The sequence below is a fragment of the Paraburkholderia sp. GAS42 genome (assembly GCF_050436565.1).
GTDB lineage: Bacteria > Pseudomonadota > Gammaproteobacteria > Burkholderiales > Burkholderiaceae > Paraburkholderia.
This window is the reverse complement of the sequence record NZ_JBNDML010000030.1, coordinates 1-57,046: the sequence shown is the minus strand read 5'-3', so window position 1 is coordinate 57,046 and position 57,046 is coordinate 1. Positions and strand designations below refer to the sequence as shown.

The 57,046-nt window shown below is 59.1% G+C and carries 50 protein-coding genes and 13 pseudogenes (1 of these 63 cut by a window edge); 30 read left to right on the top strand and 33 right to left on the bottom strand.

The window, feature by feature from the left end:
- Both P3T16_RS31435 and P3T16_RS31430 read left to right on the top strand, forming a co-directional pair.
- Positions 1–310: the 3' portion of an IS66 family transposase gene (locus tag P3T16_RS31435; protein WP_429259001.1), read on the top strand. Its footprint begins 119 nt before the window's first position; 310 of the gene's 429 nt are visible here — the last part of the coding sequence; its start codon lies beyond the left edge, outside the window; the stop codon is at positions 308–310.
- A complete protein-coding gene (locus P3T16_RS31430) occupies positions 289–1,527 on the top strand; it encodes a DUF2252 domain-containing protein (RefSeq protein WP_429345194.1) in 1,239 nt (412 codons plus the stop codon). The genes P3T16_RS31435 and P3T16_RS31430 overlap by 22 nt, the downstream gene beginning before the upstream one ends.
- A 285-nt stretch (positions 1,528–1,812) precedes the next feature.
- Here the strand turns inward: P3T16_RS31430 and P3T16_RS31425 are convergent.
- From P3T16_RS31425 to sdhB, 4 genes and pseudogenes are all read right to left on the bottom strand, one after another.
- Positions 1,813–2,585, bottom strand: a pseudogene (locus P3T16_RS31425) (PRC-barrel domain-containing protein).
- 195 nt (positions 2,586–2,780) lie between these two features.
- Positions 2,781–2,927 (bottom strand): DUF3096 domain-containing protein, encoded by a 147-nt coding sequence (locus P3T16_RS31420; RefSeq protein ID WP_115102851.1) that lies wholly within the window; start codon positions 2,925–2,927, stop codon positions 2,781–2,783.
- 61 nt (positions 2,928–2,988) lie between these two features.
- Positions 2,989–3,568, bottom strand: a pseudogene (locus tag P3T16_RS31415) (BPSL1445 family SYLF domain-containing lipoprotein).
- A gap of 320 nt (positions 3,569–3,888) precedes the next feature.
- Positions 3,889–4,059: pseudogene (gene sdhB / locus P3T16_RS31410) on the bottom strand (succinate dehydrogenase iron-sulfur subunit); the annotation flags it as partial.
- Between the two features lie 59 nt (positions 4,060–4,118).
- On the opposite strand from sdhB, the gene P3T16_RS31405 reads away from it, so the two are divergent.
- The 5 genes and pseudogenes from P3T16_RS31405 to P3T16_RS31385 form a co-directional block, all read left to right on the top strand.
- Positions 4,119–4,349, top strand: a complete 231-nt coding sequence (locus P3T16_RS31405; protein WP_429259003.1) for a hypothetical protein — start codon at positions 4,119–4,121, stop codon at positions 4,347–4,349.
- 141 nt (positions 4,350–4,490) lie between these two features.
- A pseudogene (locus tag P3T16_RS31400) lies at positions 4,491–4,763 on the top strand (SDR family NAD(P)-dependent oxidoreductase); the annotation flags it as partial.
- A 541-nt stretch (positions 4,764–5,304) separates the two neighbouring features.
- Positions 5,305–5,439 (top strand): entericidin A/B family lipoprotein, encoded by a 135-nt coding sequence (locus P3T16_RS31395; protein WP_429259004.1) that lies wholly within the window; start codon positions 5,305–5,307, stop codon positions 5,437–5,439.
- Between the two features lie 902 nt (positions 5,440–6,341).
- Complete coding sequence (locus P3T16_RS31390) at positions 6,342–6,578, top strand: hypothetical protein (protein ID WP_429259005.1); 237 nt, start codon at positions 6,342–6,344, stop codon at positions 6,576–6,578.
- Positions 6,579–7,289: 711 nt separating this feature from the next.
- Positions 7,290–7,439 (top strand): annotated as a pseudogene (locus P3T16_RS31385) (IS6 family transposase); the annotation flags it as partial.
- 229 nt (positions 7,440–7,668) lie between these two features.
- Here P3T16_RS31385 and P3T16_RS31380 read toward each other — a convergent pair.
- Entirely contained in the window at positions 7,669–8,076 is a 408-nt protein-coding gene (locus P3T16_RS31380) for a response regulator (RefSeq protein ID WP_429345202.1), read from the bottom strand.
- Between the two features lie 1,428 nt (positions 8,077–9,504).
- Between P3T16_RS31380 and P3T16_RS31375 the strand changes: the two genes are divergently transcribed.
- The 4 genes from P3T16_RS31375 (at position 9,505) to P3T16_RS31360 (ending at position 11,395) form a co-directional block, all read left to right on the top strand.
- Positions 9,505–10,125, top strand: coding sequence for a c-type cytochrome (locus P3T16_RS31375; protein WP_429345193.1), 621 nt, complete (start codon positions 9,505–9,507; stop codon positions 10,123–10,125).
- Positions 10,126–10,419: 294 nt separating this feature from the next.
- Positions 10,420–10,746 carry a hemerythrin domain-containing protein gene (locus tag P3T16_RS31370; RefSeq protein WP_429259008.1) on the top strand — a complete coding sequence of 109 codons (327 nt, stop codon included), beginning with the start codon at positions 10,420–10,422 and terminating at the stop codon, positions 10,744–10,746.
- Positions 10,747–10,923: a hypothetical protein gene (locus P3T16_RS31365; protein ID WP_429259009.1), complete on the top strand. Its 177-nt coding sequence runs from the start codon at positions 10,747–10,749 to the stop codon at positions 10,921–10,923.
- 169 nt (positions 10,924–11,092) lie between these two features.
- Positions 11,093–11,395, top strand: coding sequence for a hypothetical protein (locus P3T16_RS31360; RefSeq protein ID WP_429259010.1), 303 nt, complete (start codon positions 11,093–11,095; stop codon positions 11,393–11,395).
- Between the two features lie 135 nt (positions 11,396–11,530).
- On the opposite strand, the gene P3T16_RS31355 is transcribed toward P3T16_RS31360, so the two are convergent.
- The 6 genes and pseudogenes from P3T16_RS31355 to P3T16_RS31330 all read right to left on the bottom strand — a co-directional run.
- On the bottom strand, positions 11,531–12,469 hold the full coding sequence (locus P3T16_RS31355) for a DUF1571 domain-containing protein (RefSeq protein WP_429259011.1): 939 nt from the start codon (positions 12,467–12,469) through the stop codon (positions 11,531–11,533).
- Positions 12,470–12,685: 216 nt separating this feature from the next.
- Positions 12,686–12,865: a hypothetical protein gene (locus tag P3T16_RS31350; protein WP_429259012.1), complete on the bottom strand. Its 180-nt coding sequence runs from the start codon at positions 12,863–12,865 to the stop codon at positions 12,686–12,688.
- A 97-nt stretch (positions 12,866–12,962) separates the two neighbouring features.
- A complete protein-coding gene (locus P3T16_RS31345) occupies positions 12,963–13,160 on the bottom strand; it encodes a hypothetical protein (protein ID WP_429259013.1) in 198 nt (65 codons plus the stop codon).
- Between the two features lie 204 nt (positions 13,161–13,364).
- A complete protein-coding gene (locus tag P3T16_RS31340; RefSeq protein WP_429345192.1) occupies positions 13,365–14,831 on the bottom strand; it encodes a trypsin-like peptidase domain-containing protein in 1,467 nt (488 codons plus the stop codon).
- Positions 14,832–15,346: 515 nt separating this feature from the next.
- Positions 15,347–16,314 (bottom strand): annotated as a pseudogene (locus tag P3T16_RS31335) (carbamate kinase).
- Positions 16,315–16,326: 12 nt separating this feature from the next.
- Positions 16,327–16,778 (bottom strand): annotated as a pseudogene (locus P3T16_RS31330) (ornithine carbamoyltransferase); the annotation flags it as partial.
- A 598-nt stretch (positions 16,779–17,376) separates the two neighbouring features.
- Between P3T16_RS31330 and P3T16_RS31325 the strand changes: the two are divergent.
- Positions 17,377–17,859 (top strand): annotated as a pseudogene (locus tag P3T16_RS31325) (BPSL1445 family SYLF domain-containing lipoprotein); the annotation flags it as partial.
- 354 nt (positions 17,860–18,213) lie between these two features.
- Here P3T16_RS31325 and P3T16_RS31320 read toward each other — a convergent pair.
- From P3T16_RS31320 to P3T16_RS31295, 6 genes are all read right to left on the bottom strand, one after another.
- On the bottom strand, positions 18,214–18,606 hold the full coding sequence (locus P3T16_RS31320; protein WP_429345191.1) for a PRC-barrel domain-containing protein: 393 nt from the start codon (positions 18,604–18,606) through the stop codon (positions 18,214–18,216).
- A 98-nt stretch (positions 18,607–18,704) separates the two neighbouring features.
- The gene (locus tag P3T16_RS31315; RefSeq protein ID WP_429345190.1) at positions 18,705–18,881 is read right to left on the bottom strand and encodes a CsbD family protein; all 177 of its coding nucleotides are present in this window, start codon (positions 18,879–18,881) and stop codon (positions 18,705–18,707) included.
- 124 nt (positions 18,882–19,005) lie between these two features.
- Positions 19,006–19,161 (bottom strand): DUF3309 family protein, encoded by a 156-nt coding sequence (locus P3T16_RS31310; protein ID WP_429345189.1) that lies wholly within the window; start codon positions 19,159–19,161, stop codon positions 19,006–19,008.
- A 531-nt stretch (positions 19,162–19,692) separates the two neighbouring features.
- Entirely contained in the window at positions 19,693–20,412 is a 720-nt protein-coding gene (locus P3T16_RS31305) for a Crp/Fnr family transcriptional regulator (RefSeq protein ID WP_429345188.1), read from the bottom strand.
- A gap of 303 nt (positions 20,413–20,715) precedes the next feature.
- Positions 20,716–21,582, bottom strand: a complete 867-nt coding sequence (locus P3T16_RS31300) for a sensor histidine kinase (RefSeq protein ID WP_429345187.1) — start codon at positions 21,580–21,582, stop codon at positions 20,716–20,718.
- 1,361 nt (positions 21,583–22,943) lie between these two features.
- A complete protein-coding gene (locus tag P3T16_RS31295) occupies positions 22,944–23,186 on the bottom strand; it encodes a hypothetical protein (RefSeq protein WP_429345186.1) in 243 nt (80 codons plus the stop codon).
- Positions 23,187–23,838: 652 nt separating this feature from the next.
- Here P3T16_RS31295 and P3T16_RS31290 point away from each other — a divergent pair.
- The 4 genes and pseudogenes from P3T16_RS31290 (at position 23,839) to P3T16_RS31275 (ending at position 25,820) form a co-directional block, all read left to right on the top strand.
- Positions 23,839–24,024 carry a hypothetical protein gene (locus tag P3T16_RS31290; protein WP_429345185.1) on the top strand — a complete coding sequence of 62 codons (186 nt, stop codon included), beginning with the start codon at positions 23,839–23,841 and terminating at the stop codon, positions 24,022–24,024.
- Positions 24,025–24,036: 12 nt separating this feature from the next.
- Positions 24,037–24,291: a DUF1488 domain-containing protein gene (locus P3T16_RS31285; protein ID WP_429345201.1), complete on the top strand. Its 255-nt coding sequence runs from the start codon at positions 24,037–24,039 to the stop codon at positions 24,289–24,291.
- A gap of 243 nt (positions 24,292–24,534) precedes the next feature.
- The gene (locus P3T16_RS31280; RefSeq protein ID WP_429259573.1) at positions 24,535–24,690 is read left to right on the top strand and encodes a hypothetical protein; all 156 of its coding nucleotides are present in this window, start codon (positions 24,535–24,537) and stop codon (positions 24,688–24,690) included.
- Positions 24,691–25,045: 355 nt separating this feature from the next.
- Positions 25,046–25,820: pseudogene (locus P3T16_RS31275) on the top strand (rod shape-determining protein).
- Positions 25,821–27,934: 2,114 nt separating this feature from the next.
- Here the strand turns inward: P3T16_RS31275 and P3T16_RS31270 are convergent.
- Entirely contained in the window at positions 27,935–29,053 is a 1,119-nt protein-coding gene (locus P3T16_RS31270; RefSeq protein WP_429345184.1) for an ATP-binding protein, read from the bottom strand.
- Between the two features lie 129 nt (positions 29,054–29,182).
- Between P3T16_RS31270 and P3T16_RS31265 the strand changes: the two genes are divergently transcribed.
- On the top strand, positions 29,183–29,575 hold the full coding sequence (locus tag P3T16_RS31265; RefSeq protein WP_429259575.1) for a response regulator: 393 nt from the start codon (positions 29,183–29,185) through the stop codon (positions 29,573–29,575).
- Here P3T16_RS31265 and P3T16_RS31260 read toward each other — a convergent pair.
- The 5 genes and pseudogenes from P3T16_RS31260 to P3T16_RS31240 form a co-directional block, all read right to left on the bottom strand.
- Positions 29,567–30,232, bottom strand: coding sequence for a hypothetical protein (locus tag P3T16_RS31260; RefSeq protein ID WP_429345183.1), 666 nt, complete (start codon positions 30,230–30,232; stop codon positions 29,567–29,569). The genes P3T16_RS31265 and P3T16_RS31260 overlap by 9 nt on opposite strands.
- A 304-nt stretch (positions 30,233–30,536) precedes the next feature.
- On the bottom strand, positions 30,537–30,755 hold the full coding sequence (locus P3T16_RS31255; protein ID WP_429345182.1) for a hypothetical protein: 219 nt from the start codon (positions 30,753–30,755) through the stop codon (positions 30,537–30,539).
- A complete protein-coding gene (locus P3T16_RS31250) occupies positions 30,752–31,192 on the bottom strand; it encodes an SET domain-containing protein (protein WP_429345200.1) in 441 nt (146 codons plus the stop codon). The genes P3T16_RS31255 and P3T16_RS31250 overlap by 4 nt, the downstream gene beginning before the upstream one ends.
- 256 nt (positions 31,193–31,448) lie before the next feature.
- Positions 31,449–31,655 (bottom strand): hypothetical protein, encoded by a 207-nt coding sequence (locus tag P3T16_RS31245; RefSeq protein ID WP_429259579.1) that lies wholly within the window; start codon positions 31,653–31,655, stop codon positions 31,449–31,451.
- Positions 31,656–31,847: 192 nt separating this feature from the next.
- Positions 31,848–32,129: pseudogene (locus P3T16_RS31240) on the bottom strand (HU family DNA-binding protein); the annotation flags it as partial.
- Positions 32,130–32,533: 404 nt separating this feature from the next.
- Between P3T16_RS31240 and P3T16_RS31235 the strand changes: the two are divergent.
- On the top strand, positions 32,534–32,881 hold the full coding sequence (locus tag P3T16_RS31235; RefSeq protein ID WP_429345181.1) for a tyrosine-type recombinase/integrase: 348 nt from the start codon (positions 32,534–32,536) through the stop codon (positions 32,879–32,881).
- Between the two features lie 15 nt (positions 32,882–32,896).
- On the opposite strand, the gene P3T16_RS31230 is transcribed toward P3T16_RS31235, so the two are convergent.
- A complete protein-coding gene (locus P3T16_RS31230; RefSeq protein ID WP_429345180.1) occupies positions 32,897–33,205 on the bottom strand; it encodes an SET domain-containing protein in 309 nt (102 codons plus the stop codon).
- Positions 33,206–33,941: 736 nt separating this feature from the next.
- Between P3T16_RS31230 and P3T16_RS31225 the strand changes: the two genes are divergently transcribed.
- The 3 genes from P3T16_RS31225 (at position 33,942) to P3T16_RS31215 (ending at position 36,663) form a co-directional block, all read left to right on the top strand.
- The gene (locus P3T16_RS31225) at positions 33,942–34,301 is read left to right on the top strand and encodes a hypothetical protein (protein ID WP_429345179.1); all 360 of its coding nucleotides are present in this window, start codon (positions 33,942–33,944) and stop codon (positions 34,299–34,301) included.
- A gap of 43 nt (positions 34,302–34,344) precedes the next feature.
- The gene (locus P3T16_RS31220; RefSeq protein ID WP_429345178.1) at positions 34,345–36,294 is read left to right on the top strand and encodes an AAA family ATPase; all 1,950 of its coding nucleotides are present in this window, start codon (positions 34,345–34,347) and stop codon (positions 36,292–36,294) included.
- An 84-nt stretch (positions 36,295–36,378) separates the two neighbouring features.
- Positions 36,379–36,663 (top strand): hypothetical protein, encoded by a 285-nt coding sequence (locus P3T16_RS31215; RefSeq protein WP_429345177.1) that lies wholly within the window; start codon positions 36,379–36,381, stop codon positions 36,661–36,663.
- A gap of 533 nt (positions 36,664–37,196) precedes the next feature.
- On the opposite strand, the gene P3T16_RS31210 is transcribed toward P3T16_RS31215, so the two are convergent.
- The gene (locus P3T16_RS31210; protein ID WP_429345176.1) at positions 37,197–37,514 is read right to left on the bottom strand and encodes a hypothetical protein; all 318 of its coding nucleotides are present in this window, start codon (positions 37,512–37,514) and stop codon (positions 37,197–37,199) included.
- A gap of 192 nt (positions 37,515–37,706) precedes the next feature.
- On the opposite strand from P3T16_RS31210, the pseudogene P3T16_RS31205 reads away from it, so the two are divergent.
- Positions 37,707–38,072 (top strand): annotated as a pseudogene (locus P3T16_RS31205) (transposase); the annotation flags it as partial.
- Between the two features lie 93 nt (positions 38,073–38,165).
- Here P3T16_RS31205 and istB read toward each other — a convergent pair.
- Positions 38,166–38,933, bottom strand: coding sequence for an IS21-like element helper ATPase IstB (gene istB, locus P3T16_RS31200; protein ID WP_429345175.1), 768 nt, complete (start codon positions 38,931–38,933; stop codon positions 38,166–38,168).
- 12 nt (positions 38,934–38,945) lie between these two features.
- Positions 38,946–40,469 carry an IS21 family transposase gene (gene istA, locus P3T16_RS31195; RefSeq protein WP_429345174.1) on the bottom strand — a complete coding sequence of 508 codons (1,524 nt, stop codon included), beginning with the start codon at positions 40,467–40,469 and terminating at the stop codon, positions 38,946–38,948.
- Positions 40,470–40,638: 169 nt separating this feature from the next.
- Here istA and P3T16_RS31190 point away from each other — a divergent pair.
- The 7 genes and pseudogenes from P3T16_RS31190 to P3T16_RS31160 all read left to right on the top strand — a co-directional run.
- A pseudogene (locus P3T16_RS31190) lies at positions 40,639–41,547 on the top strand (IS256 family transposase); the annotation flags it as partial.
- 505 nt (positions 41,548–42,052) lie between these two features.
- Positions 42,053–42,523 (top strand): hypothetical protein, encoded by a 471-nt coding sequence (locus tag P3T16_RS31185; protein ID WP_429345173.1) that lies wholly within the window; start codon positions 42,053–42,055, stop codon positions 42,521–42,523.
- A 1,764-nt stretch (positions 42,524–44,287) separates the two neighbouring features.
- Positions 44,288–45,178, top strand: coding sequence for a hypothetical protein (locus P3T16_RS31180; RefSeq protein WP_429345172.1), 891 nt, complete (start codon positions 44,288–44,290; stop codon positions 45,176–45,178).
- Positions 45,179–46,790: 1,612 nt separating this feature from the next.
- A complete protein-coding gene (locus tag P3T16_RS31175) occupies positions 46,791–47,483 on the top strand; it encodes a hypothetical protein (RefSeq protein ID WP_429345171.1) in 693 nt (230 codons plus the stop codon).
- A gap of 217 nt (positions 47,484–47,700) precedes the next feature.
- Entirely contained in the window at positions 47,701–48,756 is a 1,056-nt protein-coding gene (locus P3T16_RS31170) for a hypothetical protein (RefSeq protein ID WP_429345170.1), read from the top strand.
- A 504-nt stretch (positions 48,757–49,260) separates the two neighbouring features.
- Positions 49,261–49,458, top strand: a complete 198-nt coding sequence (locus tag P3T16_RS31165; protein WP_429345169.1) for an excisionase — start codon at positions 49,261–49,263, stop codon at positions 49,456–49,458.
- A gap of 2 nt (positions 49,459–49,460) precedes the next feature.
- Positions 49,461–50,546: a tyrosine-type recombinase/integrase gene (locus tag P3T16_RS31160; RefSeq protein ID WP_429345168.1), complete on the top strand. Its 1,086-nt coding sequence runs from the start codon at positions 49,461–49,463 to the stop codon at positions 50,544–50,546.
- A gap of 355 nt (positions 50,547–50,901) precedes the next feature.
- On the opposite strand, the gene P3T16_RS31155 is transcribed toward P3T16_RS31160, so the two are convergent.
- The 6 genes from P3T16_RS31155 to P3T16_RS31130 form a co-directional block, all read right to left on the bottom strand.
- The gene (locus P3T16_RS31155) at positions 50,902–51,222 is read right to left on the bottom strand and encodes an integrase core domain-containing protein (RefSeq protein WP_429345199.1); all 321 of its coding nucleotides are present in this window, start codon (positions 51,220–51,222) and stop codon (positions 50,902–50,904) included.
- Positions 51,223–51,406: 184 nt separating this feature from the next.
- A complete protein-coding gene (locus P3T16_RS31150; RefSeq protein WP_429345167.1) occupies positions 51,407–52,654 on the bottom strand; it encodes an enolase C-terminal domain-like protein in 1,248 nt (415 codons plus the stop codon).
- A gap of 52 nt (positions 52,655–52,706) precedes the next feature.
- Positions 52,707–53,999: an MFS transporter gene (locus P3T16_RS31145; RefSeq protein ID WP_429345166.1), complete on the bottom strand. Its 1,293-nt coding sequence runs from the start codon at positions 53,997–53,999 to the stop codon at positions 52,707–52,709.
- A gap of 96 nt (positions 54,000–54,095) precedes the next feature.
- A complete protein-coding gene (locus P3T16_RS31140; protein WP_429345165.1) occupies positions 54,096–54,863 on the bottom strand; it encodes an SDR family oxidoreductase in 768 nt (255 codons plus the stop codon).
- A 109-nt stretch (positions 54,864–54,972) separates the two neighbouring features.
- A complete protein-coding gene (locus P3T16_RS31135; RefSeq protein ID WP_429345164.1) occupies positions 54,973–55,692 on the bottom strand; it encodes a FadR/GntR family transcriptional regulator in 720 nt (239 codons plus the stop codon).
- A 430-nt stretch (positions 55,693–56,122) separates the two neighbouring features.
- On the bottom strand, positions 56,123–56,575 hold the full coding sequence (locus P3T16_RS31130) for an SDR family NAD(P)-dependent oxidoreductase (RefSeq protein WP_429345163.1): 453 nt from the start codon (positions 56,573–56,575) through the stop codon (positions 56,123–56,125).
- 14 nt (positions 56,576–56,589) lie between these two features.
- Here P3T16_RS31130 and P3T16_RS31125 point away from each other — a divergent pair.
- Positions 56,590–56,913, top strand: a pseudogene (locus tag P3T16_RS31125) (IS3 family transposase); the annotation flags it as partial.
- Positions 56,914–57,046: the final 133 nt, after the last annotated feature.

Below are 57,046 nucleotides of genomic sequence, written 5' to 3'. Positions count from 1 at the left end.
CAAGGCGCGTCGTTACCGCGCCCGGCCGTGGCCGAAGCTCACCCGCCACATGGGGAATGGAGGGGGGCGAGTGGACATCGATCCGTGCGAGAGCGCGATCCGCTCATCCGAGGCAAGGCGGAGTGGACTGTTCGCGGACACAGTCGAAGGCGCAAAGGCCCGTGCCAACCTGAACCCGCTGATCGAAGCGTGCAAGATGAACGGTGTCGAGCCGTATCGCTGTCTCGTCACGTTGTGCCGCGCATTGCCGCTCACCACGATCGCCGACAACTACGAGGGATTGGTGCCGTGGCTACTCGATCTCGCGTGAAGACCGCTTACAGACCGACGCCCGCAAGTGGGCGCCAGGCAGCACTAATTGCGCTCCGGAACCTGAAGATGGCGCGGTCAGCACACGCCTATGTCCGGGGCAACACCGTCAGATTTTACGAATGGCTTGAAAGCCTGGAGAGCCACACGTTACCGGAAGGACCTCCCGTCTGGATTTGCGGCGACTGTCACGTAGGCAATCTGGGGCCCATCGCGAACGCACGGGGACACGTCGAGATACAGATTCGCGACCTCGACCAAACGGTTGTCGGCAACCCGGTCCATGACCTCATCCGCCTCGGATTGTCGCTGGCTACCGCCGCCCGCGGCTCTGATTTGTCGGGCGTGATTATCGCGACCATGATTGAAATGATGATGGAGGGCTACGAGCGCGCTTTCGACAAGGCGTGTGAGGATGCAGACGGAACCATTGAAAGTCCGGAGTGCGCCCGGGTAATGATGAGACAGGCATGGAAGCGGACGTGGAAAAATCTGGCCAGGGAACGCATCGAGAACACTAAGCCCACGATTCCTTTAGGCAAGACATTCTGGCCCTTGTCCCGGGACAAAAAACGCGCGGTCAAGCAGCTGTTTGCCGATGAGGTCGTTGCACGCCTGGCCACCTTATTGCGTTCGCGCGACGAAGGCGCGTCGGTCGAGGTGCTTGATGCAGCTTATTGGGTAAAAGGCTGCAGTTCACTTGGCCGCTTGCGCGTTGCGGTACTTCTCGAGGTCGGACGTGACTCTTCCCGCGAGGATGACCTTTGTCTGATGGACATCAAGGAGGCCATCCAGGCCGCTGCTCCTCGATACCCGGCGGTCAGGATGCCGCGAGACAACGGCCAACGCATCGTCGAGGGAGCTCGCCACCTGGCGCCATTCCTGGGCGAACGCATGCGCGCGTCACGCTTTCTCGACCGGTCGGTGTTCCTGCGCGAACTGCTTCCTCAAGACCTGAAAGTGGAAATCAACCAACTCGCTCGTGATGAAGCAATGAAAGTCGCACGATTCCTGGCGCTGGTCGTCGGAAAGGCCCATGCCATGCAAATGGACGCGTCAACGCGCGAGAGCTGGCGGGTGGAGCTGCAGTGCAATCGTTCAAAAACGCTCGATGCGCCCTCCTGGCTGTGGGCCAGCATCGTCGAACTTGTGAGCAGGCACGAACTGGGCTATCTTGAGCACTGCCGCAGATATGCAATGGACTCCGCGGCAAGATAGGACGGGCGCAGCCCAGCACTACAGATCGGCATGGCGACCGCCCCTCTGCGTGATGACCGCGCGTGCCGCCTGACGCGATCATCACCCGGGGACCGTGCTGCCGGTTCGGTCCCCACTGACTCTCTCCTACCCCACCGCATGGCGCGAACTTCCAGTCGGTCCGTATGAACGATGGCCCCACTAGCTAATGACGCCGCGATCATTGCTCAGTCGAAGCACGCCGCGATCACACTGACCCTGGCGGCTTTGTCCACGGCGCGAACAGGCCGTAGTGTCGCACTTTCCTCACCAGTATCCGTCCCTGCCATGAAACTCGTGGAGTCTCTTTTCGTAATCGCGGTTGAGCGGAACGGAGTCGTCGTACTCGGGGCTATTCTTGATTGCGTCGCGACTGAGTCTGGTAGAAACAGTCGAGCCAACCCAGTCGATCAGGTCGATCCACCGCGTTGCCACCAGCACCTCCTTGCCACCGGGCCACCAGTTTCGAGTATCGACGGTCAGATAACGAATGGCCCACGCAACATCGTCGAAGATGAAACCGGAGACATGGCCTATGCTGCCATCGGCCACCTCGATGTGATAGCCCTCTACGGCATTTGTGCTGTGCAGATGGACATCCACCGGCGCCTGATGTGCGTCCGGGTCGGGGCGCGGGAGTGCCTCCGATGCTGGGTCTGGCGGCACGTCCTTTATTCGAATGCGGGGGAGGAGCCCATCCCCCACAGGTTTAAACCACCCCAGTACGTCGGATAGCCGTAGTAAAGGAGGTACTCGGTTTCGTGCTGACGCGACACCGGCTTATGCGTATCGATGTTCGGACTATCCCGCACCTGTTGCCGCGTAAGATACACGTGGACGGTGCCTGATTCCCGGTCCATGTGTTTGACCGAATACGGTGAGATCAGTACCTGCCGCTCACGCATCCAGTTTCCCGTGTCGACCACGAGATAGCGCACGCCCCAGGCTTCGTCGTCGAAATAAACATCATCGACACTTCCGATATCGCCGTCACGTGCCGCGACGGTGCATCCATGAAGACTCTTTATGCTTCGCAACATGTTCGATACTCCTTCTCTGCTTCCGGCGGTCAATGCGCCCGCTCGCTTCCAATGTTGCGGGTGCAGGGATCTTGCCCGGTGCTTGTCATTCGTCTCAGTGCTGCGCTCCTGAGTGATAGACGCCCTTGATGACCCGAAATCGCCGTTGAAAGAGACCGATGTTCGCAACGAGCTGTTTTCATGGGCGGCTTCGGGTCAGTGGAGATGTCCCCCGAACAGCCCGAGCAGCCCGATGACGATCAGGTAGATCGCAACGATGTAATTCAACAGGCGCGGCACAACGAGAATCAGAATGCCGGCGATCAGCGACACCAGCGGGCCCGCGTTCGTGAGAATGTGCATGCCTCCTCCGTAGGATTGAAAACGATAAATAGGTACAACCCTGCGCCTCCTGCGTCGCTCGTTACAGCGAATTGAGCCTGGTGACCTTCGTACCCTCGAGCGTGACCCCGGCCATCAACCCGCTGTTCGTGAGCACGAACGCTTCGACGGGCGCGGTCGCGGTGGTGGTGTCAACATTGCCGTTCGCGCCGACTTTCAGGACCGCCACTGACGCATCGCCGCCCACCGACCAGCCTTCGCTATTCCGGAACCGGTCGAGTGCGTCTTCAGTCATGAACAGGAAAATGATGGCTTTCGATTGTGCGCCGATCTGCAGCCCGATTGAACCGGTCGTGGTGCTGTAGTAGCCGACCGTGCTGCCGCCGACGCGCAGCGAGCCGTCGCCATACTGGCCGCCAACCCCGAAGCCGGCCGAGATGACCGACGGGAACACCAGTACACCACGAGCCTTGCCGACGAGTTCACGCGAGCCATTGGCAATCGCGTGCAAGGGTCGAGTCGACGCCCGCGTCGATGGTGTGACGCTTGTCGGTCTGGTGGCCACTGGCGTCGGATGTTCCGGTCGTCGTGCAGCCCGAGACCGCGAGGCCAATTGCCAGGATCGATCCCGGCGTACCCCATATGAATGTTCGTCGTAGCATGATTCTCCCCAGGTTGTTCCTGGATGTCCCTGACACTACGCGCAGGCGGCAGCGGATGCGGTACGACAGCGTACAAAACCGCGAAATAGGTCTCGATGAATAAATGTTGTTTGACGCGCAACACGCGCATCGCTTTCCGGTCCTTTTCGGGCATCGGGGCACGTTGTTGCTTTTGCCAGCAGACAATTTTCGACCAATGGCGCAGACCAGATTCCGCTTCTGAAGACACGTCGGCCGACTTTGGTATCGCGTCGCGTGTGTTTCTCCGGGCAACCGCTCCGGATGTGCGCCTGCTTCAAGACCTGCAGGATCGCCTGGCATCACACTGCGCGGCGCGCGAGCATTCTTCTGATCTGGCCGATTGCATAGGCAGGATTCAGATTTTTCGGGCAGATGTCTGTGCAGTTCAGAATGATGCGGCAACGAAAGAGTCAGTACGGATCTTCGAGCTCGTCCAGTCGCGCTTCCGTGGCCATATCGCGCGAATCGACGTCGACATCGAGCAGCCGCACCGGCGTCGCACCACTGCGGCTCGGGTCGTAACCGCCGGGTGCAAACGCTGCTCGACAATGTCGCGCAGAGCGCGCCGGTCGGGTCAGAAGCGGCCGTCGCGGCACTAAAGTCGGCCATCACGGCCACCAGTATGCTGTACGAAACGGTCCAGCGGGCCACCCGGCAAGCGGTCCAAGTCGCCGGAAGCAACTTCAACGTGGCGACCGCCGCTGCAACGAAAGCGACCCAACGTGCCGTCGAGCAGGCGTCGCGGGCCGCGAAGAAATAACGAGGAACATGGCCGGCCGTTTTCGTCGTCGCGACACGACGGAGCCAACGGGTCGCTCACGGCACCCCGCCTGCAGGCGACTGGCGGTGGGGGCCCTCACCGGACCTCTTTGACCATTGCCCCCGTGGAGGAGATTGGATCATGTCAAAGCAGCTGGTCGTGGTGACGGGCGGAATGGGTGGACTCGGCGAAGCCATCAGCGTCAAGAGTCCATGACGCGGGTTACACGGTGGTGGTCACCCCCAACCGAACAATGCCGGCGTCGAGCGCTGGCTCGCACGGATGGCCGCGGATGATCGTCCATTGCACGCCTATGCAGTCGACGTCGCCGCCTATGACTTCTGTCAGCGCTGCGCGCAGAAAGTCATGAACGTCGGCCCGGTCGACATCCTGCTCAACAACGCGGGCAGTACATGAGACGCAAGCTTCAGGAAGCTGCACAGGGTCAACTGGGGTGCGGTGATCCGGACCAACGATCAAAGCCGGCCAATTGTTGCTTGCCGGCGAGACAATCGAGCGCGTTGCCGATCAAGTCGGCATTACCACGCAGACATGCCGCTATCAGCAGCGATTGCGCAAAGCGCCCAGGCACGTATCTGTGCCGATGGCAACGGACGCGCTGGACGAGTTGATGCGAGCGGACGGAGCCGGAATGGGATCCCGCATGTCATTGGGCTGCAGGTAATAGACGACCGGCTTCCGGTGCGGGGACCACCCCGGAAGCGGGCATACTCACGCCCGGCGCATGCATCCGGAAGAAAAGTTCCTCCTGCCACGGTGCCGCATGAGTTTCGAGCCGCGAGTTTTACGTGGGTTGGACGCCGTCGCTGGTCCGCGTTTCGCTTACAATAAGATTCATGCCGAGTGCCCGTGCTGGCCCCGATGGGCTCACGGTACCCATGCGTATCCGGCTCGCCACCGCTGCCGGCACCAGGAACCTGTCGAAGGGGACAACATGATGCGATTCATCGCTCTGTTTCTGATCGTCGCCACCGCGCTCCTCGCGGGCTGCAACACCGTTGCGGGCGCGGGCGAGGACATATCGAAAGGCGGCCAGGCCATCCATAACTCGGCCGAGCAAGCCAAATAGACGACGCTGGCGCCACTCGCCAGCCGTTCGACACCGCGCTGCACCGGCGAGCGCCCCGGCACGCATGAGTCGGGCGTGATGGAGTCGCCAGTTCCACGGCCGACATTGACGACGTTGTTACCCTTTCGACAAGTTCGTGGACTTGATCCGACGTCGCTTTGCCGATGTCGCCCGCAGGGTTTTCAGCAATTGCGAAACCTCGCTGCGGCTGGCAGCGACAGACGTGTGCTGAACCAAAGCCGCAACTGACGTGACCAAACGGACATTCGTGCTACGAGATCACGAGCGCACTGTGTGCCAAGTGGCAACACTCACGCGTAGGGGGAAAACCAGGTCGCCTGCGGCGAATGACCAGTACCTTGGCGCTATCTCACGGTGCGCATGCGGCGCTTGCCTTGAGTCAGCCACTCGGGATCGAAGTCCAATTTCATCCCTCGCCGCGATGAGCCCAGTTCGTCGGACGATATCGGCAGACGGCTGCGGTTGAAGGCCAGCGCGCGCGTGGCATTGACACATGCTCAGCACATTCGCCTTTTTGAAAACGCAGCCGTCCCACAGACCTCAAGAATGACCGGCATCATGGCGCTGCTGAAACGGATCGGACACTGTTGTCTGCTCGATTCTCCAAACGCCTCTCTGCCGGGAGGCCATCATGGGATTCGCACATGCCAGAAAGCTGCAGGCGTTGGTTCAAACTGCCGGGCAGGCGGGCGGCTATGTTCGGGTGATTACGCTCCCTGAACCTTACCTCCAGCGAACTCAGGAGATCGATTGTTTCTGGGGAGAATTCCACGACAGCCGCCGCCGCAAAAGATGCGGGCGACGTGCGTCTGATGGCAGAAGAAAAACAGGCCAACCTATTGATTTGCCCGTCTTGCGCCGTGCCGGAACCGGAGGTCTTCATGCAACGAACGGTCGAATATCGCGGATTCGAAATTCACGTTGATCTGCTGTCCACGTCGAAGGACATGTTCGACGTCTGGTTCCGTATCGAAGGACCCATCAAGCCTTCCGGCGTAGCAGCGCTTGGCGAGCGCATCAAGATCCGGGGCGGACCGTTTTCCCGTCGCTGGGCCTACCTTGTTGCGGAGATCGCCGGCCAGGCCGCTATCGATGTAATCCTTGGCCCCGCTGAGTAGACGCAAACTGCGGATCGTGTTGTACCTCGCAGTGAGGGCCTTGCACGCGCCGCGTGTGCTGCCCTCGTCGCGCACCACGACTCCCCGAAAACCACGACAGAGGCGATCATGGCCGGCATCCAGGATGGCGTAATCAGGCCGTTCTGTTCGGCTTGACGACCACTCGATCGCCTGCGCGGTTCTGCGTTGCGCGCTGCTTGCTGTGCCCGGGTGCGCGACGCAGCCGCAGCCCATCCCGCCAGCTGTCCACATCGAGACCGTCGAGGTGAAAACACAGGTTCCTGTGCCGTGCATCGACAGGAAAAGGCAATCGCGACAACTATCAGCAGCGGTCGATTTCGTTCGAAGAATCTCATGCTACGATTCCTCAAAACAATTCGTCGGAGACATATATGCAGCCTTGCAATGCCTGCCGCGAACTGGTTGGAAAGCCATCGAGTGTGTCGCCACACGGCGACCTCGCCGCTTCAGGTATCAGTGCGTTCGGTCCGCTGGGCAACATGACTAAGGTCAGCAGCAATTGGAACTGCACAGTCTGCGGCAACTGGATGTACCAGAACACGGCGGATGGACATCCGCCGAACGAATGGGCTATTGGCGAGCGACCGGCAGACTGGCCGGCAAAATGACGGTCATGCACTTTGCGTGGTTTTGTCGCATCAAGGCGGCAGGATAGAATTCGGGGCTGACAAAATATGCTTTGGCAGGCCGATCAAGAAGACGCAAACGCCGCGAAAGAGCCTTGCACCAGGCATTGCCCGGGTGCTGAAGCGCCTGCACTATCCGCTCGAGGTGATGTTGCTATGCGTACGGTGGTACGTCGCCTACTCGCTCAGCTTACGTAATCTGGAGGAGATGATGGGGTATGAACAAGGTAGAGCGTTTATCCTCTGCAGAGCATAAGCGCTCTACCTTGTTCATACCCCAGCCACGGTCGGATTCAACGTCTTCATCGAGCTTTCTGTCGTTCATCTTGTTCCGCACATCATAGCGGACTGCGTTATTGCGACAGAGCCCCATAGGAAGCCTGCGACGCCAACGTTTTGCATCGCAGAATAAAAAGAAGGGGGCTCGACATAGCCCTTGATAATCACATCGCCCCTTTATCGAGGGTTGGCCGGGTGGAGGACGCGAAAACTCCAACGCAGATAGCGCTCGAACGCTTCCAGCGAGATGGCTTGATCAGCCTGGCATCGAACCGCGCGGCGTGATGCGCCGTGTGGAATCCGGAGCTTCCGGTGATCGCAATGATCCGGCTGCCGTAAAGTACCATGTGTTGTCGCAATGCGGCGCACGCGTCGGTGCCATCCATGTCCCGCAGCGACATGTCGAGAAACACGCGTTCCGGCATTTCGCGCTCCGCGATCTGAAGCGCATCGCCCCCGTGTACGCGAAGAAGGGCTGATGACCAGCGCTGGTGACGATGTCGGCCAGCGTGTCGGCGGTGTCCTCGTGGTCGTCGACGAGCGGGACTTTCATGTTTTGGCGATCCGGATATAGATCAGGAGTGCTATACATTTCAGAAAACTCGAACCAGCGCGCTCCGGCAGGGGCGTGCGGGTTCAGCAGGCAAAGCCTACGCCGCAACCACGCAGTTGTGGCCTTCATGTTTCGCGCGATAGGGCCGTTCGTCGGCGAATTTGCACAAACCGATGAGGCTATACACTGCGGCTGCTCGCTTCCCACCCGTATCGAAACCCAGGAGCATATGTTCCGTCGCCCGATTGCGCACGCCCTCACACCTCGCCATCCATTCTTTGGCGTTTCTCTCCAGCTTCGGCCTGACAACACTTCGCGATCGACCCTCCAGCCTTGCAACGGCTTTGCGGGCCTCATTGGTCGCTCTCTGGGCGTCAGCGCTGCGCTTGGCGCGTCTCCCAGCCCGTCGACGGCCTGCGTCCACTACCGTACAAACAGATTTGACGGGTTGCGATATGATGTTCTCGAGGGCTCGCTTTAAGCCTTCGGAACGAGCCGCTAAGGTCGCCGCCAGCTTCCGCCGACCGATCACAAAATCCAGGGAGGAGAGATGCTCAGGTTGGCGCTGTGGGCCATATTGGCCGTGCCGGTTTTTCTGGTTGGCCAGCTTGTCGTATTAGCCCTGCTTCTCATCATCGTAACTCTGAACTGCCTCGATAGACTCACGGCACCGCACGCTAAGCGGATCTCTGGCGCCGCTTCGAAGGAGTGACGTCGCGAGAGACTGGTGCGCCAACTTGTGCCACGGGCAATATGCCGCGGTCGTCTATTGCGGTGGAGGGATTGAGGTGGCGCTTAAGTCTGGCCGATGAACGCGCCCACAATCGTACAGGCAGATTTGTCGCCCTCGCAGTATGGTTGTTTTCAGGCCGACAGCGGCTCTCGAGCCGTGCGTTCAGGCCGCATCAACCCCTTAATGAGCGACCTTTTTTGTACAGCAAGGCAGTACGAAAATGAACCTTTTCGGTCGCGCTTGCTGGCTAGGACCGGCTCTGCCTCTCGGCGATGCGCGTCACTAAAGCGACGACCAATCAGTGACGAGCCTTCGTCCCCAGGTTGGGACCGGCTGGAGAACGTGGATGCCAGCGCCAAACGGGCCTGCGCGCTGTCGTGAATGATCGGCACCGCGCCACGAATGCCAGAGACAGGCGCTCCATGTCCGAAATCAATACCACCCCGTACGGCCCGGTCGATGCTGCTGCTCTGCGAGCGGTGGAATCGACGTTCGAAACCACGCAACTGTTTGCGGCTGTCGATTCGCTTGACGTATTGCGCGCCCCTCGTTGCCCTCCAGTTTGATGGGGAACATTACCCGCGCCGTTTCGTATGTGTGAAACCGCACGCCTGCCTTCAACTTTCTCTGCGCGCCGAGCCTGGATAGCTCATATGCTGACCAGATGGCCCGACCACTGATATTTTCAATCCGCTCAGCCTGACGAGAACGTCCATGAAAAAGATATTTGCTCCCCGGATTTCCGCGGTCGCGCTACTTGCCGCCGCTGGCATCGCCCTGATCCCAGCCCTCACACAAGCCGAGGATGGCGCCCGCATTGCCGGGCAGATTTGCTCTGGCTGCCACGGCGTACACGGGCGCAGCGAATCGCCGATGTTTCCGAAGCTCAACGCCCAGACACCTGAATACATCGAAGCCCAGCTCAAGGGATTCCACGAACACGCGCGTGGCGAAACCGCTGCCCGCGATTACATGTGGGGCATGGCCGCACTGCTGGACGAGGCAGCCGTCAAATCGCTGGCCGATTACTACTCGCATCAGGCCGCAACCCGGGGCGCGGCGGGTGACCCCACCTTGATGGCCAAGGGGCAGGAAATCTTCGAACACGGCGTGCCGGACAAGGGCGTGCCGGCTTGCGCTTCATGCCACGGCGCGCAGGCCCAGGGGGCCGGTACGTTTCCGCGCCTCGCAGGGCAGCATCAGGAGTATCTGCTGCATCAGATCGAGGTTTTCCAGAACGGTACCCGCGGCAACGCGCCCGTGATGACCGCCGTCGCGCATACGTTGAGCGCCGACCAGGCCAAGGCGGTTGCGGCCTATCTGCAATCCAGATAAGCAGTTGCCAATTTATGCGGTCGACGGGCGCTGACCCCATGCGCCACCCTGTCCGCACAGCCGTTGATCTCCATCAAGGCTGTGGCGTTAGTGCGCTTTGATGTCGAGCGGAGGATGACTAGCATTAAGGTATCGGTGCAGCTTCCTGCTCATGCCACGGGCGTGAAGCTGCAAATCGATTCGCCAATGCTTTTCGTGTACTGCTGCGGAGTTTGATATGCAGTCTCTGGGACCACGTAATGCCATAACCGTCATCCTTCATGAACACGAGCAGATGTCGACCGTTATGGGGGCATGCGGCGCTTTGTGGGTCTGCTGGCAGCAGGTACGCCCGCTCCGGGCCTCATGGTGTTACGGGCGATGCTTTATTACATCCGCGAGTACCCTCAGCAGGTGCACCATACTAAAGAGGATCGTTACCTGTTCACGCCGCTGCGGGATCGGACAGATGAGTTTGACTATGTCCTTGCGGAACTGGAGTCACAGCACGCTCGAGGTGACATGAAGTTGAGAAATATCGAGCACGCGCTGACCCGGTATGAACTGAAGGGTGCCCCTGCACTTCGGGAGCTACGAGCCGTGGTGGATGAATATGCAGAGTTCTATGCAGACCACCGGTGAATGGAAGAGACGTTGATTTTGCCGGCCGCCAGACGTCTTCTGACAAAGGAAGACTGGGCGGAGGTCGACGCCGCCTTTGGAGCAAATCGCGATCCATTCGTCGGGGTAAAACTTGAAGACGATCTCGGCAAATTATTCTCGATGATCGTCAATACGATCCCGGAGACGGAAAGTTAGCAGTTCGGTTGCGCTTTTCGACGGGCGGCCGGTCACGTGATGCAAATGCGGATCAGCGGGATCCGTGGCCGCGTAATTGAACAAAGAGTTCTTTTGAGCACCAAACGCCGACGCGGGAGGGGATACGCAAGATGCTCGTCACTTTCACCTGGAACTGCGGCACGCAAGCGTGCCGACTTATGTTGCCAGTTACCTCTTTCCGATCCTGTTGCTGGCGTATGAGGTGCATAGGGTGGGCAGGTGGGTCTTCGACTACGGGATGAACTTCGCGAACTTCAGGTTCATGGGCTACGAGTTTCTGCTGATGCTTGTGTTCGTTGCGCTCCAGGTCGTCTTTGAAGGCATTTTCCTGATTGGGGCGTGGATGAGCCGGGATCACGATTTCGAACATCGGGTCGCGAATCTCCTCGCAGGCCTCGGCTGTTCGCTAGTCGTCATCGGTTTCGACCTGGCTTTGCAGTACGCGCTGTAGCGCGAGTTCTGCGGGGTCGGCCAGGTCCGCTTTCAGCAACGCCGACTGTCTCGTTATGGTCGACCAGAGGCTGTCGTGCCTGCCCGAATTGAATAGCCGTGTGGGTGTCTGGCTCCCGCATCACACATCAGTTGATCAGAACTTGTACTCCGGATTCTTTGGATCGAATACCGAGTCGTCGAAATGTTTCGGCGTCACCTCCGTGAACGAAAACTTCTCCAAGAGTTCCTTATCGTTGTCCCACGCTTCGCTCGTGCGAAAAAAAGGTTGCCGCAAGTCGAGGCCGAGCCGCTCCTTCTTTGCATAGAAGTCGGGCCGACCGGTAGGTGTTTCCCACGTGAACGCCACTACGCGCGCACCATGATCGTTCAGCACCTCGATCTCCGAGGGCTTCTCGACGCCGGCCGCGCGATACTTCTTCAGTTCAGCCAGAAACAGATCCGTGAAATAGTCTATACCCAGTTCACGCACGGTATGGTTCGACTGCGCCTTGACGCGAGCGCCATCGATTGGTACCCACAACGACACGAGGTTGAGGATCCCACCCGGATGCGCGTAAAGCTGATCCGGGTCCTTCTTCTCGTCATAAATCATTTCCTGCCCGGCATTCCTGCCGTCAGCCAGCCACTTGACATAGACTTGCCGCGGCTCCTGACGATAGCGGACCAGCATGTGAGCCGGCTTCTTCTGCCACTTGCCTTTCACGCGTTGTTGGCTGAACGTCTGGAACTCGCATTCCCGGTAGCGCGTGATGCCCGTCTGCACGTAGCGAGGCACAGTGTCGGGCGCGAGCGCTTGAAAGAGTTCGATCAGTTGCGCGTCGTCCAATCTTTCGAGCTCACCGCTTTGCGCGGCGCGGCTTAGCCAGGCGACCTGGCGCTCGACAGGCAGACTAGCCACCTGTGCGATCGCGACGGGTGACTGATCTGCCGGCGCTGGATGGCTCGCCGGTGTCGGCGTGTCCTCAGCATGCCCCGGCGCGACAATCATTGCAGCCGATATGAGCGCTAGAAATGCGAGCCTCGCGAACCCTGCGGCGCGGGACTTGATTGACGTCTTGGCGACACCCAGCATGTGGCACCCCGGTTTCGTCGATTTTTCGTTAAGACAGCGAGGCAAGCACGATCTGCAGCCTTCTGACATGAGCCTTGAACGCGTCGCGCGTTTCGCGATCGGCTGTCGATCAAGTGCGACGTCTCGGCGATTTCGACGTGCTCAGGGAAGTCATCGGCGACCTTGCTCCTTATGTCCGGTGGCGACGATCGAACGATAGCGACCAGTAAAGCCTCCTCAGCGTGAATCATCCCAGTATGGAACGGTTATCGAAGCGAAGGTCCGGTGGATCACAGGTGCGATCTTTGGGTCGGCCAACCACATGATCTTTTGCGCATCCGCCAGCGCCCTGCGCACAAGCGTCACGCGGCTAGCAACGAAGTCAACGCGAACTCCATCAATGGCGTTGATGGACATCGCTGGTCCCTGCGTGAGTCTCGAGGAATCCTGGCACGATCAATTCATGGGTTGACTCGCTTAGGGCACGGTTTCAGCCGCGCGTCGCGCGGCCGGATCAATTGTGCATCTCCCGCACGTACGCTCGCCCCTTCTCTGTGATCAGACACCCACCGTGTGGGGCCGCCGAAATCAGGTCGAGCTTTTCCAGTTCGGTCTGGATATCCCATCCAACCATGAGAGGTTGGTCGTTCGCCGCGCGTTGGCTGAGTTCCAGAAGCGTTTCTTGCGCTTCGGTGCTGAGCTCTTGTGCCATGGTCGTCTCCTTCCAAGTCTTCAAGGAATTCTAGTATGAAGCAACGTCCGATCCTTTCACCGACGCAATGGCGCGCACTCGCAGCGGTAAGTCTTCACAGTCGCCCCTGAAACGCTCGGCTAACCACTGGTCCCGCGTCGGTCTTGCGACGTTGCGGCGCAACCCTGTTTCCTCGCACCACCAAAGCTGCCCACGTCCCGCTGTTCATTTAACCTCGACCGAAACAAAACTGCGCGCGTGGTTGCGCTGGATCAGCACGGCTACCTGTTTCCCTGCCTTGGCTTCCAGCGCAGTCACGTCCGCCTGCGTTTCGACCAGCGTGTCGTTGAGCGACAGGACGATATCGCCAGGCTGGATGCCGGCTTTTGCCGCCGGCCCATCAACTCCGTCCACCATCAGACCGACGGCCAGGTCGCTCGCGCGCCGCTCGTCCTCATTCAGCGGATGCATGCTCAAGCCCAGGCGATCCCCTGAGCCGCTTTCGCTTGGTCGGGCTTTGGGGCTGGAGCTTTCCGCGGACGCGCCGACCATGACCGTGATTGTCATCGGCCTTCGATTGCGGATCAGCTTGAGTGTGGTTTTTGTCCCAGGAGGCAAAGCAGCAGCAGCCTCGCCGAGTTCGGCCGAGCGATCAATCGTCTTGTCGCCGATCCGGATGACCACGTCACCTGGCTTGAGTCCGCTCGAGGCGGCCGGTGTGCCGGGCGCGACGGAATTGACCAGCGCACCTGCCGGTCGCGGCAGGCCAAAGGCCACCGCCAGGCCGGGGCCGACGTCCTGTACCTCCACGCCAAGGCCGCCCGGAGATGTCGCATGCAGGGCTAGCACCTGCGATCGCACCTTGGCCGCCAGGTTGATCGGGATGGCGAAGGTCAGGCTGGGGTGGCTGTCTGAGTCCGCATAAATCTGCACGTCGATGCCGATCACCTCGCCTGCACGGTTGAACAGTGGGCCACCCGAATTGTCCGGGTTGGCGGAGACATCGGTTTGAAAAAACGGAAAACTGCTCCCGTCCGGGAGCGTGCGAGAGGTGGCGCTGACAATGCCGGCGGTAACGGTATTCTCGAAGCGGTCGGGCGATCCGATCGTCAGCACCTGTTCGCCGACGCGCACTCGCGACGAGTCGCCAAGTTTGACCGTCGGAAGCTTCGTGGCATCGATCTGAATCACCGCGACGTCGCTCTGGGCGTCGACAGCCAGCACCTTTGCCTTGAACTCGCGCCGGTCGGTCAGCCTGACCATAACTTCGTCGGCCTGATCCACCACATGAGCCGTAGTCAGAATGAGGCCATCGGAGCTAACGATGAATCCGGAGCCCGCACCCGATATCGCGCCTGGCGGGTTGCCTTGAGACTCCTGCGGTTGCTGCGGCGCGCGCTTGAAGAACGCAAAAAAGGGATCGCCAGGATCGAGCGCCACGAAGGCTGGCGCCGACGTTTGCTGCTCCGGGGCCGTCGTGCTGATATTTACGACGGCGGCCCCGTATCGCTCTACGATAGTGGGAAAGTCGACCGGCGCGGCAGCGTTGGCCGGCGAAACCCGCTTCTCCTTCGCAGGCAGCGGAGCCGCGCCCGCGGCAGTCGCCGTTGATTTCAGGCACGGATAACCAACGAGAAATACAGCTATCACGGCAGCGCGGAACAAGGTGCGGGCAAAAGTCTGGTGGAACACAGCGCACCTCCAAGGCGGTCGTTATGCCGGGGCCGGGCGCGTGAGGCGCCGGTGGCTAACAGGCACTGTGGATAAATTATTTCGCGCGTAGCAACCGACGACTGTGACACAGCGCACCGATGAAATCGAAAACGAAAACGAAAACGAAAAAATCTGCAACGGCCAACGCATTGACAGCGGCCATGCGACCCACCATGCGATCCACGTTCCGGATTTACGGACGCGGATGGTGAGGAATCGAGTCAATAGACCTGTTCAGGCGGGTCGATGTCGACGTTAATCGCGGCGTAGAGCCCCCGCTTTGGCGCGGCCTCCACGCCCGAGGGCTGGATCAGGGATGCGCTGTTTGGTCAGGCGGCACGCCCTGACGACGAGATGAGGTAATGACTGCATGAGCGCACGAGCCGCGGTGACCGCGACGCCCTACCCTATGGTGAAGTTGAGGCCGTCGCCGCTTGGAGGCGCTTTCGCTGGGCTCGTCGAATCGGCTTCCGGTGCGGTTGCGGTCACTGCGGTCACGAAGTGTTCGCCTGTGTCGCACTGTTGCTGGTCACCCCCTCCGGAGTACCTTCCACAATGCCGTTCTGCCCCGATCGAATCGACGTGCCAGCGGTGCCGGCCACCATTTTGTCAATGTCTTCGAGCGCACCGATTACGGCGCGATGTCCTGTGCGTCTTGCAAACTCGCACGCCGCCTCGACCTTCGGCCCCATCGAGCCGGAGGCGAAGCCCAACGCACCCAGTGCGTCAGGGCTCGCGTTGCGGATTGGCCGGGCTGAAGCCTTGCCCCAGTCGAGGTAGACGCCGCCCACATCCGTCGCCACGACAAACAGGTCAGCCTCGATGTCGCAGGCGAGCAGCGAGGCACTACGATCCTTGTCGACCACCGCCTCCACGCCGCGATGGCGCCCGTCCGGTTCCGCGACGACTGGAATACCGCCGCCGCCCGCGCAAATAACGACGGCCCCGTGCGCAAGCAACCAGCGCACAGCCTGGACTTCGAGCATGCGGATGGGCTTCGCACTGGCAACCACACGGCGGTATGACGTGCCATCGTCCAGCCCTTGTCGCGCGTGGCGATGGCGGCATCGGCCTGGGTGAATATTGCGCCAATCGGCTTGTCAGGGTGGGCGAAGGCCGGATCGGCGAGGCTCACTTCGACCATCGTCAGCATCGTAGCGCAAGCGCGCCCACCGGGAAGCAGGTTGCGTAGCTCCAGCTCGATCAGGTAACCGATCATCCCTTCCGTTTCCGCATCCAGCACGTCGAGAGGAAAGCGCTCGGATTCGGACGCGGTCATCCCTTGCGACGCCAGCAGACCGACTTGAGGTCCATTGCCATGGACAATCACAAGACTGTTTCCAGCCGCTGCCTTCGCCAGTTGAACAGCGGCACGGCGGACGTTGTCGCGCTGTGCACCGACGCTCGCGCGCTCGCCGCGCCTCAGCAATGCATTTCCGCCTAGAGCCACAACAATAAGCATAGCGATCCCCTTTTAGCCGGCAAGCGTCGCAACTAGAATCGCTTTGATTGTGTGCAACCGGTTTTCTGCCTGTTCGAACACGATTGATGCGTCGGACTCGAAGACATCGTCGGTCACCTCAACACCATTCGCGAGGTTGTATTGATCGCGATCTTCTTGCCCAGTTCGGTCTGCGTGTCATGGAACGCGGGCAAACAATGCATGAACTTCACGCGCGGATTCCCGCTTGCCATGAGTAGCGCCGGATTCACCTGATAAGGCAGTAGTTCGTCGATGCGTTCGCCCCATTTCTCGAACGGTTCGCTCATCGACACCCAGACGTCGGTCTATATGAAGTCGACGCCCTTCACCGCTTCGCGCGGCTCTTCGGTCAGCGTCAGGCGCGCGCCTGTCGAGGCCGCGATCGCGCGGCACTGGGCGTTGAGATCATCGCGTGCGGCCAGAGATTTATCGGTCAAAAGGCGCCTCAGGTCACGTAGCGCCTCGCAGTCTGCAATTGGCCATACTGAATATCTGATGTGACGGCAGATAACTGGGTCAAACATCCACCGCGGCATCTCCGATACGCGCGCTGTTGCCTCGAGAGGGTCGAGTGCACATCGAAGAATGATCTCGCCATTCTTCTCGACCACGTTGAAGATCCAGGCCATTCGACCGAACCATTCAAGGAGCTGCGCTAGAGGCCTATCAGGTTCTCAAGGATGCGGAGAAACGCGCCTATGACCGGATGGGCCGCCAGCGGCAGAACTGGCCAGGATTTTAAGCCGCAGCCTGACTGGGACGAAGGCTTCGAGTTCAGCGGCACAGGCAACGGGCGAAGCGCGGATGCAGACGTCAGTGATTTCTTTGAAGCGATGTTCGGCGGTGAACGCACAGGCGGGCATTCGCGGCAAACAAAGAGGCATCGTATGGGGCCGGAACGCGACGCCAGACTCGCGGACGACCTGGAAGATGACCGGGGGCGGGAAAAGTGGACCAACAGGAGCAACGAGAGGTCAGCCGCAATGTACCTTCGAGGGGGAGTTTCATCATGCTGCAAGCTAGCGAAATCCAGAAGCGTTTCAGGCCGACAAGCGTCACACCATCGACGCAGGCGTCGACTCGACCCTTGCACGCCTGTACACCACCGCCAACGGCTCGCGTGAACTTGTCGGCAAGGCCCGTGGCGTACTCGTGTTCCCGTCGGTCATCGCCGCCGGCTTCTGGATCGGCGGCCAGTACGGCGAAGGCTCGCTGCGAGTCGGCGGCAGCACGGTCGGCTATTACAGCACCACGACCGGCTCGGTCGGGCTGCAGATCGGCGCGCAATCGAAAGCCATCATTTTCCTGTTCATGACCGAGGATGCACTTGCCCGGTTCCGTAATAGCGAAGGCTGGTCAGTGGGCGGCGATGCGTCAGTGGCCGTCCTGAAAGTCGGCGCGAATGGGAACATTGATACCACCACCGCGACCGCGCCGGTCGAAGCATTCGTGCTCACGAACAGCGGGTTGATGGCCGGCGTAACGCTCGAGGGTACGAAGATCACGAAGCTCAAGTCACTGTAGCGCTCAAAACAGGCGGGGCGGTGCCGGCGTGCCTGCGTGGCGTTTTCGATCCTGCCGGAACGTCATGCACAGTCTCACGACATCGCCCTCTTCTTTCGCGGTTTTCGCGTGTCAATATGTCTGGGTGTCTGGAGCGCCGGCGAAAGCCGCGCGCGACGTCAGGATTGGTCACTAACACCGGGCGGGATCCGGGCACCAGCACTTCGAAAATAACGCGACGAAGAGGCGAGTCGAGTACGCAAGGCCGCGTGTCGGAGACGATGCCGACCATGATGGTCCCTCACCGTTCGTCCATGGTGGTGCCGCCCAGATCGACGCCTGCCCGCGGCGGCGCATCAAAACCGGTGGCAGCCGTTACTCAGGCGCGTACCTGAACTCGGGCAACGCTTTCAGGGACTCCCTGGTCGCGTCTGGCAGCCGCATCTGCTTGTCGACGACCTGAAGGCTGCCAAACGGTACAGCGACGAGATGGGTTCCCATTCCGAGAAACCCGCCTACCGAGAGAATGACGTAGGGAACCCGATCGGTTGGGCTGACGATCAGATCGTCAATCGTTCCGATGTTGTCCTTGTTGCGGTTATAGACGGGCGATCCGTTGATCCTGGAGGCCCGGTATCCCGTCGCCAGCTGGACGACGTCAACGCGTTTCGCCGTGATGGATTGTGGCGTTCCCTGAGCCCACAACGTTCCCGTGATCAGGGCCGTTCCGAGCACAGCCGCCGATACCAGCGTGATAACCCGTTTCATCGTGCACCCCCGCGGTTCAAAAACATGCGTTGGGAAAGGCGTCACGCGAGCACTTTGCCGCACTACGTGACGCCTCAAAACCTGTCGGCACGAACAGCCTACGGCTGCTTTTTCAGTTGCTCCTTTGCATCGCCGTACGCGGCCCGTGTCTTGCCGGCGACCTCTTCGACCTTACCCTTCACCCGGGTCGTTTCGCTTCCCGTGGCTTTGCCGACAGCTTCCTTGACCTTTCCCTTTGCTTCCTCGACGCGGCCTTTCACCTGATCCTTGTTCATGACACTGCTCCTTGAAAATGACGGATGACCGAACTTCTCGACGCGTGCAGGCCACGCGGTTTTCTTATGGGACGGCCCGGCGACGGCTACCCGCGAAGGAATCATCCAGACAGGAATTTCGTGCTTATATCCGGCCCAGAAGCAACAATACAAGCACAACGACTAACGCAACGCCTAACAGACCGCTGGGCATATAGCCCCACGAACGGCTGTGCGGCCAGGTCGGTATCGCACCGATCAACACCAGCACCAGCACGACTATCAATATTGTTCCCAGCATGGAACCTCTCCTTCGGACTCCGTGTTCAACCAGCCTGTCGCCGCTCTCTCGCCAGATGCACTGAATCCTCTGGCCTTTCGGAGGTTTCTCCGCAAAATTAAAAGTGATGCTGACCGGCATCCGCACAATCCGGACGAGACCCGCCCTGCAGCGTGAGCTTGGCATTGATTTGCCATGCTGTCGGTACGGTAGTGGACATCGGAATTTCTTTTTTTCCGCCCGGAGTTCGCGACTGCCGCGTGCCGGGGTACGGCTGCCAGGGGGCATGCCCGGGCTGTCAGTCCGACTGCACTCTGGCCGGCCATGAGATCGTTCGGCGCGATCCAGATGACGCTCTGCAACACGCCAGCCAAAATGCGGTATTCCGTTCAGCAGCGGTCCGGTCGCGAACAAAAACTTCTCCCTTTCACGCCAGGGTTCCATTGCGTGCCCACCCTGGTAAAGCGCGCCAGCCGTATTCGCCGGGAATGCTGCAGGGGGTATTGCGGTAACCCTGCGCTGCTCGCCCGCGCAGGAATGAAGCGCGGTGGTTTATATCGCCTTCAGATCGGGCAGCAGCCGGTCGAACTCCCGCTTCACCACGCCGTAGCATTCGCACACGCGCTTTTCGAGCCCCGGTCGATCCAGTACCTCGATGTGGCCATGACCGTAGCGGATCAGCCCCGCGTCCTGCAGTTTCAGCGCCGCCTCCGTCACGCCGGATCTCCGCACGCCAAGCATGTTGGCGATCAGTTCCTGCGTCATCTTCAGCTCGTTTGACGGCAGGCGGTCCATGCTGAGCAGCAGCCAGCGGCACAACTGCTGGTCGATCGAATGATGCCGGTTGCAGACGGCGGTCTGGGCCATCTGGGTGATCAATGCCTGGGTATAGCGCAGCAATAACCGCTGAACCGGGCCGGCGCGATGAAATTCCTCTTTCAGGATGCGCGCATCCAGTCGATACGCCTGGCCGGCGCTTTGCACGATTGCCCGGTTTGGCGTCGTTTCACCGCCCATGAAGAGCGCAATACCGATGATCCCTTCGTTGCCCACGATCGCAATCTCGGCGGACGCGCCGTCCTCCATCACATAGAGCAGCGATACGATGGAGGTCGTCGGAAAATAGACGTGATCAAGGCGGTCGCCCGACTCGTACACGACCTGCCCCAGGGGCATTTCAACCGGTACGAGATGCGGCGCCACGCGCGCCCGCTCTGCGTCCGGCAGAACCGAAAGCAGGTGGTTTTCTCCGGGATGATGTTCGTTTTCCATGTCACGCTCCCCGACATCCTGTCCAGAAACTGCACCGTTTTTGCAGAATTGTTCTTAACAGAATCAGGCATCAACGGCACTTGCATGAAAGCAGCAGACGGATGGGCGAGGATACCGACCTTGACTAAACCCGTTTAAATTATAGTTCGCGTGGGCACGGTGGCGCGTCGCGGCGCGTTGCAGCGACCACCGGCCATGGCTCAACGGGTCTGCGCTGACAGGTCTGTAAACTGCGAGGGAGGTGTCGTCTGCTGGCTGGCAGGCTCAGCAGCAGACTGAAACGGGTGGCCGCATTGCCCGCCGTTACGCCGGCTCACCGGTCATGCGCCGTTCCAGCACGATCGGCAGCCGCAGGGTGAATTCGCTGCCCGTACCGGGGCCGGCACTGGTCGCCGACACCGTGCCGCCATGCGATTCGGCGACCGCTTTCACGACGGCAAGACCCACCCCCAAACCGCCGGCACTCGCCGCAATCGTTCTGCTGGATTGAGCGAAGAGCTCGAAGATATGCGGCAGGAGCGCCGCGGATATGCCCAGACCATTGTCCTTGACGGACACCACCAGGTCCTGCCCGTCCGCGAGCACGTTCACGGCGATGCAACCCTTCTCCGGCGTGTATTTCACTGCGTTATGCAGGAGGTTGTCGACGGCCTGTGCGAGACGGACCGGATCGCCTTCAATGCGTACTGTCCTGTCGGCAATCTGCACGGTGAGTGTCTGGCCGCGTTGAGCGGCCGCCAGTGCAGCTGCGGTGAGAGGGGCGGCCAGAACCGCAACAACGTCGATGGGGGCCTTGCTCACACGTAGCGCGCCACGGTCGATCCGCGTGGCATCCATCAAGTCCTCAGCAAGCCGGGTAATCTGTGTGATCTGCCGGTCGAGCATGTCGATCGACCGTAACACCTCCGGGCGATCCGCCGATGCCCTGCGGATGAGATGGATGGCGAGTTGCATCGGCGTCAACGATCCACGAAGCTCGTGCGCCACCATCGCAAGAATTTCGTCCTTGCGTCGTAGCGCGTCGAAACGATGGGCAGCCGACTGAGCATGACTGGAAAAAGCGGTGGAGGCTCGTTGCTGCGGGCGTTCCATCATTTCATCGTTCACGTCTGCGTGGTGCGCGTCGGGCGTACCAACAGACCACCGGAAAGACACTGGATGAGCTGACATGTTGAGCCTCATTTTTTGACGCGCGAATCGCGACCAGCGAGCGATGCACGCTGCGGCATCCGACGCCCTGCCACAGCAATGGCTTGCTGTATCGCGCGCTTTGCCGACCATTCGTGAATACCTGCCTCGTGAGAGCAACCCGAAAATCGCTGGTACGCGCAGGGTGGACTAGCACGTTCTCACGGCTGACGGAGTACGTCTGTACGGTAGCGGTCAACGACCTCGCCCCCGCAGACCGCAATAAATCTGTCGTTGCGACAGTACGTGTCAACTCGGGCGATGCCACGGCCCGGTGGCAGTCGAGCCTTGTGGCACAAGTGTTCGGACAAGGCGAACAAACTTGTCACCGGCCGCATGAGTGCGGGTGAGCGGGCTGCGGGTCCATGCGACAGCATCCGTCGACAGGTGGCGGTCGTGCTCACCGACAGCAGCCGCTCGCGAAGACCGCCATGAGCTTACCGGGAGCGGCACCGTTTACAAACGTGCTCAACGACTGCACTATTTAGATAACTCTTCTTATCTCTGTGGCAACGTTTCTTGACTAAACTCCATGTCATGAAAACGCGCCTGACCTCGACACCTTCGTCTGAACCTCGCCTCGTCGATTTTCCCGATGTTGGAGTTCAGAATTGGTGCTAGCCAGCGTTCATAGCACCGCTAGCATGTCCATTAATTATGCTAGCGTGCCTTGCATATGCTGATAAATCATTTCGAGCATTGCGCTTAACCTTGCAGCCACAGCACCGCTTTTCGCACAGGAAACGTCTCGCGGAATATGGCCGCCGCCGAACACTACCACACGTGCTAATCAAAAATAGCTCTTTGCACAAGAGTTAAAGTTATCGTTCCTTAAACCAAATCAGAAAATACAGAAGCGCTTTCTGACTGCATGCGGCCGGTAACGATCCTGAACTCCACCCATGAAAAGTGTCTTTCGGATCGCATCGTCCGTGAGACTTGATATCCAGCACCGATGCGACGCTAGCAGAGTTACTGAACAAGCATCATCACGATTGTTGTACCGTCGCAACAGGCGTCGAATGGCGCTGATCGCACGCAACGCATTGCGCAGCAAGCCATCCCGGCGTTTTGGCCGCTAGCATTCCTGTGAACATGGCTAGTGGCATTTGTGAACACCAACAGCATTAAGCTTCATCTTCCAGAATCCTGTCACCGGAACATATTCAAACTCATACTGACGCTTCATCGGTATCGGCCACCTGTCTCATACAACATCCTCGTATTGGCCTCGAACTTGATTGCCCACTGCGATTGATCGAGCATGTTGACGGCTTGCAAGAAGCACCCGTTCCAAGCTTTCTCCAGGTGGTGGAAATGATGCCGGATGCAGCGTCGCATATTCATGCCCGTGTAGTTAGGCCGAGGATCACATCGACGGCGGCCTGCCCTGCGATTTCCGCGACGAGGTAGGCCAAACGTCGTGAAAACGGACCACCCCGGATTTTGATACGCTCGGCGAGCGCAAGGACTCCGGGAGCTTCGATGGAGCCGTCGATGCGAAACCAGACGTCAAACATGTCCGCCGATGTGGGCTGCAGGTCCACGTGAATCTCAAATCCACGGTATTCGACCATTCGTTGCATTCAAAACTCCGATTCCAGTACACCCGCAAAACAGGGCATACATTGAACGGTCTCGTTCACTTCCGTCGTTTAAAATGGGGCGTTGCCACGTCGATGACGGAAGCCGATAACGCCTCACGCCTGCCCGGTAGCACTGAGATCATATTCAGATTCATCGACGACACCCCATCATAATTACGCTGATATTCTGCGCCCAACTATTTCTTGCTGAAGATTGCAGGCGGGGCAGGTCAATTCCCTTATCCTTGGCTGAATTCTGTAACAGACGTACGTTCGCATGCAAATCTTCAAGATTACGCGTGCATTACTGCACTATAGGGCGCACACTCGTCGTATTCGACACGCAGGGTCTCCGGTTCTGCGTCGGCTTCCTGCTAGCCCTGACGATACTTTTGATCCGCACGGCTCCCGGTAGAGCATCCCATAACGCTCCCGCTCCCGAGGTATCGCGATCGACCTTTCGCGCCATCCGGACCACGTCTTCCTTCGTTCAGCGCATCGCTTGCATGCCGCAGGCGCGTTACCTTGAGATGGTCCGAATGGGGACGACTCGATGAAATTTTGGATTCCACAGTATTTCGTGGAATGGACGACCCCAATCCCTTGCGCGGCAATAGTCGTCCGATGTTTTCAGTTTTCTAAAGGAGTCGAAATGCTAAAGCCAGCCCGAGTGATATCAACTTTCTCTGCTACCCAAAGTGACTTCGCTCTCACGCAGAAGGCGCGCGTCGCGGCGATGGCGAAGGCGGAAAGCGATCGCGCCCAGAAGCGGCAGGACAACGACGCCCGCATTGACGTCAACGCCGGCAAGTGGCGCTATGTCTGCCAGAGAGATTAGACGGGAGCGTGAATCACCGTGATCAATTTTCCCAACCCCACTCGCTCCTATGATGCATCCAGACATTGCGTGTGCTTCTGGGGTTACGACGATTCTCGTGAGATCGCATTTCTGGTCGAAGATGCGATGCTGACAAAACTAAACCCCAACCTGGGTTCTGACGAACCTGCGTTGCTGGCGGCCTTCGATCGCAACCGGGACCGGATTCAGGAGCTCGCGAGGAATCTTTATAAAAGCGGTCCCCGGAACAGGTACACGATCTCCTGAATGACGGTGTCACGAGCAGCAGGATGGCCATGGGCGTTGTTGTACTGATCACTCTTGCCACTCTGCTGGTAGCTGCGCTTCCCACCTGGTCCACAGCCGTCCGTCGGGCGACTTCCCAACCAGCATGCTGGGCGTGCTCGTCATCGCTGGGCTCGTCATGATGCTGATGGGGAAGATGTAGAGCCGACCTTACGTTCGCACGTGTACGTGTCGTGGCAAACACGACAAACAGGAAGGAACAACATGACCTACGCAATGTATGGCGTTGCTGGCGGAATGACGTTGATATTTTCCATATCCCTTTACTGGTATCGCAAAAACCTGATTCGAAGACAGGAAATCCGCTGGCTCGACGAACATCACGTGCTCGACCGGCTCCGGGCGCGGCTCGAACTCTAGAGAATGTCGGCAGGCCGGCCATTGCAACGCGATCCGCGCGAGGAGTACCAGCGCTGAGTCATGTACGCGTCGGATTGCCCACCTGCTGGAGCAATCGGTTACTTCCAGGAAAATATTCACTTCTTGTCAATCGCATCAGCAGCGCGCTGCTGCACGCGCAGCGTCTCCGAATTTCCATGAGTTGATCTGACCGGACGTTCTCGCGAGGGAATCGAACCCAACGTACAGCAGGCAGTTGGGCAAGCGTACAACCGTACGCGAATGGCGGGTTCCTGCGCCAACCTCTTCTGCCAACCGTGCCACGGTCATACGTGGCACGCCAATCGTCTAACGTCCTCGCGAGACAGGATTTTGTATGTTCGGTTTTTTGCGCAGTTACTTCTCAAACGATCTGGCGATAGATCTCGGCACCTCCAACACACTGATCTACATGCGCGGCAAAGGCATCGTCCTCGACGAGCCTTCGGTCGTGTCGATCCGGCAGAACGGCGGCCCGAACGGCAAAAAAACCATTCTGGCGGTGGGCAAGGAGGCCAAGGAGATGCTCGGCAAGGTGCCGGGCAACATTGAAGCCATCCGCCCGATGACGGCGTGATCGCCGACTTCAACATCACCGAGCAGATGATCAAGCATTTTATCCGGATGGCGCATGCGCCCCGGGGGCTTGCGCCGTCTCCGCGCATCATTATCTGCGTGCCCTGCGGGTCGACCCAGGTCGAACGACGCGCATTCAAGGAGGCTGCGCACAGCGCGGGCGCGTCGCAGGTCTATCTGATCGAGGAGCCCATGGCCGCCGCAACCGGAGCGGGCTTGCCCGTATCATACCGCGCAGCTTCACGGTCTCGAGCAACGAGATCCTGGAAGCGCTCACCGATCCGCTGAACCGGATTGTATCGGCGGTGAAGATCGCGCTCGAACACACGCCGCCGGAACTCGGCGCCGACATCGCCGAACGCGGCATCATGCTTGCTGGCGGTGGTGCGCTGCTGCGCGATCTCGACCGTCTGCTCGCGGAAGAAACCGGCCTGCCCGTGCTCGTCGCCGAAGACCCGCTGACGTGCGTCGTGCGCGGCTCGGGCATGGCGCTCGAGCGCATGGACAAATTCGGTGGTGTCTTTTCCTACGATTAAGCGTGGGGACGCGATCCGCACACGGCGGTCCTCAGCGGCAAGGCCTGTTCAGTTTTCATTTCCGCGCGAACCGCCTCCCGAGACATTGCGGCGGGCCGTTGCTGCAGCGTGCAGAATCGCTCGCGCAGTCGCCCATACGCCTGCTACGTACCTATCTTCAAATGCCACGGTGCATCGCAACCGGTGACCTCCAGATACCGCGAGAGTCGCATGTCGACCGTGGTTCGGCCATTCGGCGCCAGTTTGTCATCGGCACTTGTTGGCCGCGTGCTGCCGAGCGCGTCAGGCCCATGTCGACCCTCATGCAACGTTCACGCTATCGCGGCGAAAGACCGAATTCGTGATGGGAACGGACGCCGGGGCCTGGAGGTGCGGAGAAATGTGATCGGCACTTCTGGCCTCATCTTCCGTAAGGTAGTCCCAGGCGGCGGTGTCCTGCCGTGGCAGCCTGGTGATGAAGGCGTCTCGCCAGGTGCGCTGCTCGTCGTCGCTGCCTGCGTTGCCTGATCAGTCGACAACAATTCGACGCGGAATGTGTCGGCGAACGATGCGATGGTCATTGTCTGCCTGAAAAGGGCTCATTTGCCGGCCTCTGCCGCGCGCGGTCGAGTCAGGTCGTGGAACGGCAAAACGTTGGGGACGAAAAAGTCCGGTTCGCGTTCAAAAACGAATGCCCGATATCGACCGGCACGCTGTAACGTTCAAAGCGTGGACAAATTCTCCAGCTGCGCTGTCGCACGTCTGCAACTGTCTCGCAACGTCGCCCTGCCATTCCCAGCGTCTGCCATCATGCCTGTAGTGCCGGCGGTAGTTCACGGTTCGTCCTTCGACATGCGCACCACATTGTCGGGGAAATGAGTCAGAAAAAAACGTCAGCGGCAAAGAGATGCCCTCGCGATACAAGCACAAGAACCATACGACGTCGGCGATGCCCTGATCGTAAATACCGGCACGCACGGGACTTCCAACCAGGGCGCTCCATGCCACCGCAAGGTTGTCAGCATCGGGGGGGGCGAACTGCAACACAAAAGTCGTCCAGGGTCGTCGTCCAGCCGCGCCCTTCAAGTTCTAAACGCGGGAAGTTGAAACGAACACCTTGCGGGTCATTCAATCGCGTCGGTTTGCCCCGGGGAGAGAATCGGGCAGTCCCGCGTCGGAATAGCACCGCTTTCTGACCCCACTCCTTTGGTCTTTCGTGCATACCTCATCGTCGACTCCGGTGATTGCATCGTTTCGATTTTCAGACAGCCGGCGGAAAATGATCGCGACGGCCGGATCAACATCGCGCTTAACCACGAAAACCGAGCTGCTGTCCCGTCACTCGCCGAACGATTGTTTAAAACTCCGCAGCCGTGGAGGTCGGATGAGCGGCAGAAAAATCAAAACCCGGTGGCACGTCGGTCAGAAGCGAATAGAGGTCGCAGGCGGCAAGCGGATCAAATAAAGCACGTCGCGACAATCTTTCGCTGCGGCCAGGGACCCTGTTAGGTAACACGATGCAACCCACGCCTGATCGCGCTGGCTCGGCCGGCATGTTTGCGATTGCTATGCGATAGTGAAGAGGGAATTCGACCGGATGTTGCCGGATTTGCAGGCGCGTTGACCGGGGTGCGAGTGCGCCGTCGGTCGGGCCGGAAGATATGATGCCGTCAATCGACGCTACGTCGGGAGTCGCTCGATTTCGTCGAGTCGCCTGAGTAGTCGGGTCACACGGCTCCCACCATCAGGTAATAGCCGCTGATGCGGCGATAGCGAAGCAATGCGCCGATGCCAGTACGAGAGTCCAAGGGCACTCCCCGGCACAAGAAACGGAAAGATCTGTTCGAGGTGTGTCAGTTCTTCCTCAAATTGTTTGTGCAGCACTATGGCTCCCGGAAGCTGTCGATGTCCCGTGCCAAGTATGTGCTGATTGTTCCTGCAAGTCTCCCACTACCTTACTACTTGTGCAGCGAACCCGACTTTTCGTGCGAAACGCGGATACGACCCGTTAGATCGCATGCTGATAAATCGGCATTGAGGGGCCAGGGGCATAAAAGGGCCCGCCGGAAATGCCACGTGCACAAGCTCGTCTGCATTCGACGTACAACGGCCACGCCGGGTGTAAGAGACGCGCGCTAGTGGTGCCGGGGCAGGCGCACAACGAACACTGTTTCTGTCTCGTCTGAGCGCGCGTCGATCACCCCCCCGTGGGCCTTGGCAATCTCGCGCGCGATATACAGTCCGAGCCCCAGACTGCTGCCGGCATTTCTTTCCTGATGGTTCGGGCCGCGCTGGAGCGGATCGAACATATGATCGAGAACTGAGCTCTCGATGGAGGGGCCGCTGTTTTTCACCTCCAGACGGACTTCCGCGGCCTCACCCGTCAACGTCACACGCACTGGCGCGTCTGGCGCTCCGTATTTGATCGCATTCAGAACGAGGTTCCCAAGTAACTGCTGGAGACGCCGGCCGTCCCAAACGCCCTGGCAGTTGCCGGCCACATCCAGATCGAGCTGACGGTCCGGGTGCACCGCCCGCACCAGGTCCAGTTCATCGGCAAACCGCTTTGCAAGGTCCCCCTCGGTCGGTGCGATATTGATGCCCAAACCTAGCCGGGTTCGATTGAAATCAAGCATATCGTCCAGCAGCGCCTGCATCTGAGCGCCACTTCTGATCAAACGGGACGCGGCTTCCGACACTTTATCGCCGGCGTTCAGCGCCGCGAGGTACGAAGCGGTCATCAGGATGGTTTGGAGCGGACTGCGCATATCGTGCCCCAGCATTCCAAGCAACAGGTTACGAGCCTGATCCACCTGTGCACTGAAAAAGCTGATTGATTCGGCAATTGCCTGGTCGATGGCCTCGTTGAAGCGAATGATGTCGTCCAGATGAGGCATGTCGGGCTGACACTCATCGATCCACAGGCGCAGCACGCTGGCGCGCAGGGCGCGGTATTCGGCGGCCAGCTGGTTGATGTCAAACCCGCCCCGCGCGCGCAGAAGGGCGTGCGTTTGTGCGGCGGTCTCCGGGGCCCCGGCCAGCTTGGGCGCCTGCCCGATTGATTTCTCGAACTGGGCGTCGCTGGTCTGGAATGTCGACAAATCCTTTGCGACGGCCTCCAGAATCTGTTGCGCATGATCGCGCAAGGCCAGTGATCGCATGTTTGCTGCTGCCGGCAACAGTGTGCCCGCGAACGTCTCCCACTGTGCCAGAATGGCTTCCATGTCACGCAGGATGAAGTCAGCCAGTCGCATGTCTGCCCCGAAGGATGGAAAAGAGCCGATTTAACTCATTTTTGCGGAATCCGATGCTATACGCAACCGATACCCCATCTGGTCAGGCCCGGTAGTTGCTGCTCCTAAGGTTCGCAACGGGAGAATTCAATGTCTACCGGGAACGCAGGACGCCTGCTTATCGCGGACGACGACCCGAATTTGTTGGACGCATACTTGGTGTTCTTCGACGCCCACGACTACGAGACCCGAACAGCCGGAGATGGCGTGGAAGCGCTTGCGGAGTACCGTGCGTGGCGCCCGGATGCTGTTGTTCTCGATATCCAGATGCCCCATATGGACGGACGCGCGGTAGCAAGAGAGATTCGGCGCTTGCAATCCACACCGTCCCCACTGCTGGTGGCGGTTTCCGCGCTGGCATCGCCCTCCGAGCGGGCCGAATCAATCAGGTCAGGGTTCGATGACCACCTTGTAAAACCGGTGAAATTGCCCGTCCTTCTGGCTACGCTAGCGATGAACCGTTCAGATGAAGGTTCACATTGATGGGGTAGCGTATCGGTTCCGGATGTTTTCCTCGCAATCTTCCCAGTACCGAAGCGGGTCGCGATGGTGTGGATAGTGTAAGTCGAGCCACGCCGACAGCCTGCTCCAATCTGGATGGTTGGTACCAGTCTGGGCAGACCAGATCGACGACCTCTCAAGAATTTGACCATTCACGCGATCACGGACAAGCAAGCTGCCTAGTCCGCTTGAACTGTTCGCCTGTGATTCAACCAGATACCGCGGCAGAATCCTGAGCTCAGCATCCTCGGCCCACCCGTATAAGGCGCGGACCACGCCGGAGGGATCTCGCAGCTCTATGGGTCCGCTTTCCGGGCGAACGGCTGTCCATCCTTCAGGAAACTCAGTAACAACCTCGGTTTTGCCTTCCCTCACCCACTTCACGCGCCATGCCCTCGCCATCGACTCGCGCATGCGAGATACCGACTCGTAGCCAGCAGGCAACTCGATCGCCATCGGAAGAGTAATGAGGTTGTCTTTCCAGAGTCTGGTTTCGTCGTCGACGCGCTCGACCACGTCGAACACCCCTGCTTCGAATGGGTTCTCCGGCCGGCTCGATACTCTCACGTTCCCGTGAGGCAGTCCCTCGAAAAGGCGCTCGGCATCATGACGGGTAAGTTTCGTCTTTCCTTTCTTCATTGGTTTCTCTGCGCCTCGCGGATTCAAGAAAATAGCGGCAAGGATTCGACAACCATTTCGCGTCGACGTCGCGAAGGTGCCCGCCGACTGGTCCGCGCAGCAGCTTTATCGCTGGCCGCGCCGAGTGATCGGTTCAACTCCGACAGTGCCCGGCAGAGAGCCGTGCGAGGAGGTGTCACCTTTAAGGCCACTTCGAGCTGGTCGAGCAGTGCCGGCAGATTCGTTTCCGTTGTCCTGGAATGTGCAAAGTTCCTTGTTTGCATAAGGCCGCCCTCCTTGTTCTGCCGCTCCCATCAGCATGGCGTCACTGCAAGTCTTCAAGATCGAGCAACATTTGATCCGTCGTGTTCGAGCGATGGGTTTCCACGGATACGATTTGCGTCTGCGGCGCCATTTTCAGCACATCGAGATGGAAAACGACTTCCACGCCAATCCTGACAATGTCGGCAGTCGAAGGTGGCAGGTCACCGCCGTTCCCGGCGCTGGCCTGTTTTTCTTGCGCCTTCGCAACCGGCGTGTTCAAGCGGCATTCGCCAACATTGAGCGACGGCAGCCGGCCGCCGCACACTGGCACGCGTATTGGCTTCGAACGCCCTCGTCCAGAGGATCGTCTACCGAGAGCAGGTATTCGATGAACAGTTCTTCTCCTGCCCGGATTGGCCGGAGCGTGTAAATGTAGATGCGGCCGGCGTCTTCGATTGTCTCGCAATTAGGCGCGCACGCGTGGTTGAGCCATCGTGCGCTATTGCCGCCGCGGCTGCCGTCGATCACGCGTCCATCCGACAGCCCGAAAAGGAACGTATGCCCCTCGATCCCATCGCGCCGGTGGCGGCGCACGGCTTCCCGCCAGCTTGTTAACTCACCCTTATATTCGAACACGCGCTCACCCGCCCCGAGCGATCGCATCGCAAACACACCCTTGCCATGAACTGACGAACGCCGGACGATCACGCGCCGCATACTGTTTCCTTCACTGATATCCGCACCAGTATAGAAGCGGCCAATTTCTGCATCCACTGCTCCGTGATGTGCAAGTCGTAGCCAGGCCAACGGTTCCGCTCGCGACGTTGAGGTTGGAAAGGTCAGGTGTCGCGATCACCAGGGACTGTTCTGATGATCGTTGCCGCTCACTCTGGTAAGGGAACTCGACAAGACATTTACCCGTCGCGCTAAAGCTTAGCTTCGGTTTCAGGCCGCCGTGCGAAGGCACCTGGAGTCAGAACAGCTGCACGCCGAGTTCGCGCAGGCTGTCCCACTTCACGGTGCTAACGAATGTCCTGCCCGTGGTGTCGAGCGATTCGATCATCGCGCGTTGCCCCCGCGCTTCGGCGACGACGCGCACGATGCGCGTCCGGTAGCGCAGCAGCGCCCCAATCGGCGGGCACAATACTTCCCGGCGAATCCGCGATCGTTTCTTTTCCATACCGCTATCTATATAGATATCCAGACAGTTGCAGGGCCGCGGCACGTCACGGCGTCTCCGCAACCCATGCTACCAGGTCGGCCGGGACCCGTCCAGGCCGGCGTCGGGAAATGTTGACCTCCCCATCCGGCGGCGACCCTCCCGCGACGGCTAGCCGCCGGCATATCTCCGGCCGGCGACTGTTGCCCACTGTCAGGCCCCGTTCACGGCATCCTTGAACGCTTTACCGGCCGTGAACTTGACGGTCTTCGAGGCAGGGATCTGGATTTCGGCGCCAGTGGCCGGATTGCGGCCGACCCGCGCGGCGCGGGCCCCCGTCGAGAACGAGCCGAAACCGATCAACTGCACGGTGTCGCCCTTCGTCACCGTTCCAGTGATCGCGGCGATCACCGCGTCGATCGTCTCGCCAGTAACAGCCTTGCTTTCACCTGTCGCCGCGGCGACCGCATCCACCAGTTCCTGCTTGTTCATTGTCGATTGCTCGTTGTGGTTGTGATGTCGCCACCCTACCCGATCGGCGCGCCTTCATGCAATCACCGCCAGCAGGCGGTCCGATTCCGCGGCAACCGGATCAGTTGCGGGCGCACCGACTTCGCCGCGCGTCGCGCCCGGGTCAACCGGAAACGCCCCGCTACGGCTGATTTGCTGTTGATTTATTAGGGATACGTCAAATTCTAACCCTGATAACTGGTATTAGCAGCGTTGCGTTTTCAAGCCAAGCTGAACAGCTACGCATCAACAATCAGCTCAATCGACGGGTCCTTTTATCGCAGACCGTTGGTTGCGTTAGCAGGTCGACTTTGGTTCGCCTGGATTTCGGCGTACTTGCAAGCGTGACCATACCCGGATCAAGACCGTCTGCTCAGCGTCCGCCGGGAATGACGATCGGACGAATTGCCAAGCCGCACGCAGCCGAAGCCGGATCGGCGATCCGCAAGTCCGCGAATGCGCCGTTATTCCAGCCAGTTCGATCTACAGGCACCGCGATGACAGCGGATGGCGTGTACAAATGCATCCAGGCCTACGCCACCCAGGCTGGCATTGACGTACTGGGCTTTGGTGTACACAGCCTGCGCGCCACAGCAGCGACCAATGCGCTCCAGCACCAAGCCGATATTGCGAAGGTGCAGGAATGGCTGTGGCATGCGAGCATCTCGACAACAAGGCTGTACGATCGCAGACGCGCACGTCCCGAGGAGTCCCCCACCTTCAGGGTCACGTATTGAGCTCGCGCGGTTCAGTCAAGCTACGCTCGCGAGCATCGATCGACGACAGGTGATCGCGCCGCAATGGCAGACATACCGATTGCGTACGCTCTCGGTAAGTGGCTCATCAATCGCGAGCTGGTAGTCAATGAACAGCTCCTCGCCCACGTCAATGCTCGACGTGGCCTCGATGAATATCCGGCCCGCGTCTTCCACCGCTTCACAGTTGGCTCCGCATGCGTGGTTAAGCCACCGCGCACTGTTACCGCCGCGACTACCATCGATCACTCGGTCATCCGACAGCGCAAAATGAAAGGTGTGCCCGATGACACCCCTCTTCTTCATGCCGATGCGCCGCTTCGCGTCACCTCGTCACGTCGCCCTTGAATTCAAGCACACGTTCGCCTGCGGCAAGCGGCCGGAGGGCAAACACTCCCTTTCCATGAACCGGCGAATGCCGGACGATCAGACGCCGCATAGGTCTCCCGATAGTCGCATCCACATGATAAATACGCGCGCACAATTTTCATAATACGCACATCACCGAAATTTGCCGCCGCGTTTTCTGCAACGGCAGGCCTTTTTTTCTGAGTGGGCATCATTCCCCTACTCGCCGGTGGCCGCTGGGTCCTTGCATCGATCGAATCGCGTCTTAAGGTCACGTTGCCGTTTGCGAACTGCGGCGTAGACAGCTCGCGCATAGGGAGGAACTTGCATGAAAGCGATTCGAAAATACTGGCGCATCTTCTGGACTGAATGCTGGGCGACGTTAATGGATTTTGCCAGCCCAATCACGGCCCTTCTCAGGTGGATTTGCCGCCGCCGAAATTAACTGACTAAAAAGCACCCGCGTCCCGAGCGAACGTGGGTGCACTTCAGTTCTCCGCTTCGCTCCTGTCTCGTCACCCCCTCCGTCCCTTCCTCCAAGCTTCCGCTGCCGCGGCTTCTCCCCGTTCGCGGCCTGTCCGTCTTTGCTCTCATCTCAGACCGACTTGCGTTCGTCTTTTCCCACGCGAAACTGGGTTCGCGTACTCGCGTTTTCTGACTCGCAACTCGTCTCTCACTTACCTGGAGAATGGCAATGCATCCTGTCGAAACACAGTTGTCCCGAACCCTGACCGACCCTGCGTACGCGGACCTGCCTGAACCCTGCCGAAAGATTATTCGCGCTTCGATCGTGCTGGCCGACGTCGTTCCGTACGCGTCCCTGACTGTTCTATGGTTCTCGGTCGTCTGGGCTGTCAATGAACTGCAGTTGCTCACCGGACACGTCTTGTGGGGAGCGCCCCATGCCCTCCTTGATCTCATCAAACTGGGAATCTCATCCGTTGCGCTGCTGATGCTCTACGTCATGCACATCACGCGGTCCGAATGGATCCGTCTCGCACACCAAACCATATACGACGGACTTGAGGAATGCCTGCGCCCGTGGGTGAAGTAGCCGCTCCTGATTCCAAAAATCTCATCATCCAAGGATATCTTCAATGAAGCCCATCCTGCGCTACTTAATCAAAGCAGTCTTCCTTTTCGGTCTGGCGTTGTTGCTCTATGTCTGGGCGCACGCGACTCTCGCGGGTTTTCATATGGACGCGCCGATAAGCCGATCACACCGCCTCTGGACCCTCGGCTTCACCTTTTTCGCCGGCTCCATGCTATGGCTTTCGCTCCGGCAGTACCCCATGGTGCGGTGGCTCGCGCTTGCCATGATTGGCGCAGCGGTGTCTCAAGTGCTGTTCCCTTTCGATTCCATATCTCTCGCGGCCCTCGTCAGTTGGGTCCTGATTGTCTGCTTCGTAGTCGTGCGCCCCGGAAAGCGAAAACCTCAAGCATCTCCGGCGACCGTCAACCCGGACAGCCCCGCATCGACCTCCCGGCACCCCGAAGAGCCCCTGTATGAATTCGACAATCGTATCGCCGTGCCAACGATTCGATTCAATCAGATCGTCGGGATGACCGAGACGAAATCGCGCCTGCTGCGTGCCGGTGCGGAAATCGTCCGGAACACAGCCGAACGTCCCCGTAACGGCATCCTGCTATCCGGCGAGCCGGGCAACGGCAAAACAATGTTTGCGGAAGCATTGGCCGGCGAACTGGGTGTGCCTTTCTTTTCTCTGTCTTATCAGGACATCGCATCCAAGTGGATAAATGAAACGCCTGTCCGAGTAAAGGCCGCCTTCGCGAGAGCGACCAAGCTGGATGAAGGCGTCTTCTTCATCGACGAAATCGATGCCTTCCTGAAACCGCGCGGAGACGGGAGTCACCATATGGATCGTGATCTGACCAACGTGATGTTGACCGAGCTGGTCCGGTTGCGGGCCACACGCATTGTTATCGTCGGAGCCTGCAATAATTCGGAGTGGCTTGATGCCGCAGCCATCCGCGAGGGGCGATTCGACTTCAAGATCACCGTGCCGCCGCCGGATCTGGACGCACGAAGGGCGATTCTCAGTCGATCCGTTGCCAATGCACTGGACCGTCGGCAGTTCCCGCCCCTAGTACTCGCCACGCTGGCCGAACGATGGGAGGGCTTCAGTGCCGCCCGGCTCGCATCCCTTGGGGCGGAGCTGGCGGATATGCAGCGCGAGGGACTCGTCGGCACAGGATCGCTGACATTTGATACGGCGATGCAGGCGATGCGGAGACTGCAAGGCAGCAAGGGAAGATTACCCGAATGCGTGAAGCCGATCGGAGAAATCCTCATGCCTGAGATATCTCAACACGCCTTGCACGATCTCGCGTTCAAGTTACAGCACGCGTATAACTTCGAGAAGCTCGGCGGCCGTCTACCACGGGGAGTATTGTTTTACGGTGCTCCTGGTACAGGCAAAACCCAAGGCGCGATGTCACTCGCGGCAGCCAGCGGATGTGCCTTCCTGAAGACTACTGGGGCAGAGCTGCTCGCGAACCCTTCTTCATGGGATCAACTCGTCAAGGACGCGAAGAATTTACGGCCTGCGATCGTATTTATCGACGAGGCAGATGATGTCCTCCGTGAACGACGCGTCTCGGGGGTGGCTGCGGTGACAAACAAAATTCTCACCTCAATCGATGGCGCGGATGGCCGTGTGCGCGACGTGTTGTACGTAGCGGCAACGAATCGACCGGAATCGCTGGATGGCGCGGCAATCCGGGGCGGCCGGTTCGAGCAGCAGATCCGATTTGAGATCCCGGGAGAAGACGCGCTGGCAGCCTACGTTCGCACGAAACTGAAAAAGCTTGCTGGCAACATGTTTAGCGTCTCGCGCCAGACGACCGAATACGTGGTTGGGGGTCTACGGGGACGTTCGATCGCCGATGCCGATGCGGTACTGCAACGCGTGATTGACAGTGCGGCACTCAGACAGTTGCGTGATGGTGCTGACACTATCGTTCCGGCCGACGTGCGTGCGGCGCTGGGCAGCACGACTGCGCAGGGACTACGGACGACGGTCTGAAAAGAGTTCGGCGGAGCGTTCCATTTTGACGGAGATTGCGCTTCCCATCCTGTTTTCAACCGCCAGAACCTCTGGGCGACGACGATGAATATTACCCTGATTGAATATGAAGATGTCCCACGTGACGGCGAGATGTCGCCGGGCGCTGCGGTCAAAGTCAACGGCATGTGGATAGTTAGCGCACCAGATGTAAGTGATGGAATCGGCATTCAATTGAACGATCCAGAGCACTTTGCAATTTGCCTGTTTCCTCGGACCGATCTCGGTACGGTCTCCGGGTTTGCTTTTGAGTTCGCCAGTCGCCAGGAGCTTGTCGAGACTCTCGGAGACTACGCACTCTGGACGAGCGCGATCGTTCGGCAACACTGAACCGTTATCGGCGGGTGTATGCGTTGGACGTAGTGGCTGACGTCGAGCATCGGCGAACTGCCCCGCACCGGACGTTGCGCCCCCCCCAAAAGCAGCTGCAAATCAACTAGCAGTGCCGCTCCGGCGCCCCGTCGTGCATCACTTGCCATTGCCAAAATCACAACCCGCCGCACGACGGCGCGCCGCGCTCCGTACACGAGTGCCCAACCAAATAACTGCCCAACATTCTTCCCGTGGAGGTAAGTCAAGCTAATATAAATATTGCGTCGAACGGCGCCCACCAACAGCGAGAAATCGCGTCATTGCAACCCGTTAGTACCGTCGATATTGTCGACACCCACAGGGATAGGCGCTCGGATCGCTCAGTTTTACCAGGTTCTTTTGCGTCTAGCCAGGCTGCCCTGCCGTCATGCCGTTGGGCGACCCGATGGCGTACCGCCCAATGGCACCGTCACCTGTCCATATGTCGCAGGCAGAAATCGCCGCAATGCTTCCTGACGCTGCATGTGCCCCTTCGTCCGCGCTCCTGTTACTCAAAACCAGCGAGTGCCGATGAGATAGTTCAAAGACATTTGATAAAGCTCTCGCGTCTGCCCGTTTCGAAAATCGAGCCTCAGTTTTTCTGAGAACAGCGTAGTTACGACGCCCGTAGCCAACACGGCGGGTTGCGCTTTCGCAATGCGTTGCGCAATCTCCGTCGCCCGGCTCGAAAGCATCGCCCGTTGGACGAGCTGAGCTCCGCATCCGTTAGAAGCCAACCACATCTTGGTGGATTCGATCACGTGATCGACTGTAAGCCACTCGTCGGTCAGATGATTCGCAAGCAGCTGCGAGGCGATGAGGTAGGTCAACAGCTCTGCTTTTGCACGTAAATCCAGAATCAGGGGGTATCCATGCTGTATCAGCGCTCGTACCTCGGACTGGACGAGCTAAAGTCGGAAGTGGTGTACGGGGGATTGAGGCGGGAGGTTGAAGGCGGTGGAGGTTTCAGCTGAGAATCTGATTGTCGAAGTCAGAAACCAGCGAACAACAAACCATTCACCATGAGCAAGTTTACGGAAAAAGCTGTCATCGGTCTATCGGAAGTCGGTGTGGGTCTGGGCCTGGACGAGTTGGTGCGGCACGGAGCGCGGCAGGTGATCCAGCAGGCAATCGAAGCGGAGTTGTCGGCGCTGCTGGAGCGCTTTGAGAACGTCAAAACCCTGCACGGGCAACGCGCCGTGGTGCGCAACGGCTACCTGCCCGAACGAGAGGTGTTGACGGCGGCCGGGCCGATTCCGGTGAAGGTACCGAAGGTTCGTGATCGATCAGGATCAGGCGTGAAGTTCAATTCATCGATTGTTCCGCCGTATGTGAGGAAGTCGCCGCGCGTGAGCGCCGCGCTGCCGTGGCTGTGTCTGAAAGGCATTTTGCGTATTTCGGCGAACGTGACCGCCGATTTCGGGAACGTGACCGATTCGGCGGGGTTGGGCGTTGCGCGGTGTTGATTGTAGATTTTCTTGTTAGTTCTGGTCGAGTTCGGGCTCCAGGACGTTGGGTTTTGGGGATGACTTTCTGAGGGATTCACCGGTGAGCGTGATCCGGTGATGACGCTGCATGAGACGGTCGAGCATTGCGTCGGCGATGGTCTCGTCGCCGATCCATCCATGCCAGTGCTCAATCGGTAACTGGCTGGTGATGATGGTCGCCTTTCCCGCCGAGCGGTCATCGATCATCTCGAGCAGATCGTTTCGGACCATCGCGTCGAGGGGAGCCATTCCCCAATCGTTCAGCAGGAGCACGTCAACGCGGGCGACCTGCAGCAGCCATTTTGTGAAGCCGCCATTGCCGTGCAGAACGCGAAGCTCCTCGCCAAGTCGCGGCACGCGCAGATACAAGGCCGAATGCCCGCGCCGGCAAGCGTATTGGGCCAGGGCGCAAGCGAGCCACGATTTCCCAGCGCCGGTTGGACCGCTGATGAGCAGGCTGTAGCCGGCTTCGACCCAGTCACCGAGCGCGAGACTCGTGAGTGAGCGCGGATCGACGCCACGGCCAGCGCGCGTGTCGAGATCTTCAATGGCGGCTTGCGGATACTTGAGGCGCGCCTGCTTGAGCAGTCGGGTACGACGGCGATCATCACGCCAGCTGGCTTCCCGGTCGACCAGCAGTGACAGGCGTTCCTCGAAGCTCAGGCTGGCCGCACCGGGCTGCGTCAGTTGTTCTTCCAGGCCGTCAGCGAAACCGTCCAGCTTCAGGGTGCGCAGTTGCGTCAGTGTCTGTTGCATCATCATGGTGGGTCTTCTTTATTGGTAGTAGCCGGGGCCGCGTACATGCGCGTGGCTCGGGCTGATCCAGTCGGCAGGCGTTGCCACTGCAGCGCGGTCGCGGTTGTTGATCAGGATGTCGCGCACGTGGCGGTAACGGTGCACGCCCAGCTCCAGTGCTAGCGCACAGGCGGCTTCGAGACGTTCGCGGCCATAGCGACGTGAGAGCGAGAGCAATCCGAGGCACGCCCGATAGCCGTGTTCCGGATGGCGTTGCTCCTGCAGCAGCCGGGTAACAAGCACGCCGGTTGCCGCGCCGATCTGCTGTCCCCAATGAATCAGCCGCTGCGGCGTCCATTCCAGATGAGCGCGGTGCGCCGCCGGCATGTGCTCGACGACGGTGGTGTAGCCGCCTGCGCGGTCGTTGCGTGCGTGGCTGGCGACACGGCGACCGCGATGCAGCAGTTCGACAGCGCCCGCCGTGATGCGCGCATCGAGCTTGAGACCGACCAGCGCGTGCGGCACGCTGTAGCGGTGTTTGTTGATCTCGACGTGATAGTCGATGTGAACCGTCACTGTCTTGAAGCGCGCGAGCTCATAGGGCTGTGCCGGCAGCGGCTGCAGTGCCGGCGCGTCCAGCTGCTCGAATGCGCCGGCGCGACATCCCGGCAGCTTCTGGAACGGCCTCTCATTCAGGTTCTTGAGCAGCGGGCGGATCGCCTCATTGACCGAGTGGACCGACTCAAACCGGTGATGACGCAGGCGCGCCATGATCCAGCGTTCGACGACCTGGACCGCAACCTCTACCTTCGGTTTGTCCTGCGGACGATATACGCGTGCAGGAAGGAATGACGTGCCGTAGTGACGCGCAAAGTCCAGCACAGTGTCGCCGGCGCGAGGTTCATAGCGATCGGGATCGGCAATCATCGCGCGCGGGTTGTCCGGCACGATCAGCTGCGGCACGCCGCCATAGAAGGTCAGCGCGCGACCAATGCCGCCCAGCCAGTCCTCCATCGTTTCGGCTGGCGTCGCGCATGCGAACGTATAACTCGATGCGCCCATGGCCGCCACGAAGATGTGCGCGCGGCGTCCAGTCGTCAGCGGCAACGTGGGACCGGCGAAGTCGACAAACAGCTTCTCGCCGGCGCGGTGAATCTGACGCATCGAGCGCTTCAGGCGTTTCGTGAACGCCTTGTAGTGCTCGCAGAACTGCGTATAGCGGTAGGTCTGCCGGTCCGCGAACTCGGCCTGGTACTCCTCCCACAGCAACGTCAGCGTCATGCCCTTGCGACGCAGCTCCTGGTGGATGCGTCCGTAGTCGGGCTGGGCGTAGCCTGCTGGCCCCGTGGGCTTGCCGAGAAGCCGCCGCTCGAGGTCGCCTTCATCCATATCGCAGGCGCTTGCCCAGTCCAGCCCGGCGGCACCGGCCAGTCCTATGTACTTCGTGACCACGCCCTTGGATATGCCCAGTGACGCGGCGATCCGATCGTGCGAGAAGCCGCCGTCGAATTTAAGTCGTAAAACGTCCTTGATCATGCGCATGTTCATCCTGTGCGCGGGCATGCTCTCTCCGGCAAAAGCCGGCGAGCATAGCCCGCGTAGTTGATGTCATGCGCAACGCCAATCCTGCCTTCCGGTCCGCTCGGTCACGTTCCCGAATTGACCGGTCACGTTGCCGAAATCGCCGGTCACCATCCCGAAACGGCCGGTCACGTTCGTCCGAAATACGCACATTTCGACCGGCGACATGAGCGAAGCGCTGGGCGTGCTGCTGGGCGAGGACGCCAAGGGGCTGTCGGCGAACGTGGTAAGTTGCCTGAAGGCGCAATGGGCCGAAGAGCATGCCAGCTGGAGCCGGCGTGATCTGTCCAGGTCGCGCTACGTGTACTGGTGGGTCGACAGCATCCATACGGGGCTGCGCAGCAAGAACTCCGACGGCCAATGCCTGCTGGTGATCATCGGCGTCAAGCCCGACGGCAGTAAGGAGCGTGTGGCGATCGGCGACGGCTATCGGGAGTCGAAGGCGTCCTGGGAGGAGCTGCTGCTCGATCTGAAGGCGCGTGGCCTGCAGGCCGGCCCGCTGCTTGCGGTCGGCGACGGCGCGATGGGCTTCTGGGCCGCCCTGGAGGAAGTGTTTCCCGCGACACGCGGCCAGCGCTGCTGGTTTCACAAGATGGGCAACGTCCTGAATGCGCTGCCCAAGTCGCAACAGGGTCGCGCGAAGGCGGACCTGCAGGCGATATGGATGGCTGCCACGCGCGCCGATGCGTATGCCGCCTTCGATCGCTTCGTGTCGATCTATGCAGCGAAATATCCGAAGGCAACCGAAACACTGAAGAAAGATCGGGAAAGTCTGCTCGCGTTTTACGACTTTCCAGCGGAGCACTGGCAGCATCTGCGGACCACGAACGCGATCGAGTCGACGTTCGCGACCGTGCGTCACAGCACGACGCGTACGCGCAACTGTGTGTCGCGACCGACCTTCCTGGGTCTGGCATTCAAGCTGATCGAGGAATCCGAGAAAACGTGGCGCCGCATCAACGGCCCTGAAAAGATCAAGCTGTTGCTGGAGGGCATTGCCTTCAAGGACGGCGAACCGGTGCAAGACGATCGACCGGTTCAGCAGGAACTCGCCGCCTGACGTCGCCGACCATCAAGCTGCCCATACACCACTCTTGATGTTAGCCCCGGACTGGACTACGACATTGTAGTGCCGCCGCACAGTCGAAAACGCAAACGTACAGTGGGGAAGCTGGCGGATGTCCGTGCGCCCTCGCAGCGTCTGCCCCTAGTCAGGACTTATCCCCGGTTTTTGTTTACAAGGTTGTGGACAACCTGCGGACATACGGCCCAACGCATTGATGCAAAAGTAAAAACTCTGGCTGACGTTAATCGCACCAGCTCTCTAGCAAGGCAATGCGCGATGCGCTTCGGCAGCGGCCATGCGATTACGTAGCGGGCCTTGTCGGCAATCGGCTCGGCTACTTTCCATAATCAACGACTTGGCATAATCGGCCAAAGCCGACGTTCAGGCGTCGCTCATCGTGAGGCAGCATCAGGTTCCTTTCCCCTCATTCCACATTCGCGACCGCGACTTCGGGTTTCACTGTCAGCGGATGCGTACTCTCGACCCATTGCCACCGGATATGGAGCGGATTCTCGCGGCCGCGCCATTTCACAGTGCCGTCAGTCTTGCCGCGACCAAAGCGGTTCACTTCTCGAGCGATGAGATAGAGATCTCCGACTTCGACAGCGAAGACGCGTCTGCCGTGCTGGCCGATGACAACGCGGACATGTCCGATGACATCGACCGAGATCTCGCGATTCTCGAGCTCGAAACGGAGATCGGAAACTGGCGCCGAAGAAGCCGCATCGGCCGACTCGCACTCTCCCCTTGGCTCGTCTATTACGCCCTCAACAAGACGTTCAGCCAGGCGCCGCTGTTCACGCGTTCAATGGCGCTGAACGAGCAACCGACGGGCGAAAGGCTCAGCGATTTCATGGCATCCGGGCTCTCCGCGTTTAATTCGTTCTGGGCAGCACTCGCCAGCTTCGAGAAGGGACCGCTGTTCGGCCGCCGAGATTCGAACAGCATCATTACTAGACCAACGCCGTAGAAGGGGTCGAAAGTACGCCTCCATCGAAGACCAGAGCAACCGATCGCAGTTTTTTTCGGCGAACGACTAGTCCGCAGCAGTGATAAGGCATATCAACGTCGATGTACAAACCTCGGCTTTCCGGCCATGAACAGGAACGTGTCACTACGGATTTGAAAAGCGATCGAACGCAAGGCTTCATCGACGTGGACGAATCCTCATGCTGTCCGCGCGGATTGCTGGCGACACCACGTCTTCGAATTCGAAAATGCTTCAGCGGGAATTCACTGTTTGCATCGGGATCGTGGTTTTTTTTTGAATTCGACTACGGCTATGTCAGAGGAACCAAAAATTCCGGAAAGCCTCGCCAGTCAATGGTCTGCTGGCAAAAAAGCCGATTCACGACAGCTCTTACAGTCAACAGTTGAGCGTGTTTAATGCGGTGCTAGGTGATCAACCCACGTCGCGATGACACCGCCTTCGCGAATTCCGCCCGCAGTTCAAACGCGCATGCTTTAACCGTCGTCGCAAAAGCGCATCCGACGTCGGTATCTGGGCCCCCATGCCACTAAAAATCCTGAAGAAGCAAGCTAACCACGACTCACCTCACACATACCTATCACATGTGCACAGTTGCGACCCGAAAAAACGGTACCTGTCGTACATTGCGGAAACGTAACTCGTACATAAGTCATATTTCGATCGTACTGCCGGAAGCCCATGCCACGCGTCACACTTAAGTACCATCTATCTCAGTTGCCGGTACCGCAATTCTGCGCGGACGCGCGACCAATTCCCTAAGTCCCGGTCATTCGACTTGGTGTCCGTACTTCGACACGTAGCGGACGCGCTCTATTACCGAATGGTCAAGCAGTACAATTGACGCCCGCCGAATGCCCGTTATCCAGCCCCCCGTGAGATCCCGGCAACGTTCCTGCCATAAGGGTTCGTCCTGAGCTTGCACGATTGGCGAGATTGCTCATATACTAATCGCGCAACCAATCGCCCTGATGTGGCAAGATTCACGCGGTGACCATACGGCCTACGAGCGAACGCCCGTAAAAGCTTTAGCAAGTGCACTCCGTTTCGCCAGAAACTTGAGTTCAAAGGCGGTAGCCCATTCATTGCGACTCGGCTACGCATTCAGAAAATCCCAATCGTAAGCCGGATCTTGTGTCGGCGCCTTTGCCGAACAATTTTTGTCTTCTCGATAATCTCTGTGACCGCCCCCGTGCTGCATGGCGTTTGGGAGGTCATCAAGCCTTGCGCGCCAGCGCTTGGCAACAAATTCAATCCACAAAACTTCAGCTAGCTAAGGCCCGGCCGCGCCTTTGTTCGCGTTGTAGCAGTCAAGCGGCAAGGCACGGGTGCGCCCGTACCGAAGGGCGTACCTGCGCCCTGGTCTCTCGGATGAGCGGTATTTTCTGGTCTTGTCGAAGGCGCCGGGTCACGGCTGCTGCCTGCCCTCCGGCTACTTCGTGCAGTCTCACGGAACAGGAAGGAGAACGATGTCCTTAGACGACTTGATCGCCCGTTTGAGCGAGCGATACGATGAATGTCCACCCACCAAGGTACGACAGCGACGGAGGAAAGCGCCGCTCGACGAGTTTCTTCCACAAATGCGCAGTTTCACCATGCGTCGCGTTTACGCTCCCGATCCACGGGAATTCAGCCTTAGCAAGCTTTCGGACGCAATTGAGCGTGATTCGAGCCGCCGGTTTTGCGCCACCGCGATTCGAAAGGCACTGATCGAACACAAGCTCTATCAACTGTGGAGGCTATAGCGTGTCTATAAGCAAACTCGCACGCGAAACGATCGCGAGCATCACCGTACATGGCGCCTCGAAACACGAGCTTGGTGAACTAGATCAAATTGTGATCCGCTCCATCGGAACCGAGCGGGCCTACCGCACGGCACTCACAGGTTACCTGCAGTGGCTGATTGACTACCGTGTGCCTCTGGAAGATGGATGCCTTGGCCCCATGATGCTTGAGTTCCTAGACCAGTATGCGGAGGGGCACGCACAAAAGTCGGTGAACCAGGCCAAAAAAATGTTGGAGAAAGTCTATTCAGTCAGACTCCCTCACATTGACAGCAGCGTGGAACCAGTTGTTCACGGAAAAGCGTACGGCTTCGATGCCGTAACACAGACGCTTAGACGCCAGACGGAAAGAAATCAACTGTCGACGCTCTTGTGCTACGACGCCGGGCTGCGTGCCCACGAATGCATCACCTTGAGCGAGCGATCCATGAACGAGCCCTCCCCTCATCGAACCTGGTCCAAAGAATGCTTTTTGGGGCGTACCGACTATGTGATATTTGTTGTCACTGGAAAGGGGGGGCTGAGGCGCGAGGTGGCCATTTCGCTGGAACTTGTTGAAGAATTGATGAAACGGAAGAGACGGCAGCCAGTCATCGTTCGCGACCGTGAAATCGATCACATCAGTTATTTTGATATCGGTGGCGGACAGGCGCTCTCCGCGAGTTTCAGTCGAGCAAGCGAGCTTGCGCTCGGCTGGAGCCGTGGACTTCATGGCTTGCGACACAGCTTTGCCCAAAACCGCCTGCGGACTTTGATCGAGCTGCTTGGACCCCAACGGGCATTGCAGATCCTGAGTGAAGAGCTTGGCCATTTCAGAAGTGAGATCAGCCTCGCCTACCTCGTCGGACGTTGAGCAGCCGTGAAAAAGAGCTCCCTTCCACCCGGCCTTCGCGTGAGGAAATCGACTGCGGGCAAGACGTTCTACTACCTGAAAACCAGTTCACCGCAAGAGGTTCCGCTGGGTCGAGACAGAGACAAAGCATTGCACAACTGGCGGGCGTATCAACTTGGTCTTTATCACCAAAATCAGTCGATAATGTCACCGGTGTCGCTACTTCAGTGCTTTCGCACGTGCGAGATTCCACTGCGTCAAGACGTTGCGCGCCCTGCACTGATCAGACAGGTCACGGCGTTGGAACGGTATTTTGTCGACTGTGACTACGTTGATTTGACCGGGCTTCCCGATGCTAGTCGCTACCTCGCTCATCGGGGAACACACCATTCACTACGCGCGGGCGCAGAAATTCGTCTTTTTATTCATATATGGACATGGGGGCATAAGCACTCACTCATCGACCGGCCTGACTGCCCCTGGAAGTCGGACGATGTTCGGGCCTTGATGGACCAGATTCGCGGGCGAGAACTAGGAGACGCGCTGAGATTCTATGGGAGCAATCGTGAGATACCGCAGCGAGCGGGCGGTCAAAGCGACCAGTACGATTCCACACAAAATCGGACAGGCGGCCCCGCCGACGGACAAGATGTTGCCTCCCTAATCTCATACGCGGCGCGACGACTAGTCCGTGACGGTCGCCCTGACTTGGCGCGGGCGCTTACTCAGTTGACCATTGACCAAACACCTCTAGTCCTCGAAGCCATTCAACACCCTCGGGACTCTTGTCCTACCGAATTGATTCTGGGCACCGACCGTCGTGAAAAACTAAGAGCGCTCAAGAGCAAACTTGCGCGCGAGAAAAAGAGTCTTCAAGATGACTGACTTGCCCACTTGCCTAAGGATCACGGGCCCCTGCGGGTTCGCCGGATAGCGCGTGTGGGCTGGAACAGCGCCTGCTGACGGGCTTAATGGAGTCATCCAATAGAGACAATAAAGAAATCTCTTGATAAAAATTTCTACCTGTCGTACGCTCCAACTGCCGCCTCTGCGGAAGCACTCCCCGATGAATGCGCAGCTTCGTTGAACTTTGTGACGGACTTGGCATATCGAAATCAATCGAAAGATTCTTCTTGCGTACACCATTGCGCGGGAGAATCGTGCGTCATCTCACGCACGCAATCCCGTTATTAGGGATTGGTTCATCTAATAAGTAAGTCGTTTGGGTCGTCCTTCGCCCAACGCACATCCGCACCATACAAAAAATTGACCGTTTGACCGCGATGGCGCACGCCGTCCTGCATTGCTTCTTGCTCGCAGGAACGAGCCAACCCATTAGGGGTCTGGCCGACTTCGTCTGACGCGCCGATCGACTGCCCGCCTCAATCAAATCAACTGGGTCAAGGAACTCGATCCGATAAGACATCCACTATTTTGTAGTCCTCAATACATGTAACTCGTGGCTTAGCAGCCAGCACTCCATGAATCGACCAGCACACAAGGTCAAAGGCGCTTTCCCGGAAAGGGACATGGACGCTGCCTTTGTCCGCGTGTTTTCTGGTCCAAAAAAGCCCGATCTAGCGTGCTTCGCGAGCACGTACCACTTTTCCACATTCCGACCTTAGGAGGTCCCATGGCTGCTGCTGTCAATAACTGCATTGATTCCTACCCACGTCCCGATCCGCGCAAGATTGCGGAGGCGCTCAGGTTCAAATGGGGCCCATTGCCACTCTGGCTAATCGAAGCCAAGGCGCTCGACAAGACGCTGTACAAAGCAGTAAAGAGAATCGACAAGACAGAGCATCTGCGGTTGTTGAGCAATGATGAGTTGAAACTGCGCAAGACCGTTACTTACCGGAAATGGGTGAAAAAATTGTCCCAATCCATCTACCATCGCGAGACAGCGTGGGGTGTGCAAACCATCCATGATGCGTCGTGGACGACGGCGGACGAGTTTTATTGGATGCTTGAGCTTCCCTGCTTTCCTTATGCGATCGCGGAGGACCCGCTGATCACGAACGACGTTTACGACCGCATGGCTAACTACGCGCTTGACATTGTGCTGACGGATGGACTCCGCCAGATCGTCGCTTCAGATTACAGCGGGCCCGGCTACGCAAGTTTGGATGAGGGTAGCGAGTATCTCCAAGGAACTGTCATGAGAATTTCGGGTGACGCCAACGAAGCGCTCGATCCAGACGGCGTCAAGAATGACTTGGACGCGCTCATTCGGCGTGGCCGGTTCGACAAGCAGTTTCAGGCACTTACCGAGGAAACTAAAGCCGTCCACGCCGAGCTTCTGACGCAACGATTGTCGCGCCGGTAGTCCCTCCGCCTAGACGTTACCGAGTTGCCTCGCGAGCGCCCGCTGCTAAAACGATCATGCAGCGAGGCGTTCGCCGCAACCCCACATCGGTCCTAGTCACGCAATTACTGTTGAAGCGGTTACAAATAGAACTAGCGATCAATAACTCCGTTCAGACGAGACAGTCTCGTCAGCGGATTCGTATCGCCACTACCACGTTTCCGACTCGGAGGAAGCTTTGAAAAATTACCCGTTTAACCCGGCGGTTCGAATCAGAAAACCCGTTGCGGCAATCGACCTGGGCTTTGGAAACGTGAAGGCCTATGCAGAAGGCGCGGATGGTCACGTGTCGACGACTTTTTTTCCTTCGTGCGTGGAGGAGCTAGACGCTTCGTCCCAGTTGGCCCAATTTGCGAAAGATCTTCCGAATAAGGACAGGGAAGTGCATCCCATTGTGGATGGAAGGCAGTACCGGGTCGTCATTCAATCTGGGGCACTTCCAGCGATTGCTCGCCCTACTCCTGTCGATGATTTTCAGCAAAGCCCGCACCACAATGCTCTTGTCGCGGCGGCCTTGCACACCTTGGGATACACCGAACTTGACGTTTTGGTGGTAGGCACGCCGTTACACACCTTTACGCTCCACGCAGCAGAACTACGCCGTCGGTTCGAAGGCACGCACGACCATGGCCTGGGCATCGTTACGATCCGTCAAGTTATCGTGCTTCCACAGCCGTATGGGACGCTTCTTCTCGCTCAAAATACTGGCAAGATTCCCGCGGACCCAACGCTTTCGACGGTCGTTTTCGACGTAGGTTTTCGGTCTACCGATGCACTTTGCGCCACTGGTCTGCAAGTCGACGCGAAGCGCAGCTATGGAGTACCCGTTGGGATGTACTCCCTATATTCGCGATTCGCCGACGTACTCCAGAAGGAATTCGGTCTGCGCGTCTCAAAATTGGAGCGCATCGAGTACGCACTGCGCACTAACACCAAGCTCGTCTTGAGAGGCAACGAGGTGGATGTCGCTGCACTTTGTCTACCGCAGGTCCAGCCGATGATTGACGAGGTTGTAAAGACGATAAAAGGTCGCCTTGAGACAGACGAAGACATCCGTATCGTTCTAACCGGCGGCGGTGCAAAGTTCTTCGCGTCCGCCGTACAAAATGTATTCAATGGCACTCCGATCGTGATGATGGATGATCCGTTGAACTCGAATGCAAAAGGGTTTTTGCTCGCTGCAAAGGCAGCATCGGATCAACACGCTCGCACACTGATGACAAGACGGATCTGAGCGATACACCCACGACGGGGAAAAGATGAAGCGAACGAAAGAGATAGCCGTACCGCAGAAAACAGCAGGCGCGGACGAGGAAGCAATCAGGACTACCATCACCATTAGTCGATATGGGAATCCTCGTCTTCACGCCGCTGCACGCGCCGCGGGATCACGAAAGGACCAAACTCCAGCAATGATCAAACAGCTCGCGGAAGAGGCTCTATATCTTCGCGAATTGCGCTCTTCGGGGCAAGTAGTCATCCAGCTTGGCGGAGACTATGCCACAACCAGCGCCACACCCATCAAGAGCGGTGAGACAGTGAACATGTTGGACGGCGGAGAGATCGCTGCCGCAATAGCACAGTTTGCAGCGCCAGGGTAAGCGCAAGTGGGCGGTAGAGCTATGTTGCCCCAAACTTAGTGGAGCGGTGAGCGATTTACGCCTCACCGGCGATGACTGGTAGCACGACCGCAGCGAGACAACGACTCACTAAAATCTCGCGCAAATCCGGAGCCAAAATGAAGGTCAGACTTGATGAGTGGCTGAAACGGGAATTTGATCCGCCACCGGCGATTCGAACAGCCAGACTCTGGATCAATGCCGGCAAGATCTATCCAGCGCCGGTGAAGGTCGGACGGTCGTACTATGTCGAGCAAAACGCCGTCTTTCAGGATGGAACCGTTCGCCCGCGCCTTGCACAACGAATCCCACAATAAATATGGCTGCCCGACCACGCATACGACGTCGCGCCAACTGGCCCGATAACCTGCACGAGCCGCGCCCTGGCTATTACACGTGGCGCGATCCGCGTGACGGTAAAACACACGTACTCGGCAGGATCGATCTCGCGCTGGCTATCTTTGAGGCGCAGGAAGCCAATGTGGTGTCGGCCAATGGGAAAGTCTCGAAGACGCTCTCCGAGCGCATCGAGACACCCCGGGAAACGATCGCCGATTTGCTCGAGAAAATGCCGACCGCTGGCGTGAAGAAGTCGACCATCGACAGCCGAAAATACCGGGATCGGATCATTTGCGCCACCTTGGGCGATATTCCCTGCATGGAACTGACGACGAAACACATCGCCGACATGCTGGAGAAGTTCGAGGCGGAAGGAAAGATGCAGTGGGCAGTCCAGATCCGCAGCCGCCTGAAAGCGATCTGCAGACGTGGCAAGGCGCTTGGCTGGATGAAAGAGAATCCGGCGGACGACACCGAGCGCGCCAAAGTGACTGTCAGACGCCGCCGCATGACGCTCGCAGACTTCAATGCCGCCTTCGAGAAAGCGCCCGAGGTTGCCCCGTGGCTACAGAATGCGATGCTGCTGGCCATCGTATCCGGTCAGGATCTGTCGACCATCGCTGGCTGGGAACGATCTTTCAACGTCGATGGTCACGCGCTACTGAAGCGCGGCAAGACCGGCGTGCGCATCGCGATCCCGCTCGAGCTGCGCATGGACGCGGTCAACGTCTCGCTGGCCGAAGTCGTCGCACGCTGCCGGGCGACAGGTGTTGTCAGCAAATATCTGATCCATCACGTGCGCAAATATGCGAGCGCGGCAAAGGGGTCACGGATCAAGGCGAAGACTGTCTCGGAGAAGTTCCTCGAGGCTCGCCGGCTTGCTGGCATCAACGATGAAGAGGCGCCCACATTCCACGAAATCCGCAGTCTCGCGAAAAGGCTCTACATGGCACAAGGCAACGTCGATACAAAGGCGCTGCTCGGCCATATGACCGATGCGATTGCCGACCTGTACGCCAATTCGCGAGGACTCGAACCGATGAAAGTCGGAATAAATATCAGCTAATTTGCTACTGGCGAGGCCATTTACTTCAAGACTTCGATTGATACAGCGTGGCTGCAACTACCGCCCGGCAAGACAGCCTTGTAGCGGTCGAAGATAACAATCTCAGGATGGTAGCTGCAGGGGTAGCGGCACTCCGACGACAACTAATGAATGATGTGTCCGTCGTCGAGTTTGTAGACCTTATCGTAGACCGCATTAAATTGGTCACCGTTGCGACAGTAATTCTGTCAACTCGCGACGAGGCGGCGTTCGCGTAATGGTCCAGCCTTGCTGGACAAGCGTTCGGACTACGCGAATTAAATTTGAGGTTGACCCGCTTCGACGGACAGATTTGCAGTTGCGATCGATGTGCGGTTTAGCCTCCATTGAGCGATGAGTCGCGGGTTGTCCACGGGCGGGCGGCGGGTCGCCTATTACGACCATGACGCCGCCCGACGGTGGACAACCCGCATGTTGGAGCGATTTGCTTTTTTATGTGCGACTCTTCGAATTCGAGCGGTGAACGGTAGCCGATGCTGCTATGTAAGCGTCGCACGTTGTACCAGCCCTCGAGGAACCAGAACAGACGGCGTCGGGCCTGTTCATGGGTGTCGAAGTGTTCGCGCGCGAGCAACTCCGATTCGAGTGTGCTGATGGCAGACGGACCGCAACGGTGAAGGTCACTTCGTGCGTCCATCCGATACCGGAATGTGGTGATTACCTGCACCAGGTGACGTGCCGGGTAATGGATAAAGCGTCGCTACAGGCTTGAAAGAATTGATCGCAGTTAGGCATGGGATGGCCTAACTTAATGGGTCCTTCTTCAGCATGCTGGCCCGTGCGCGAAGACGAAGACAACGCCGCGCATGGCACGCAGAAAATCACGGCGTTTGTAACGTCCCGTCCTTCAACCTCGTCTGGGTCCACGTCGTGACAGTGTTATCGCACGGATATTTGGCCGCCTCGGTTTCGTCAATTTCCACGCCCAACCCCGGCTTGTCATTGGCGTAGACGTAGCCATGCCGAAACTCGGGAAGTCCCGGGAAAACGTCGAGCAATGCGGCTCTCGGGCCTTTTAGATCCTGGATCACAAAGTTGGGAGGCTCGGTGCCGGACCACTCCTGCACACCGAAATTGCGGGAGGCCAGATCGATGTGGATGTTCGCCGCGTGGGCCATCGGCGACATGTCGCCCGGACCGTGCCACGCCGTCCTCACACCGAACTGCTCGGCGAATATCTGCAGCTTTCGCCCCGCCGTGATGCCGCCGATCTGACTCAGGTGCACGCGGATGTAGTCGACCAGCCGTTCGGTGATCAGGAAGCGCCATTCGTACGGGTTGTTGAACAGCTCGCCCTGCGCCAACGGCGTGGTCGTCTTCGCGCGCAGCTGCCGGATCCATTCGCCCTCCTCCAGCGCGATTGCGTCTTCGAGAAAGAACAGATCGTACTGCTCCAACTCGCACGCGAAACGGATCGCTTCGACCGGCTTCAGACGTTCATGTACGTCGTGACACAAGGCGATGTCGAAGCCGATCTTGCCGCGAATGCCGTCGAACAGTTTGAGCGTCTCGCGCATGTACTTCCTGCTGTCGAGATACACGCCGTCCGCCGAACCTGACGGCGCATTCGTCGGCGCCTTGCCATAGCCGCGCCCGCCATAGCCCCCGCTCTGACAGCGAATATGCGTGATGCCCTGCTCGCGATACTTCTGGATGTTCTCGCAAAGCTCGTTGAGGTCGCGGCCATCCGCATGCCGGTAAATCGGCACGCCTTCACGGCACTTGCCGCCAAACAACTGATACAACGGCATATTCGCCAGCTTGCCCTTGATATCCCACAGCGCCATGTCGACGCCGGAGATCGCGTTATTCTCGATCGGCCCGTTACGCCAGTACGCATTCTGATGCATCAGTTGCCATAGCTCCTCGATTGCCTCGGCATCGCGACCGATTAGCAGCGGCCGTAGATACTCCTCGATGAGGCACTTCACGGCGACGTGCCGGTAGGCGAACGTCGCGCATCCGAGACCGACCAGACCAGGCTGGTTCGTCTCCACCTTCACGACGATCAGGTTGATGCCTTCCGGCGCGGTCAGGATGACCTTTACATCGGTAATCAGGGTTGCCATTTTCAGTCTGCCAAAAACGAATCAAGGAAAACAAAGCTGCTCAAGTGGAGCTTCACGTGCGATGCAGCGACAGCGGCGCTTCACGCTTCGCGCGCTGATCGGAATGCGCGGGCACGGTTATCATCAGGATCACGGAGAGCAGCAAGCCGCCCGCCATAAAGATGTATGAAGCCGCCGGGCTGCCGGTCGCGCCGTTCAGATAACCCACCACCCACGAACCCGCGAACGCACCCAACGCACCGCATGCATTGATCAGCCCGATCGCGCCGCCCAGCACGTTGCTCGGAATCAGCTCGGGCACCAGTGCGAAGAACGGGCCATACGGCGCGTACATGCTCGCGCCAGCCACGACCAGCAGCGCGAACGAGATCCAGAAATGCGAGCCGCCGATCAGGTACGAAGCGACGAACGCGATGGTCCCGACGAGCAGCAATGGCCACACGAACAGCTTGCGGTTGCGCGTCTTGTCCGAAAGCCACGACGCGAGCAGCATCAGAATGATTGCCGCAAGATACGGCACCGCCGCGAGCCAGCCGACCGAGACGATATCGATCGTCGACGCGGCCTTGAGAATCGACGGCAGCCACATGATGAAGCCGTACACGCCGATGCTCCACAGCGCGTGAATCGCGCAGAACTTCATCACGATCGACGAGCGGAACGCCGACTTGTAGTCGCGCACAGGGGCGATATGCGCCTGCTCCGACTTCAGACGTGCGTCGAGTTCGATCTTCTCCGCGTCACTCATCCACGGTGCGTCGGCCGGACGATCTTTCACCGTGAACCACCACACCACTGCCCAGACAAGCGCGGGGGCGCCTTCGAAGACGAACATCTCGCGCCAGCCGAAGCTGCGCACCAGATAACCCGACACCACCGACATCCACAGCACCGTCACCGGGTTGCCGAGAATCAGGAACGTGTTGGCGCGCGAACGCTCGCTGCGCGTGAACCATCGGCTGATGTACATCAGCATCGACGGCATCACGGCGGCCTCCACCACACCGAGGATGAATCGCAGCGCCATCAGCATCGGAATGTTGCTGACCAAGCCCGTGGCCGCGGCGCACAGTCCCCATAGAATCAGGCTGAAGAAGATCAGCTTCTTGACGCTATTGCGCTGCGCGTAGATCGCCCCGGGCACCTGGAACAGGCAGTAGCCGAGAAAGAACAGCGAGCCAATCAGCGACGACGTGCCGTGCGTGATGCCGAGATCCCTGTCGATCCCGGCCGCCGCGGCAAAGCCGTAGTTCGCGCGGTCGAGATAGGCGAGGCTGTAGGTGACGAAGATGATGGGCATCAGATACCACCATCTTTGGGGTGCTACGGGCTTGACACTTTCCATGATGTCTCCAGATCGGTACGGCGCACACAACGATTGACTAGCGCGAGTCGTTTTATTGTTCTGCTGTACTCGCGTGGGCCTGCATTCAAATCGGCTTCAAAGTACGGCGAGCCAGCCGCCGTCCACGTATATGATCTGACCGTTCACATAGCTCGACGCGGGCGACGCGAGATACACCGCCGTGCCGACGAGCTCATCCGGTGTGCCCCAGCGTTGCGAAGGGTTGCTGCTTTTCACCCACGCATCGAAGGCCGCGTTCTCGATTAGCGGCTTGTTCATGTCGGTCAGGATGTAGCCCGGACCAATCGCGTTCGCCTGGATGTTCGAGACCGCCCACTCGGCGGTCATTGCGCGGGTCAGCATCTTGATGCCGCCCTTCGCCGTGGTGTACGCGCCGACTGTCGCCCGCCCTGCTTCGCTCGTGAGCGAGCCGATGTTGATGATCTTGCCGCCCGTGCCGCGCGCGATCATGCGACGCGCCGCCTGCTTCGCGACGATGAACGCGCTGGTCAGGTTCGTGTCGATCACGCGCTGCCAGTCGCTCAGTTCAAGATCGACGAGCGGCTTGCGGAACTGGATGCCCGCGTTATTCACGACGATGTCAATCTGCACGCCGTCCCTGTCCCACTGCGCGAAAGCCTCGGCGACGGCCACTTCATCGGTGACGTCGAAAGCACGGCCCTGCGCCTGGTAGCCCGCGCTGGCCAGCTTGCTGACCGATTCAGCGACCCTATCCGCACGCGTGCCGTTGAGCACGACGCTGGCGCCCGCTGCCGCCAATCCCTCGGCCAACGCGTAGCCAATACCGCGTGCCGAGCCGGTGACAAGCGCCGTGCGGCCGCTCAGATCGAATAGATGGGTCATGCTGGGTCCTCTGTGTGATCAGGAAAACGGCGCGAGTGCGCCCATCGCGACGGCTCTGCGCGTCGCGTTTCAAGTGGGTTAGATCCGCTGCTACCGTGACAGGACTGCGTCAGGCGGGCTGATCGTTGGCGGTATTGTTCAATGCGGCGCGGTCTTCGAAATCCTGCTCGGCGCGCTTGATCAGCGTCAGCACGGCCTGTTCGGCGGCTTCCGGATCGCCCTGCTCGATCGCAACGCATAGCGCCTCGTGCATCGGCAGCGAACGGGCCGGACCGCCCGCGATTTCGGAACTGAGTTCGAAGCTCGTGCGCAGGATGGCCGACAGCGCGTTCTGCATCTGCTGGACGAACTGGTTGTGACAGGCGGCAAGGATGGCGCCGTGAAATGCGAGGTCGGCGGGGACATATTCGCCGTGGCCGGCCACCGCACGCTCCATCGCCTTGAACGCGCGGCGCACGGCGATGCGATCTTCCGGCGTCGCGCGTTTCGCGGCGAGCTTGGCTGCGTTCGGCTCGATGATCAGCCGCAACTCCATCAGATCTTCGATGAGCCCCGGTTCGATCGCGCCGGCGCGCGCACGCCAGGTGATCACGTCGGGATCGAACAGTTGCCATTGCGCGCGCGGCAGCACGATCGTGCCGTAACGGCGACGCACCTGCAGCATGCCCTTGGCCGAGAGCGACTTCATCGTCTCGCGGATAGTGATGCGGCTCACCTGCATCTGTTCGGCGAGGATTGGCTCGGCCGGCAGGATGTCACCGGGCATGAATTTGCCTGAACAGATCTGCTCGCCCAGCTGATTCAGGACCTGCCTGTGTAGCGTTACCACGATATACCCTCTAAGTCATACGTATGATGTAGAAAGATAAGCGCTGCGGGATGTTTGCGCAACTAGGGTTGACCCTTGAGGCCAATTCGCGCGTGCGGATACAAATGAGTACTACATGGATTAGAGTCATGCCTGCGCGCCCTAGGGGCTCATGGCGGGGACGCCGCGGCCGATCGCATCAGTCGAAGCATGCGATAAGTTTCTGCACGACTGGAAGATTATTGACGCCGCCCACGCGAGCTTTTCGGCTGCAAATGGATAGGTTTCGGCGAAAAAATAGCTTAACGGACGGCGGGCGCCCAAGACGGAGGGCGCTCCAACGGAGGCGTCGGGATTGGTTACCGGTGCTGAGCTTCGGCTTCTATCGACGGCAATGCGGAGACTTCAAATGCTGGCCCAACGTTTTGCGTCCGGGTGGAACTCCGGCCGGCTAATGGGTGTCCGCTCCTGAACGGCAGCAACAGGTCGAGGGTGTGCAGAAACGTCGCTGACGGCGCACCGCGCTTGAACGTCGCTGACAGCTTGGGAGCGGCCACTGAACCGCTTGACCCGACGGGCCGAGCCGAGGGTCCATGTGCCGAAAATCGATCTTCAGGTTCTTGCCAGCGTTATAGGTGACCAGGTCGGCGGGAGCGCCATCCTCGTCGTTGGTCATTGCGGCATCGAACAGCCGGATTACCTCCTCTTCCTGCGTCGTGTCGATGGCATAGGCGGTCGCGCGGCCACCGTTTCGCCGGATTGTGGCAGCAACCTTCTCCAATTTCTCGAACGTGCGTCCGGCGACCAGGACGTGACGATTGTTGGCTGCATAGCAACGGCTTATCGCCGCCCCAAGACCATCCTCGGCACCGATACCCACAACTACAGCCTTGGCAAGTGACATAAACAACTCCTGGCATCCTGCACTCCGATCAGGGAACAACCTACTCAGCGGTCGAATATCGCGCCTTGCTTGGCCGGTACGCAATCCGCCAGAGCATGAGTCGCAAGGGGAACTGTTGGGATAATGCGCCGATGGAAAGCTTCTTCCATACGTTGAAGACGGAACTGGTCATGCACTGCGACTACAAAACCCGCGATCAGGCACGCGCCAGCCTGTTCGAATATATGGAAGTGTTTTATAACCGCCAGCGGCGTCACTCAACGATTGGTTACGAGGCACCGCTGCCCTTTGAAACATTGACCAACGCCAAATTCAACGTGTCCACGGTTCGTGGGTAAGATCAAACGCCGCCTCATGCGATGTGCATATGCGTCCCCCGCATAGGGCAAGAATCGGTACCACTTTGTGCCAAGTTGCTTTCAATCGTCCGTCTTTCGGGGTCTCATTGCAGCCGCAGGCCACCCGCCCGAA

Excerpts from the sequence above, each read along its gene's own strand:
- P3T16_RS31160 (WP_429345168.1), top strand. The coding sequence starts at position 49,461 with ATGGCTGCCCGACCACGCATACGACGTCGCGCCAACTGGCCCGATAAC.
- P3T16_RS31420 (WP_115102851.1), bottom strand. The coding sequence starts at position 2,927 with ATGCACATTCTCACGAACGCGGGCCCGCTGGTGTCGCTGATCGCCGGC.
- P3T16_RS31225 (WP_429345179.1), top strand. The coding sequence starts at position 33,942 with ATGCATCCTGTCGAAACACAGTTGTCCCGAACCCTGACCGACCCTGCG.
- P3T16_RS31175 (WP_429345171.1), top strand. The coding sequence starts at position 46,791 with ATGGCTGCTGCTGTCAATAACTGCATTGATTCCTACCCACGTCCCGAT.
- P3T16_RS31215 (WP_429345177.1), top strand. The coding sequence starts at position 36,379 with ATGAATATTACCCTGATTGAATATGAAGATGTCCCACGTGACGGCGAG.
- P3T16_RS31395 (WP_429259004.1), top strand. The coding sequence starts at position 5,305 with ATGATGCGATTCATCGCTCTGTTTCTGATCGTCGCCACCGCGCTCCTC.
- P3T16_RS31305 (WP_429345188.1), bottom strand. The coding sequence starts at position 20,412 with ATGGAAAACGAACATCATCCCGGAGAAAACCACCTGCTTTCGGTTCTG.
- P3T16_RS31220 (WP_429345178.1), top strand. The coding sequence starts at position 34,345 with ATGAAGCCCATCCTGCGCTACTTAATCAAAGCAGTCTTCCTTTTCGGT.
- P3T16_RS31140 (WP_429345165.1), bottom strand. The coding sequence starts at position 54,863 with ATGACCCATCTATTCGATCTGAGCGGCCGCACGGCGCTTGTCACCGGC.
- P3T16_RS31370 (WP_429259008.1), top strand. The coding sequence starts at position 10,420 with ATGCGGCGCTTTGTGGGTCTGCTGGCAGCAGGTACGCCCGCTCCGGGC.
- P3T16_RS31250 (WP_429345200.1), bottom strand. The coding sequence starts at position 31,192 with ATGCGGCGCGTGATCGTCCGGCGTTCGTCAGTTCATGGCAAGGGTGTG.
- P3T16_RS31375 (WP_429345193.1), top strand. The coding sequence starts at position 9,505 with ATGAAAAAGATATTTGCTCCCCGGATTTCCGCGGTCGCGCTACTTGCC.
- P3T16_RS31185 (WP_429345173.1), top strand. The coding sequence starts at position 42,053 with ATGGAGCGGATTCTCGCGGCCGCGCCATTTCACAGTGCCGTCAGTCTT.
- P3T16_RS31355 (WP_429259011.1), bottom strand. The coding sequence starts at position 12,469 with ATGCTGGGTGTCGCCAAGACGTCAATCAAGTCCCGCGCCGCAGGGTTC.
- P3T16_RS31130 (WP_429345163.1), bottom strand. The coding sequence starts at position 56,575 with ATGTCACTTGCCAAGGCTGTAGTTGTGGGTATCGGTGCCGAGGATGGT.
- P3T16_RS31245 (WP_429259579.1), bottom strand. The coding sequence starts at position 31,655 with ATGGAAAAGAAACGATCGCGGATTCGCCGGGAAGTATTGTGCCCGCCG.
- P3T16_RS31155 (WP_429345199.1), bottom strand. The coding sequence starts at position 51,222 with ATGGACGCACGAAGTGACCTTCACCGTTGCGGTCCGTCTGCCATCAGC.
- P3T16_RS31265 (WP_429259575.1), top strand. The coding sequence starts at position 29,183 with ATGTCTACCGGGAACGCAGGACGCCTGCTTATCGCGGACGACGACCCG.
- P3T16_RS31260 (WP_429345183.1), bottom strand. The coding sequence starts at position 30,232 with ATGAAGAAAGGAAAGACGAAACTTACCCGTCATGATGCCGAGCGCCTT.
- P3T16_RS31320 (WP_429345191.1), bottom strand. The coding sequence starts at position 18,606 with ATGAAACGGGTTATCACGCTGGTATCGGCGGCTGTGCTCGGAACGGCC.
- P3T16_RS31290 (WP_429345185.1), top strand. The coding sequence starts at position 23,839 with ATGCTAAAGCCAGCCCGAGTGATATCAACTTTCTCTGCTACCCAAAGT.
- P3T16_RS31345 (WP_429259013.1), bottom strand. The coding sequence starts at position 13,160 with ATGGCACAAGAGCTCAGCACCGAAGCGCAAGAAACGCTTCTGGAACTC.
- P3T16_RS31230 (WP_429345180.1), bottom strand. The coding sequence starts at position 33,205 with ATGAAGAAGAGGGGTGTCATCGGGCACACCTTTCATTTTGCGCTGTCG.
- P3T16_RS31310 (WP_429345189.1), bottom strand. The coding sequence starts at position 19,161 with ATGCTGGGAACAATATTGATAGTCGTGCTGGTGCTGGTGTTGATCGGT.
- P3T16_RS31150 (WP_429345167.1), bottom strand. The coding sequence starts at position 52,654 with ATGGCAACCCTGATTACCGATGTAAAGGTCATCCTGACCGCGCCGGAA.
- P3T16_RS31365 (WP_429259009.1), top strand. The coding sequence starts at position 10,747 with ATGGAAGAGACGTTGATTTTGCCGGCCGCCAGACGTCTTCTGACAAAG.
- P3T16_RS31295 (WP_429345186.1), bottom strand. The coding sequence starts at position 23,186 with ATGCAACGAATGGTCGAATACCGTGGATTTGAGATTCACGTGGACCTG.
- P3T16_RS31350 (WP_429259012.1), bottom strand. The coding sequence starts at position 12,865 with ATGTCCATCAACGCCATTGATGGAGTTCGCGTTGACTTCGTTGCTAGC.
- istA (WP_429345174.1), bottom strand. The coding sequence starts at position 40,469 with ATGCCCGCGCACAGGATGAACATGCGCATGATCAAGGACGTTTTACGA.
- istB (WP_429345175.1), bottom strand. The coding sequence starts at position 38,933 with ATGATGATGCAACAGACACTGACGCAACTGCGCACCCTGAAGCTGGAC.
- P3T16_RS31270 (WP_429345184.1), bottom strand. The coding sequence starts at position 29,053 with ATGCGACTGGCTGACTTCATCCTGCGTGACATGGAAGCCATTCTGGCA.
- P3T16_RS31145 (WP_429345166.1), bottom strand. The coding sequence starts at position 53,999 with ATGGAAAGTGTCAAGCCCGTAGCACCCCAAAGATGGTGGTATCTGATG.
- P3T16_RS31390 (WP_429259005.1), top strand. The coding sequence starts at position 6,342 with ATGCAACGAACGGTCGAATATCGCGGATTCGAAATTCACGTTGATCTG.
- P3T16_RS31300 (WP_429345187.1), bottom strand. The coding sequence starts at position 21,582 with ATGTCAGCTCATCCAGTGTCTTTCCGGTGGTCTGTTGGTACGCCCGAC.
- P3T16_RS31280 (WP_429259573.1), top strand. The coding sequence starts at position 24,535 with ATGACCTACGCAATGTATGGCGTTGCTGGCGGAATGACGTTGATATTT.
- P3T16_RS31315 (WP_429345190.1), bottom strand. The coding sequence starts at position 18,881 with ATGAACAAGGATCAGGTGAAAGGCCGCGTCGAGGAAGCAAAGGGAAAG.
- P3T16_RS31165 (WP_429345169.1), top strand. The coding sequence starts at position 49,261 with ATGAAGGTCAGACTTGATGAGTGGCTGAAACGGGAATTTGATCCGCCA.
- P3T16_RS31235 (WP_429345181.1), top strand. The coding sequence starts at position 32,534 with ATGACGATCGGACGAATTGCCAAGCCGCACGCAGCCGAAGCCGGATCG.